This is a genomic window from Micromonospora sp. DT53, from assembly GCF_049841535.1.
In the GTDB taxonomy this organism is placed as follows: Bacteria; Actinomycetota; Actinomycetes; order Mycobacteriales; family Micromonosporaceae; genus Micromonospora.
Map to the genome: position 1 here is coordinate 303 of NZ_JBNCKM010000014.1, position 57,671 is coordinate 57,973.

At 72.0% G+C, this 57,671-nt stretch carries 47 protein-coding genes (1 of these 47 only partly in view); 15 read left to right on the plus strand and 32 right to left on the minus strand.

The window, feature by feature from the left end; translation table 11 throughout:
- The first annotated feature begins 372 nt into the window (after window positions 1-372).
- Together ACLQ3B_RS32300 and ACLQ3B_RS32305 are read left to right on the plus strand one after the other, a co-directional pair.
- A complete protein-coding gene (locus ACLQ3B_RS32300) occupies window positions 373-1,959 on the plus strand; it encodes a cellulase family glycosylhydrolase (RefSeq protein WP_425784457.1) in 1,587 nt (528 codons plus the stop codon).
- A gap of 236 nt (window positions 1,960-2,195) precedes the next feature.
- Complete coding sequence (locus ACLQ3B_RS32305) at window positions 2,196-3,545, plus strand: cellulose binding domain-containing protein (protein ID WP_425784458.1); 1,350 nt, start codon at window positions 2,196-2,198, stop codon at window positions 3,543-3,545.
- Window positions 3,546-3,595: 50 nt separating this feature from the next.
- Here the strand turns inward: ACLQ3B_RS32305 and miaB are convergent, their stop codons facing one another.
- Window positions 3,596-5,122 (minus strand): tRNA (N6-isopentenyl adenosine(37)-C2)-methylthiotransferase MiaB, encoded by a 1,527-nt coding sequence (gene miaB, locus ACLQ3B_RS32310; protein ID WP_425784459.1) that lies wholly within the window; start codon window positions 5,120-5,122, stop codon window positions 3,596-3,598.
- A 220-nt stretch (window positions 5,123-5,342) separates the two neighbouring features.
- Between miaB and ACLQ3B_RS32315 the strand changes: the two genes are divergently transcribed.
- Entirely contained in the window at window positions 5,343-6,251 is a 909-nt protein-coding gene (locus tag ACLQ3B_RS32315) for an alpha/beta fold hydrolase (RefSeq protein ID WP_425784460.1), read from the plus strand.
- A gap of 63 nt (window positions 6,252-6,314) precedes the next feature.
- On the opposite strand, the gene fxsT is transcribed toward ACLQ3B_RS32315, so the two are convergent.
- From fxsT to ACLQ3B_RS32345, 6 genes are all read right to left on the minus strand, one after another.
- A complete protein-coding gene (gene fxsT, locus ACLQ3B_RS32320; RefSeq protein WP_425784461.1) occupies window positions 6,315-10,184 on the minus strand; it encodes an FxSxx-COOH system tetratricopeptide repeat protein in 3,870 nt (1,289 codons plus the stop codon).
- The gene (locus tag ACLQ3B_RS32325) at window positions 10,181-11,452 is read right to left on the minus strand and encodes a TIR-like protein FxsC (RefSeq protein ID WP_425784462.1); all 1,272 of its coding nucleotides are present in this window, start codon (window positions 11,450-11,452) and stop codon (window positions 10,181-10,183) included. Before ACLQ3B_RS32325 ends, fxsT begins: the two co-directional genes overlap by 4 nt.
- On the minus strand, window positions 11,449-12,108 hold the full coding sequence (locus ACLQ3B_RS32330; RefSeq protein ID WP_425784463.1) for a TIR-like protein FxsC: 660 nt from the start codon (window positions 12,106-12,108) through the stop codon (window positions 11,449-11,451). The genes ACLQ3B_RS32325 and ACLQ3B_RS32330 overlap by 4 nt, the downstream gene beginning before the upstream one ends.
- Window positions 12,109-12,160: 52 nt before the next feature.
- The gene (locus ACLQ3B_RS32335; protein ID WP_425784464.1) at window positions 12,161-12,985 is read right to left on the minus strand and encodes an aminoglycoside N(3)-acetyltransferase; all 825 of its coding nucleotides are present in this window, start codon (window positions 12,983-12,985) and stop codon (window positions 12,161-12,163) included.
- Window positions 12,969-15,257 (minus strand): FxsB family cyclophane-forming radical SAM/SPASM peptide maturase, encoded by a 2,289-nt coding sequence (locus tag ACLQ3B_RS32340; RefSeq protein ID WP_425784465.1) that lies wholly within the window; start codon window positions 15,255-15,257, stop codon window positions 12,969-12,971. The genes ACLQ3B_RS32335 and ACLQ3B_RS32340 overlap by 17 nt, the downstream gene beginning before the upstream one ends.
- Before the next feature lie 63 nt (window positions 15,258-15,320).
- Window positions 15,321-15,509 carry a hypothetical protein gene (locus tag ACLQ3B_RS32345; protein ID WP_124817660.1) on the minus strand — a complete coding sequence of 63 codons (189 nt, stop codon included), beginning with the start codon at window positions 15,507-15,509 and terminating at the stop codon, window positions 15,321-15,323.
- Window positions 15,510-15,674: 165 nt separating this feature from the next.
- On the opposite strand from ACLQ3B_RS32345, the gene ACLQ3B_RS32350 reads away from it, so the two are divergent.
- Window positions 15,675-15,923 carry a DUF2277 family protein gene (locus ACLQ3B_RS32350; protein WP_425784466.1) on the plus strand — a complete coding sequence of 83 codons (249 nt, stop codon included), beginning with the start codon at window positions 15,675-15,677 and terminating at the stop codon, window positions 15,921-15,923.
- Window positions 15,924-15,971: 48 nt separating this feature from the next.
- On the opposite strand, the gene ACLQ3B_RS32355 is transcribed toward ACLQ3B_RS32350, so the two are convergent.
- Window positions 15,972-16,451, minus strand: coding sequence for a hypothetical protein (locus ACLQ3B_RS32355; RefSeq protein ID WP_425784467.1), 480 nt, complete (start codon window positions 16,449-16,451; stop codon window positions 15,972-15,974).
- A 230-nt stretch (window positions 16,452-16,681) separates the two neighbouring features.
- Window positions 16,682-17,671: a selenide, water dikinase SelD gene (selD, locus tag ACLQ3B_RS32360; protein WP_425784468.1), complete on the minus strand. Its 990-nt coding sequence runs from the start codon at window positions 17,669-17,671 to the stop codon at window positions 16,682-16,684.
- Window positions 17,672-17,866: 195 nt separating this feature from the next.
- Between selD and ACLQ3B_RS32365 the strand changes: the two genes are divergently transcribed.
- Genes ACLQ3B_RS32365 through ACLQ3B_RS32380 form a run of 4 tightly spaced genes read left to right on the plus strand, consistent with a single transcriptional unit; the run spans window position 17,867 to window position 21,269 of the window.
- Window positions 17,867-18,622: an amino acid ABC transporter ATP-binding protein gene (locus tag ACLQ3B_RS32365; RefSeq protein ID WP_425784469.1), complete on the plus strand. Its 756-nt coding sequence runs from the start codon at window positions 17,867-17,869 to the stop codon at window positions 18,620-18,622.
- A 56-nt stretch (window positions 18,623-18,678) separates the two neighbouring features.
- The gene (locus ACLQ3B_RS32370; RefSeq protein ID WP_425784470.1) at window positions 18,679-19,557 is read left to right on the plus strand and encodes a glutamate ABC transporter substrate-binding protein; all 879 of its coding nucleotides are present in this window, start codon (window positions 18,679-18,681) and stop codon (window positions 19,555-19,557) included.
- 36 nt (window positions 19,558-19,593) lie between these two features.
- Window positions 19,594-20,301 (plus strand): amino acid ABC transporter permease, encoded by a 708-nt coding sequence (locus tag ACLQ3B_RS32375; RefSeq protein ID WP_425784471.1) that lies wholly within the window; start codon window positions 19,594-19,596, stop codon window positions 20,299-20,301.
- Window positions 20,298-21,269, plus strand: coding sequence for an amino acid ABC transporter permease (locus ACLQ3B_RS32380; RefSeq protein ID WP_425784472.1), 972 nt, complete (start codon window positions 20,298-20,300; stop codon window positions 21,267-21,269). The genes ACLQ3B_RS32375 and ACLQ3B_RS32380 overlap by 4 nt, the downstream gene beginning before the upstream one ends.
- 162 nt (window positions 21,270-21,431) lie before the next feature.
- Here the strand turns inward: ACLQ3B_RS32380 and ACLQ3B_RS32385 are convergent, their stop codons facing one another.
- From ACLQ3B_RS32385 to ACLQ3B_RS32415, 7 genes are all read right to left on the minus strand, one after another.
- On the minus strand, window positions 21,432-22,283 hold the full coding sequence (locus ACLQ3B_RS32385; protein WP_425784473.1) for a hypothetical protein: 852 nt from the start codon (window positions 22,281-22,283) through the stop codon (window positions 21,432-21,434).
- Window positions 22,284-22,589: 306 nt separating this feature from the next.
- Window positions 22,590-24,356 carry a ribonuclease Y gene (rny, locus tag ACLQ3B_RS32390; RefSeq protein ID WP_425784474.1) on the minus strand — a complete coding sequence of 589 codons (1,767 nt, stop codon included), beginning with the start codon at window positions 24,354-24,356 and terminating at the stop codon, window positions 22,590-22,592.
- Window positions 24,357-24,909: 553 nt separating this feature from the next.
- Entirely contained in the window at window positions 24,910-25,614 is a 705-nt protein-coding gene (locus tag ACLQ3B_RS32395) for a 3-keto-5-aminohexanoate cleavage protein (protein ID WP_425784475.1), read from the minus strand.
- 49 nt (window positions 25,615-25,663) lie between these two features.
- The gene (locus ACLQ3B_RS32400; RefSeq protein ID WP_425784476.1) at window positions 25,664-26,362 is read right to left on the minus strand and encodes a regulatory protein RecX; all 699 of its coding nucleotides are present in this window, start codon (window positions 26,360-26,362) and stop codon (window positions 25,664-25,666) included.
- A 14-nt stretch (window positions 26,363-26,376) separates the two neighbouring features.
- A complete protein-coding gene (recA, locus tag ACLQ3B_RS32405) occupies window positions 26,377-27,423 on the minus strand; it encodes a recombinase RecA (protein ID WP_425784477.1) in 1,047 nt (348 codons plus the stop codon).
- A 184-nt stretch (window positions 27,424-27,607) separates the two neighbouring features.
- Entirely contained in the window at window positions 27,608-27,808 is a 201-nt protein-coding gene (locus tag ACLQ3B_RS32410) for a DUF3046 domain-containing protein (RefSeq protein ID WP_030489422.1), read from the minus strand.
- A gap of 5 nt (window positions 27,809-27,813) precedes the next feature.
- Window positions 27,814-29,205: an MFS transporter gene (locus tag ACLQ3B_RS32415; RefSeq protein ID WP_425784478.1), complete on the minus strand. Its 1,392-nt coding sequence runs from the start codon at window positions 29,203-29,205 to the stop codon at window positions 27,814-27,816.
- A gap of 152 nt (window positions 29,206-29,357) precedes the next feature.
- Between ACLQ3B_RS32415 and ACLQ3B_RS32420 the strand changes: the two genes are divergently transcribed.
- Entirely contained in the window at window positions 29,358-29,711 is a 354-nt protein-coding gene (locus ACLQ3B_RS32420; RefSeq protein WP_425784479.1) for a nuclear transport factor 2 family protein, read from the plus strand.
- A gap of 6 nt (window positions 29,712-29,717) precedes the next feature.
- On the opposite strand, the gene ACLQ3B_RS32425 is transcribed toward ACLQ3B_RS32420, so the two are convergent.
- The 4 genes from ACLQ3B_RS32425 to ACLQ3B_RS32440 form a co-directional block, all read right to left on the minus strand.
- Window positions 29,718-30,311: a hypothetical protein gene (locus tag ACLQ3B_RS32425; RefSeq protein WP_425784480.1), complete on the minus strand. Its 594-nt coding sequence runs from the start codon at window positions 30,309-30,311 to the stop codon at window positions 29,718-29,720.
- 110 nt (window positions 30,312-30,421) lie between these two features.
- A complete protein-coding gene (locus ACLQ3B_RS32430) occupies window positions 30,422-32,026 on the minus strand; it encodes an FAD-dependent oxidoreductase (protein WP_425784481.1) in 1,605 nt (534 codons plus the stop codon).
- A 149-nt stretch (window positions 32,027-32,175) separates the two neighbouring features.
- A complete protein-coding gene (locus tag ACLQ3B_RS32435; protein WP_425784482.1) occupies window positions 32,176-32,880 on the minus strand; it encodes a UdgX family uracil-DNA binding protein in 705 nt (234 codons plus the stop codon).
- Window positions 32,881-33,133: 253 nt separating this feature from the next.
- Window positions 33,134-34,474 (minus strand): aminotransferase class I/II-fold pyridoxal phosphate-dependent enzyme, encoded by a 1,341-nt coding sequence (locus ACLQ3B_RS32440; RefSeq protein WP_425784483.1) that lies wholly within the window; start codon window positions 34,472-34,474, stop codon window positions 33,134-33,136.
- A 36-nt stretch (window positions 34,475-34,510) separates the two neighbouring features.
- On the opposite strand from ACLQ3B_RS32440, the gene ACLQ3B_RS32445 reads away from it, so the two are divergent.
- Window positions 34,511-35,755, plus strand: a complete 1,245-nt coding sequence (locus ACLQ3B_RS32445) for a bifunctional pyridoxamine 5'-phosphate oxidase family protein/GNAT family N-acetyltransferase (RefSeq protein ID WP_425784484.1) — start codon at window positions 34,511-34,513, stop codon at window positions 35,753-35,755.
- On the plus strand, window positions 35,755-36,426 hold the full coding sequence (gene leuE / locus ACLQ3B_RS32450; RefSeq protein ID WP_425784485.1) for a leucine efflux protein LeuE: 672 nt from the start codon (window positions 35,755-35,757) through the stop codon (window positions 36,424-36,426). The genes ACLQ3B_RS32445 and leuE overlap by 1 nt, the downstream gene beginning before the upstream one ends.
- A 224-nt stretch (window positions 36,427-36,650) precedes the next feature.
- Here leuE and ACLQ3B_RS32455 read toward each other — a convergent pair whose 3' ends face one another.
- The 10 genes from ACLQ3B_RS32455 to ACLQ3B_RS32500 all read right to left on the minus strand — a co-directional run bounded on the left by ACLQ3B_RS32455 (window position 36,651) and on the right by ACLQ3B_RS32500 (window position 47,131).
- On the minus strand, window positions 36,651-37,580 hold the full coding sequence (locus ACLQ3B_RS32455) for a sporulation protein (RefSeq protein ID WP_425784486.1): 930 nt from the start codon (window positions 37,578-37,580) through the stop codon (window positions 36,651-36,653).
- Window positions 37,581-37,789: 209 nt separating this feature from the next.
- Window positions 37,790-38,854, minus strand: coding sequence for a hemolysin family protein (locus tag ACLQ3B_RS32460; RefSeq protein WP_425784487.1), 1,065 nt, complete (start codon window positions 38,852-38,854; stop codon window positions 37,790-37,792).
- Window positions 38,855-38,906: 52 nt separating this feature from the next.
- Complete coding sequence (locus ACLQ3B_RS32465; RefSeq protein ID WP_425784488.1) at window positions 38,907-40,262, minus strand: hemolysin family protein; 1,356 nt, start codon at window positions 40,260-40,262, stop codon at window positions 38,907-38,909.
- 182 nt (window positions 40,263-40,444) lie between these two features.
- Window positions 40,445-40,804, minus strand: a complete 360-nt coding sequence (gene mnhG, locus ACLQ3B_RS32470) for a monovalent cation/H(+) antiporter subunit G (RefSeq protein ID WP_425784509.1) — start codon at window positions 40,802-40,804, stop codon at window positions 40,445-40,447.
- The gene (locus ACLQ3B_RS32475; RefSeq protein WP_112586633.1) at window positions 40,804-41,067 is read right to left on the minus strand and encodes a monovalent cation/H+ antiporter complex subunit F; all 264 of its coding nucleotides are present in this window, start codon (window positions 41,065-41,067) and stop codon (window positions 40,804-40,806) included. Before ACLQ3B_RS32475 ends, mnhG begins: the two co-directional genes overlap by 1 nt.
- Window positions 41,064-41,675 (minus strand): Na+/H+ antiporter subunit E, encoded by a 612-nt coding sequence (locus tag ACLQ3B_RS32480; protein WP_425784489.1) that lies wholly within the window; start codon window positions 41,673-41,675, stop codon window positions 41,064-41,066. The genes ACLQ3B_RS32475 and ACLQ3B_RS32480 overlap by 4 nt, the downstream gene beginning before the upstream one ends.
- On the minus strand, window positions 41,672-43,177 hold the full coding sequence (locus tag ACLQ3B_RS32485; RefSeq protein WP_425784490.1) for a Na+/H+ antiporter subunit D: 1,506 nt from the start codon (window positions 43,175-43,177) through the stop codon (window positions 41,672-41,674). Before ACLQ3B_RS32485 ends, ACLQ3B_RS32480 begins: the two co-directional genes overlap by 4 nt.
- Window positions 43,177-43,656, minus strand: a complete 480-nt coding sequence (locus ACLQ3B_RS32490) for a Na(+)/H(+) antiporter subunit C (RefSeq protein WP_425784491.1) — start codon at window positions 43,654-43,656, stop codon at window positions 43,177-43,179. The genes ACLQ3B_RS32485 and ACLQ3B_RS32490 overlap by 1 nt, the downstream gene beginning before the upstream one ends.
- 114 nt (window positions 43,657-43,770) lie before the next feature.
- A complete protein-coding gene (locus ACLQ3B_RS32495) occupies window positions 43,771-46,605 on the minus strand; it encodes a Na+/H+ antiporter subunit A (RefSeq protein ID WP_425784492.1) in 2,835 nt (944 codons plus the stop codon).
- A 139-nt stretch (window positions 46,606-46,744) separates the two neighbouring features.
- Window positions 46,745-47,131 carry a hypothetical protein gene (locus ACLQ3B_RS32500; protein WP_425784493.1) on the minus strand — a complete coding sequence of 129 codons (387 nt, stop codon included), beginning with the start codon at window positions 47,129-47,131 and terminating at the stop codon, window positions 46,745-46,747.
- Window positions 47,132-47,309: 178 nt separating this feature from the next.
- On the opposite strand from ACLQ3B_RS32500, the gene ACLQ3B_RS32505 reads away from it, so the two are divergent.
- A complete protein-coding gene (locus ACLQ3B_RS32505; protein WP_425784494.1) occupies window positions 47,310-52,052 on the plus strand; it encodes an Lhr family helicase in 4,743 nt (1,580 codons plus the stop codon).
- Between the two features lie 216 nt (window positions 52,053-52,268).
- Here ACLQ3B_RS32505 and ACLQ3B_RS32510 read toward each other — a convergent pair whose 3' ends face one another.
- On the minus strand, window positions 52,269-52,826 hold the full coding sequence (locus tag ACLQ3B_RS32510) for a hypothetical protein (RefSeq protein WP_425784495.1): 558 nt from the start codon (window positions 52,824-52,826) through the stop codon (window positions 52,269-52,271).
- A 185-nt stretch (window positions 52,827-53,011) separates the two neighbouring features.
- On the opposite strand from ACLQ3B_RS32510, the gene ACLQ3B_RS32515 reads away from it, so the two are divergent.
- Entirely contained in the window at window positions 53,012-53,254 is a 243-nt protein-coding gene (locus ACLQ3B_RS32515) for a CPCC family cysteine-rich protein (RefSeq protein WP_238671784.1), read from the plus strand.
- A 33-nt stretch (window positions 53,255-53,287) separates the two neighbouring features.
- Here ACLQ3B_RS32515 and ACLQ3B_RS32520 read toward each other — a convergent pair whose 3' ends face one another.
- Window positions 53,288-54,547 (minus strand): hypothetical protein, encoded by a 1,260-nt coding sequence (locus ACLQ3B_RS32520; protein ID WP_425784496.1) that lies wholly within the window; start codon window positions 54,545-54,547, stop codon window positions 53,288-53,290.
- Between the two features lie 109 nt (window positions 54,548-54,656).
- Between ACLQ3B_RS32520 and ACLQ3B_RS32525 the strand changes: the two genes are divergently transcribed.
- Window positions 54,657-55,466, plus strand: a complete 810-nt coding sequence (locus ACLQ3B_RS32525; RefSeq protein ID WP_425784497.1) for a DNA-formamidopyrimidine glycosylase family protein — start codon at window positions 54,657-54,659, stop codon at window positions 55,464-55,466.
- A gap of 164 nt (window positions 55,467-55,630) precedes the next feature.
- Window positions 55,631-57,671: the 5' portion of a hypothetical protein gene (locus ACLQ3B_RS32530; RefSeq protein ID WP_425784498.1), read on the plus strand. It continues 1,577 nt past the right edge of the window; only the first 2,041 of its 3,618 coding nucleotides appear in the window; it begins with the start codon at window positions 55,631-55,633; its stop codon lies off the right edge, out of view.

Here is a 57,671-nt window from a genome sequence, read left to right on the forward strand (position 1 = left end):
GCGGAGCACGGACGGACGCGGAGCACGGACGGACGCGGAGCACGGACGGACGCGGAGCACGGACGGACGCGGAGCACGGACGGACGCGGAGCACGGGCGCGGCACGTGGGGGCGCGGCACGTGGGGGCAGGTTGACGCATCGGCGTGGGCTGATCAGAATGAGCGACGGAGCCAGGTAGGGCCACCGGGACGAGGGCGACGGAGGCGGGACAACCGCCGTCGAGGGTCGCCGGTGAGCTTCCGCGAGTGACCACGTCCGCGTGACATGGGCCGTCACGCACTGTCCGCGTACCCCTGGGGGGCCGTGACGTGCGGACGGTCGCCGGCTGGCGTCGTCCCTGGACGGCGTCGGACCTCCGAAGTGGAGCTCGAATGTTCCGTCCTAAAGCTCTCGGCGGCGCGATCACTGCGCTCGCCACCCTCGCGGCCGGCGTGTTCCTCGCCACCGCCGTCAGCACCAGCCCGGCCCTTGCCGCTGGCACCGGTACCGGTTATCTGCACACCAACGGCAACCAGATCGTGGACAGCACCGGTGCCACGGTCCGGTTGACAGGCATCAACTGGTTCGGCATGGAGACCGACAACAAGACCTTCCACGGGTTGTGGTCGAACAACCCGTGGCGGGGGCAGCTCGACACGATGGCCCGGTTGGGTTACAACACGTTGCGGGTGCCGTACTCGAACGATGCGCTGAAGTCGGGCGCGACCGCCAGTGGGATCAACGACTTCGTCAACCCGGACCTGATCGGGCTGTCGCCGTTGCAGATCCTGGACAAGGTGATCGCCTACGCCGGCAGCAAGGGTATGCGGATCATCCTGGACCGGCACCGGCCGACGGCGGCCGGGCAGTCGCCGCTCTGGTACACGTCGACGGTCTCCGAGGCGACCTGGATCAACGACTGGAAGATGCTCGCCCAGCGGTACGCGGGCAACCCCACGGTGATCGGCGCCGACCTGCACAACGAGCCGCACGCGGAGGGCACCAACCCGGCGGCCACCGGCGCGTGCTGGGGCTGTGGCGACACGACCCGGGACTGGCGGCTCGCCGCCGAGCGGGCCGGGAACGCGATCCTCGGTGTCCAGCCCAACTGGTTGATCTTCGTGGAGGGGGTGAGCTGCCCCAGCGGCGGTCTCTCCAACGTCTGGGACAACGACCCGAGCAACGACGAGGACTGCGGTTGGTGGGGTGGCAACCTGTCGAAGGCGGGCCAGTTCCCGGTGCGGCTGAACGTGGCGAACCGGTTGGTCTACTCGCCGCACGAGTACGCCACCTCGGTGTACCGGCAGACCTGGTTCGACGCCCCGGACTACCCGGCGAACATGCCGGCCATCTGGGACAAGTACTTCGGTTACCTCTACAAGCAGAACATCGCGCCGATCATGATGGGCGAGTTCGGCAGCACCCTGGTCGACCCGAAGGACAAGGTGTGGCTGGAGAAGCTGATGGCGTACACCGGGACCGGGGTGACCGGGATGTCCTTCACCTACTGGTCGTGGAACCCCAACTCGGGTGACACCGGTGGCATCGCGTTGGACGACTGGACCAACGTCAACACCGCCAAGCAGGCGATCCTCCAGCCGTACCTAATCGCGCCGTCCGGTGGCGGCGGGCCGACCGGTGGTCCGACGGACCCGCCGACGGACCCGCCGGCCGGCGCCTGCACGGCCACCTACCGGCAGGTCAATGCCTGGCAGGGCGGCTTCCAGGGCGAGTTGACCGTGAAGAACACCAGCACGGGCGCGGTGAACCCGTGGTCGGTCACCTGGAGCTGGCCGTCCGGGGTGACGCTGGGCAGTGGTTGGAATGCCACAGTCACGCAGTCCGGCACGACTGTCACCGCAGCTGCTCCGAGCCACGCCCGGTCCCTGCCGGCGGGCGGGTCGGTCACCGTGGGCTTCACCGCCAACGGCACGGCCAGCGCGCCGGGCACTGTGAAACTCAGCGGCACCAGCTGCTGATCCACCGGGACGGCCGGTGCGCACCGCATCGGCCGTCCCGGCCATTTACATCGAGGTTTCTCTATGCTTTCATCGGGAAAGCGCTTGCCTTTTCGTCGGTGGGCGCGAGCGCTGGAGCCGCTCTGCTTCACGAACCTGCACTGGCGGGCCCGAGGACCACAGGTCCCGGCCGGGATTCGCCGCCCACGGGCACGGGCGACGCGACACCCCCGCCCGCCTTCTCGAAAGGAAGCAGCATGCGCACAGGACGGCGTCGAACGACGCTGATCGCCACCACCGCCGCAGCCACCGCCACCCTGGTCACCGCCGGGCTACTGACGTCCGTGTCCGCCCAGGCGGCCGCCGGCTGCCAGGTGACCTACTCGGTCGCCAGCCAGTGGTCGGGCGGATTCACCGGCAACGTCACAGTCACCAACCTCGGCGACCCCGTCTCCGGGTGGACGCTGCGCTGGTCGTACGGGGCCGGTCAGCAGGTCGGCCAGGCGTGGGGCGCCACCGCCTCGCAGAGCGGCAGTCAGGTCTCCGCGACAAACGTCGACTACAACGGCAGCCTGGCGACAAACGGCAGCGCCGCGTTCGGCTTCAACGCGAGCTGGAACAACTCCAGCAACCCGGCCCCGAGCAGCTTCACCCTGAACGACGTCGCCTGCACCGGCAGCACCACACCGACCACCCCGCCGCCGACCACCCCACCGCCGTCGAGCACTCCCCCGCCCAGCACCCAGCCGCCGTCGACCCTGGTCGGCTGGGCCACCCAGAACGGCGGCACCACCGGCGGCGGCAACGCCGCCATCACCACAGTCACCACCGCCTCCGCACTGACCAGCGCGCTGAACGCGACAGGCGCCGCGGTGATCCGGGTGTCCGGGACCATCACCTGCTCCGGCATGCTTCGGGTCCGGTCCAACAAGACCATCCTCGGCAACTACGGCGCGACCATCGCCGGCTGCGGGTTCAACGTCAGCGGTGACCGCAACGTGATCATCCGCAACCTGACCTTCCGCAGCTGGAACGACGACGCGATAAACGTGCAGGAGTCGGCCACCAACATCTGGATCGACCACAACAGCTTCAGCAACGGGTACGACGGCGCCGTCGACATCAAGCGCGGCTCGGACTTCGTCACCGTCTCGTGGAACCGGGTCTTCAGCCACGACAAGACCATGCTGCTCGGCCACAGCGACGACAACGCCAGCCAGGACGTCGGTCACCTGCGGGTCAGCTACCACCACAACTGGTTCGACGGCAGCAACCAGCGCAACCCCCGGGTGCGCTTCGGCAACCCGGTACACGTGTACAACAACTACTACCGGGCCAACGGCGGCTACGGCGTCGCGTCCACCGAGAACGCCGGGGTGCTCGTCGAGGGCAACTACTTCGAGAACGTCGACGACCCGTACCACCGCGGTGAGGGGGACTCGGGGCCCGGCAGCCTGGTCGCCCGCAACAACCACTTCGTCAACTCGCCCACCGGGCAGGCCGGCGGCAGCGTGGCCAGCATCCCGTACTCCTACCAGCTGGACACCGCGAGCAACGTCAAGGCCGTCGTGACGGCGGGCGCCGGCGCCGGCCGGATCACGGTCTGACCCCAGCCTCTTCGCGGAAGGGCCCCTCGTCCAGGGGCCCTTCCGTGCGGTCAGTGGGTGGCGCAGCCAGCGGCGGGGGCAGGCGCGACCGGCGGTGCGCCGATCGTCGGCAGACCGAGCAGAACCCCAGGGGTACGCGGGGAGCGCCCCGCCTCGGCCGCGTCGCCGGCCCGGGTACGGCGGTGCGCCAGCGGTGCTCCGTCGGCGTTCAGGTGATGGGGTGCGGCGTACGTGATCGTGGTGTGCACGATGTCCCCCGGCCGGATCTGACCGGCCAGCGACTCCCCGCCGGGGGTCTCGGTCGCGAAGTGCACCAGCCGACCGTCGCGCGCCCGACCGGACATCCGGCCGGTCCGCTCGTCCTTGCGGCCCTCGCCGACCGCGACCAGCACCTCGACGGTCTCCCCCACGAGGCGCTTGTTCTCCGCCCAGGTGATGTCCTCGACACAGGAGATCAACCGCTCGTAGCGCTCCTGCACGACAGGCTTGGGCAGCTGATCGTCCATGGTCGCGGCGGGGGTGCCGGGCCGCTTCGAGTACTGGAAGGTGAAGGCCGAGGAGAACCTGGCCTCCCGGACGACGTCCAGGGTGCGCTGGAAGTCGGCCTCGGTCTCACCGGGGAAGCCGACGATGATGTCGGTGGTGATGGCCGCGTCCGGCATCGCCGCGCGGACCTTCTCGATGATCCCCAGGTAGCGCTCGGAACGGTAGGACCGGCGCATCCTCCGGAGCACGTCGTCGGAGCCGGACTGCAACGGCATGTGCAGCGAGTGGCAGACGTTCGGCGTCTCGGCCATCGCGGCGATCACGTCGTCGGTGAAGTCCTTCGGGTGCGGGCTGGTGAACCGGACGCGCTCCAACCCGTCGATGTCACCGCACGCCCGCAACAGCTCAGCAAAAGCGGACCGGTCGCCACTGCGCTTCCAGTCCGGCTCGCCAGCGTCGCCGAACGCCACCCCGTAGGAGTTGACGTTCTGCCCGAGCAGGGTCACCTCCAGCACACCCTCGTCGACCAGGGCACGCACCTCGGAGAGGATGTCGCCGGGGCGCCGGTCCTTCTCCTTGCCGCGCAGCGCCGGCACGATGCAGAACGTGCAGGTGTTGTTGCACCCCACCGAGATCGACACCCAGCCGGCGTACGTGGACTCGCGGCGGGTGGGCAGCGTGGACGGGAAGACGTCGAGGGATTCCAGGATCTCCACCTCGGCGGCGGCGTTGTGCCGGGCCCGCTCCAGCAGCACCGGCAGCGAGCCGATGTTGTGGGTGCCGAAGACGACGTCCACCCAGGGCGCCTTGCGGACGATGTCACCCCGGTCCTTCTGGGCCAGGCAGCCGCCGACCGCGATCTGCATCCCGGGGTGCTTGTCCTTGACCGGACGCAGGCGACCGAGGTTGCCGTAGAGCCGGTTGTCCGCGTTCTCGCGCACCGCGCAGGTGTTGAAGACGACGATGTCCGGGGTGTCGTCGGTCGGCACCGCGCGAACGTAGCCGGCCTGTTCGAGCAGGCCGGAGATCCGCTCAGAATCGTGCACGTTCATCTGGCAGCCGTACGTCACGACGTTGTAGGTCCTAGCCACCCTCTTGGTGCCCCTTCCCCTCGGGCTACCAGGGTAGCGGCCCGTTCGGGGGGCCCGACCCACCGGCATTGACCCGCTGGCCCATGGCGGGCATCCACGACGGGCAGTACGCTGCACAACAAGGATGTGTTCTGGGCGATTTCGGGGGCTTTGCACTCGGCGCCGACGATGCGCGGCTCCGTTCACGGGGGAGCACATGACGACCCGCGGGAGGCCAACCGTGACGCGACAAGATGCGACACAGCGCACCGTCACGACCCCGGACGGGCGGCACCTCGCGGTGGAGACCTCGGGCGCGCCGGACGGGCCGGCGGTCTTCCTGCTGCACGGCACCCCCGGCAGCCGCAGCGGCCCCCGACCCCGGGGCATCGTCGTCTACCGCCTCGGCGTGCACCTCGTCTGCTACGACCGACCCGGGTACGGCGACTCCGACCGGCACGAGGGTCGGCGGGTGGCCGACGCCGCGGCCGACGTGGCGGCGATCGCCGACGACCTCGGCATCGACCGGTTCTCGGTGGTGGGCCGGTCCGGTGGCGGGCCACACGCCCTGGCCTGCGCCGCGCTGCTGCCGGACCGGGTCACCCGGGCCGCCGTGCTGGTGGGGCTCGCCCCGGCCGGCGCGCCCGACCTGGACTGGTACGCGGGCATGGCGGAATCGAACGTGGAGGACTTCGGGCAGGCCGACGAGGACCTGGCCGAGCTCACACTCAACCTGAAGGTGCGCGCCGACGAGGCCCGCCGGGACCCGATGACGCTGCTGGACTTCCTCCGACCCCAACTGCCCGACGAGGACATCCGGGTCGTCGACGACATCGCGATCCGCCGCCTGCTGACCGACATGTACTCCGAGGCGCTGCGACACGGCCCCGAGGGTTGGATCGACGACGTGCTGGCGATCCGGCGCGGCTGGGCGTTCGACCTGGGCGCCATCCGCGCGGAGGTTCGACTCTGGCACGGCGAGCAGGACCGCTTCTCCCCGGTGGAGCACTCCCACTGGCTCGCCTCGCGGATCCCGCGCGCCGAGGTGCAGGTGCAGGCCGGCGCCGCGCACTTCGGAGCGGTGGAGATCCTCCCGCAGACCCTGACCTGGCTGGCCACGCCGGACCTCGCGACCAGCCCACACCTCTGAGCGCCCGCCCGGCCGGGCCGGCGGAACGGCCCGGACACCCGACCCGCCCGCCGAACGACCGGGTCAGATCGTGTGGGGGTCGATCACCCGGACCACGAACCGCCGTTCGCGCAGAGTCTGCACGGTGGGGTGCTCCACCCCGATCACCTCGGCCAACCGGTCCGCCACGGCACCGACGTCCTCGGTGGCGGGGCCGTCGCCGGGCCGCCTCGCCACCAGGGCGAGGTCGCCGAGGCAGCGCAGCGTGTCGGGGTGCTCCGCACCGATCACCGCGGCCAGCCGGCCGGAGGTCTCCCGCAGCCGGTCCCGCGCTGACTCCCAGTCACCCTCCTCGGCGAGGCACACCGCCTGGTTGACCTCCGCTGCGAGCGTGTGCGGGTGGTCCGGCCCGAGCACCTTGCGCAGGTCGCCGACCGCCCGCGCCGCCGACGCGAGCGCATCCGACCGGCGACCGAGCGCGCGTTCCGCCGCCGAGGTGTTGCTCAGCGTCGCCAGGACGTGCGGGTGCTCCGGGCCGAGCCGGAGCCGCTCCTCGAACGCCTGGCGCACGGCGTTCAGCTCGGTAAGCGCCCGAGCCGCGTCGCCGACGGCCAACAGGTTCGCCGCGCGACTCGACCGGCACGCCACCGTGTCCGGGTTGTCCGGACCGAAGCGTTCGTCGAGCTCACGGTAGGCCGTCTCGAACATCGGCGCGGCCTCGGTGCCCCGACCGGAGCTGCGCAGCGACACCGCCAGGTTGACCTGAGCGGCGAGGCTCTGGCCGTCGTTCGGCCCGAGCACCTCGCAGTACGTTTCGTACACCGTGCGCAGCAGCGTGGCCGACCTCTCGTACTCGCCGGCCTCCCGCAGGTCGCTGCCCAGCCGCACGGCGGAGACGAGGGTGTAGGGGTGCGTGGGGCCGAGCACCAGCCGCCGCCGCTGGTGCACCTCGTCGTCCCACCGACGGGCCGCCCGGTAGTCCCCGACCAGCCGGTACGAGACGGCGAGGTTGTTGGCCGCGCTCAACGTCCGGGGGTGGTCCTCGCCGAACACCTGCAGCCAGGAGGCGTAGGTGGAGCGGTCCCGTTCCAGGGCCTCGGCGTAGCGGCCGAGCGCCCGCAGGTCACCGCCGAGACTGCCGGCGGTCATCAGACTGTGCGGGTGCAGCGGGCCCAGGAGCCGGCGTTGCTCGGCCAGCACCGCCTCGTCCAGGTCCCGGGCGTCGTTGAACCGGCCCAGGCTGCGCAGGATGTTCGCCCGGTTGAACCGCAGGTGCAGCAACTGTCGGCCCAGGGCCGACGCCTCGACCTCGTCGTGCGTGTCGCCGAGCCGAGCGCTCCAGGTGTCGTCCACCTCCTGGCTGAACACGTCGGCCTGGTCCAGACCGCCGCGCTGCCACAGATAACGGACCCGGTCGATGAGCAGCTGGCACACCGACTCGTCGGGGCAGGTCAACGCCTCGGAGACCTCCAGGTGCGGCCAGAGCATGCGCAGCCGGGCCCAGGTGGTCGGGTCGTCCACGTCGCCTCGGGGCCGGGACGCGGCCAGCACCAGGTGCACCTGGTGTCGGGCGGCGGTGATCTCGTCGTCGGTCATCCGGTCGCGGACCACCGCCTGCAACAGCCGGTGCACCTGGACCCGACCGCCCTGGACGTCGAGTTTGAGCAGCGCCAGGCGGTTGATCTGCTGGACCAGGGCGCCGCGCACGAGCCGCTCCGACACCGACGGGTCGAACGGCACGAGGGCCGCCGCCATCTCGTCGCTGTAGATGAGTTCGAGGGCGATCTCCGGGGCCAACACCGAGCAGAGCTGCAACAGCCGGTACGCGGCGGGCGCCTGTTCGAGCAGCCGGTTCAGCGACAGATCCCAGGTCGCCTCCACGGAGAGGGCGCTGGGGCCGTGCCGCTCGATCTGCCGCAGGTAGTCGGCTACCGACGTGCCGGTGTCGGCGAGCCAGGCGCCCGCCGCGGCCACCGCGATCGGCAGGTCACCGAGTGCCTCGGCCACCCGATCGGCCTCCTCGGCGCTGATCGTGGGCACCCGCTGGGCGAGGTGCGCCACGCTCTCGGTGCGGTCGAAGACGTCCACCTGGATCGGGTTCGCCCGGTCGCCCCAGGCGCGGTTGCGGGAGGTCAGCAGGACGTGCCCCGGGCCCTGCGGCAGGAAGGGCTCGATCTGGTCGAGCTCCTCGGCGTTGTCGAGCACGACCAGCCACCGCTCGTACGGCTCGCCACGGCCGAGCACCTGAAGCACCGACCGGACCGTGTCGGGCAGGGTCGGCCCGACGAGGATGCCGAGGCGACCGGCCAGGTCGGCGAGGGCGGTGTCGACGAACTGCGGCGGGTCCGCCACGATCCACCAGACCACGTCGTACGCGGCCTTGAACCGGTGCACGTACTCCAGAGCCACCTGGGTCTTACCGACACCGCCCATGCCCTGCAGGGCGACCGGCAGCACCACCGCGCTGCCCCCGCTCTGCAACTGCGCGCGCAGCCGCGCCAGGTCGTCCTCCCGGCCGGTGAACCGGGCGTTCCGGTTGGGGGCGTTGAAGATCAACGGTTCGGTGCCGGGGAAGCGGGTGGACCCGCCCGCCGGCCCGTCCGCCGACGACGGCACCGGCCGGCCGACCAGCCGCAACACCCGCTCCACGGCTGTCGCGACGCTGACGTTGACCAGGTTGGTGGAACTCTGGGACGGGAACTCCGCCAATGGGCGCAGGTCGGCCACGTACACGGCCAGGGCCGTGGAACCGGTGCTCGTGTCGCGGTCGGGCAGACCACCCGACGGCGTCGCCACGTAGGCCGGCGAGACCACTGTCAGCGTGCGCGGGGCCGGCGTCCCGGCTGACCCGACGGCGGCCATCGGCTCCACCACCCGCAGCCCGGCCGAGCTGAGCACCCGCTCCAGCCACTCGGCCCAGATCGCGTCCTCCGGCGCGTACCGCAGCACGATCTGGTCGTCGATCGCCTCGGTGCGTCGGCGGAACCGGGCCTTGCCCCGCTCCCGCACCGACTCGTCCATCACCGGCAGCGCGGTCACCGCGCCGTCGGTGAGGATCCCGGTCAACGTCTCGAACGCGGCCAGCAGCGACGTCGGTGAGCCCGGCGGATCGCCGAACGTGGCGAGGGTTTCCTCGTACGCGTAGAACGGCCGGTACGGAACCTCCACCGCTGCCCAGTAACGCCGCCGTTCCGCCTCGGTCATGCCGGCCGGCAACCCGGCAAACCGGCGCATGGCCAGCAGGCGACCCGCCTCGGCCCGCTCCTTCTCGGCCTGGTCGACACGCATCGGCACCGGCAGGACCCGGATGTCGCGCCGCCGGTACCGGTCCCGTACCGAGTGCGCCACCCGGGCCGCGCCGTCGATGCCCTGGTCGCTGAGCGTGAAACAGTCGACCAGGGTGTCCGGAAGGTGCAGGGTGCAGATGTCGGCGACGTCGCTCAACCCCGTCCGGCTGTCGATCAGGGTGAAGTCGTACTGACGCTTCATGTCCGCCCGCAGCGCCTCGAAGAACTGCGCCCCGCCCAACCGGTTGTAGAAGTTGTCCCAGTCCAGCCCGCTCACCGAGACGGCGTAGTCGCTGTTCTGCCGGCCGGCGGAGAGGAAGTCGAGGCCGCCGCCGTCGGGGAAGTTCCAGCGCAGCGAGAACGCGTGCCGCCCGACCCGGGCGTACTGCTCCATCCAGCGGTCCGGCCGATCGTCGACCCGGGTGGTCTCCCACTCGTAGTCGCGGATCATGTCGATCACACCGCTGGTGCCCTGGATCGCCTCGGCGTCGAGGAACGGGTGGAAGAAGCGGTGCAGACCGGGTGACTCGAGGTCCCAGTCGGCGACGAGCACCCGCCGCCCGCTGGCCGCCAGGATCCAGGCCACGTTGGCCAGCGCCATCGTCCGGCCCGTTCCACCCTTGAACGAGTAGAAGGTGACGACCTGGCCTTCGCGATCGTTGTTCATCGGTTTTCTCCGTGGGGACGCGGTGGGGCCGGATCATCAGGCGGGAACGCGGGGTCGGTGGCAACCGTCGAGCCGGCGGCGGGCAGGCCGTCACGCAGGCTCGGCACCGGCTCCGGCGGTGTTTCGAAGGGGACGACCGGGCCGTACTTGAGGAACTGGCGGCGTGCCTCGGTGACCAACGCCGGCATCAGGTCGACGAACTCCGGCATGCTGCACGCGCGCTTCACCTGGGGCAGACCGGCGTCGTTGAGCAGTTGGGTCACCTCGGCGGCCCAACGGGTGACGTCCTGGGAGTCGTCGTCGTCGGTGACCACCAGCGGGACGACCCACTCCCGCAGGCCGTGCAGCATGCGGGCGAGGACCTCGGCCGCGTCCGGCGCCGCCGCGATCCACGGGTCGACCAACAGCACGGCCGGCCGCCGATCCAGCAGCGCGGAGGCCTGCGCGAAGTCCTCCGTACGAGCCGACAGCCCGAGCCGCTCGGCGGTGCTGGCCGCGTACTCGGCGGCGGGCAGTTGCTGGCTGCGCCCGTACGGCCGCCAGAGCCGGCCGCTGGCGGCGTAGCCGGCGGGGTCGCGATCGGTCGGCAGCCGGTCCCGGGTCGGGGCCAGGACGGCGACGACGAAGTCCGGGTCGGTGGGCGCCGGACGGACGACCTCGTCCAGACCGGGCGCCCGGGACGGGCCCATCGGTCGCCGTTCGGCGGTGTGCACGATCCGGCTCGCCAGGCGGCTCAGCAGAAGCTCGTACTGGGCGCGGTACGAGGCCAGCATGCAGAACGCGCGCAGGCCGTCCGCAGCGTACTCCGGGACGTCCCGGCCCAGGTCGAGGGCGCCGTCCAGCTCCGGGTGGGCCTCCCACGGGGGGAACGGGATCCACAGCACCGGAGTGAGGTGGCCGGCGCTGACCCGGGTCGACCCGGCGGCGGCCACCCGGGCCCGGAAGGACTCCTGCTCCCCCAGCGCCCAGGGGCGCTTGAAGTAGCCGGGTGAGTAGAGCGGAACGAAGACCTCGGCGTCGCCGAGCGCCTCGGCGAGCGCGGCCTTCCAGTCGGCGCCCAACGGGATGTGCTGGTCGAAGAAGCCGATCCGCATCCCGGCGACCGGTCGCGCCTGCCGTCGCACCTCGTCGGTCAGGTCGGCGAAGAACTGGCCGACCCAGACGTCGGCGTCGGCACGGGCGCCCGGCGGCGGCGCCGAGTGGGCGTAGCTCAGGAAGAAGTACGTCCCGCGCGCGCCCGGGCGGCGCCGGTCCGTCGGCGGGCTCACTGCGGCTCCTCGGCGAACCTGTTGCACAGCTCGTCCACGCTCGCCGGCACCCACGGCTCGACCAGGTACGACCGGTGGATGGCCACGATCCGCTGCGCGAGCCGCCAGACCACCGCCCGGTAGGCGTTCTCCCACTGCATGGTCAGCAAGCCGTAGACCCCGTCCCGCTGGTAGTGCACCGCGATGTCGGGATCCGGCATCGCGGTCGGGGAGAAGCGCTGGATGTCACGGAGCACCCGAGGCAGTGCCGTGCCGTTCGTCGGCGACCAGGTGACCGGCACGATCGCCGTCTCGTGGACCGAGGCGGAGCTGTGTCGCGGGGTGATCCGTCGGCGGGAGAACGCGTCCCACTCCCGGCCACACCATTCGCTGCCGAGCAGCGCGCTGGACACCAGCGGAACGAAGACCTGGCAGGTGCCGGCGGCCTGGAGAAGCTCCGGGCTCCAGCGTTCGCCGCCGGCGATGGAGGTGTCCAGGAAGCCGGCGTCCACTCCGGTCACCGGGCCGACCAGCTCACTGACGTGGACGGAGAGATCCTCGAAGAAACGGGAGACGTACTCGGCGGGTTTGCCGGTGGCCCGGCCGACCGGCGCCCGCGAATAGCTGATGAAGAAGAGTGGGGCGCGTGCTCTGGAGGGTGCGTCCACTGTGCTCACCGCTGCCCCTCCGCCCTCCCCACGCGGCCGGATCATCAGCGTAGTCCCCGCGTCAACGTTGCGCCGCCAACCGGTTCGCGGCGAACCAGGTAGTCGCGAAGTCGACAGCGGCTCGCGCCGGCAGGAGGCGGGCGTTGGCCCGCCCCACCCGACCGCGTCGCACCAACGGCGTCTCGTCGAGCGCGGCGCCCACCCTCGGAAAGTCCCGGTCGTCCAGGTCGAGAGCCCGGAAGTCGAGGCGGACCCGCCGACCGTCGACGAGCCGGAAGCAGTGGTAGTCGCGCTCGGGCGGCGGCACCGACAGTCGGTACTCGGCCAGGTGCAGGGCGCTGCACGCCTCGTAGCCGAGGCCGAGCAGCAGGATCTGCCCATCCACCGCGTAGAGGCCGCCAAGCGGTGAGCGTTCCCCCAGGTGGCACCTGAGGTCATGGCCGTCGGTGAGCTGCCGGGCCCGGGGGCCGAGCGCGGTGAACGAGGTCTGCGGATGGTCACTGCGCACCGCACCTGGGGTGCACCGGACGTGCTCGGCGAGGGCGCCCATCCGCTGTGAGGGCGTGGTGCGGCGGTCCCAGCCCGGCAGCGCCGCCTCGTACCGCTCGCGCCGCGCCCGGTCCATTCCCGCGGTGGCCGCCAGGTGGGCCCGGGAGGTGGTCGAGTTGCCGTCGGTGTGGGTGGGCACCAGCAGCGTGCCGGCCGGGCCGAGGACGTCGCGCAGCGCCCCGGCGAGGGTCGCGGGGCCGTCCTCCAGCAGGCCCACTCGACGCAGGCCGCAGTGCACCAACAGGCACACCCCTGGGCGTACGCCCAGCGCCCGAAGGTCGTCGGCGAGGCGGGGACGGCCCAGTCGCGGCGGTGGGTGCTCATCTGGACCCGACACGGGTCTCCTCCAGCGCGTGGCGCAGCTGGGCGACGAACCGCTCACCCGCCGCGGTGAGCGACCGGCTGGCCAGCAGCGCGTCGACGCCGTCCCGCGTCCACCCCAGGAAGTGGGCCGCGTGCGCCGACGCGTCCGGCTGGTCGCCGGCCGCCCGGGACTGCCAGACCTGGGTGACGGCGAGGTGGGCGTAGACGCCCTGGAGCACCCCCTCCGGAGGCCGCGGGTCGGGGCGCCAGGGCACCCGGATCCGGGTGCCCTGCCCGGGTTCGACCAGGTCGTACAGGTCGAGCGCCGCACCCAGCTTCGCGTGCTGCCACTCGTGCACGAGCAGCACCGCCATCGTCTCCGGGTCGGGATGGGGGGTGACGGCGACCGCGCCGAACGCGTGCCGGGCGGTCGCGCTCCGCAGGGGTCGCGCCGGGTCGGGCGCCAACGGCACCACGGCACGCAGGCCGCCGTCGAGCGCCGCCGCGTGCGCCGGCACGTCCCGGTGCACGACCCGCCAGGCATCCGCCAGGGTACGGCCCAACGCCCGCGCCGCCGGAACCTCCAGTCGGGACTCCACCGGCTGGCCGTAGCAGTCGCGGTAGGGGTCGCCGTCCTCCAGGAGCAACCGGCCACCGGGCACCGACACGTCCCGGGTCGGAAACCAGCCGGTCGCCGGCGGCGTCAGCGGATCGAGGAGCACCGTCTGCTCGACCGACCCGCCCCGGACCTGGAACCCGCCGGGCCGGACGGTCACCTCGGCGCTCGCCCCCAGGCCGGGCAGCACCAGGCTGCCGAGCGTGGGCAACGTGATCGCGTCGGCCCGCACCGGGACGTGCAACGCGGCCGGGACGCTGGCCCGCACGGCCGCGGCGATGGCGAGGGCCGGCAGTGGGTCGACTGCCGCGCCGAGGCCGGGCGGGGCGGACGAGTCGAGGCGATGCACCAGCCCGGGCCGGACGAAGGGGTGCGCGAGGACGGCCCGGACCGCCTCCGGCGCCGCCTGGTCGAGGTGGACGAGCAGGTCCCAGGCGGCCGTGGCACCGGAGCGGTCCCGACAGGCCGCCAGCAGCGCCCGGGTGATGGAGAGCTGGGTGGCGGCGAGCAGCCCGAGCGTCGCGGCCGACCCGTGCCCGGTCGCCAGGTCGTCGAGCAACTCGTCGACGGGCGAGGTGGCGGGCGAGGTGACGGACCACTCGCCGGTCGTGGGTGGGGTGGGCGGCGGATGGGCGTCCACGGTGTCGATCAGCCGGAGCAGGTCGGCGCAGTACACCGAGGGGTTGTCGAAGCCGGAGCCGGTGCGCCAGCGGTGGGCGTACAGGCCGCCGCCGCACCGATCGACCACCGGGCACGCCCGGCAGGTCAGGCAGAGCCCGTCCACGCCGTCCTGCCGGACGGCGACCCCGGGGTGCCGTGCGGCCTCGTCCACCGAGTGGTCGAACACGTCGAACCCGGTGTCGGCCGCGCCGTGGTACGCGGTCTTCAGCGAGTCGACCTGCTCCCAGCTGCCGTCCGCCTCGATGACCAGCACGTCGGCCGGCGCGAGGCCGAACGCCTCGGTGCCACCGCCACCCGGGCGCAGCGCCTCGAACATCCGGATCGACACCGGGCGTCCGTCGTCCACCCAGCGCCGGTGCACCCGCCCCAGCCAGTCGGCGTACGGGGTGGGGTCGGGGCCGGGGCGCTCCGGGGGGTGGTCCCAGGTGGCGTGGGGCAGCAGCAGGTCGACCCGGGGCGGGTTCTCGGCCAGCAGCGCCTCGTACACCCGGTCGGGATCGTTGCGGACGTCGACAGTGCAGAGGATGCCGGCGTAGCTGGCGCGGTGTTCCGGCCGCCGGAGCAGGGCCAGCGCCCGCCGGACGTGGTCGTGGCTGCTGCCGCCGTGGGCGAAGACCCGGTGGCGGTCGTTGGCCGCGCGGTCGCCGTCGAAGGACACGCCGACCCGCACGTCGTACTCGACGAACAGCCGGCACAGCTCCTCGTCGAGCAGCACGCCGTTGGTCTGCATGCGCAGGTCGAGCTGAGCCCAGGGGGTGATGGTCGAGCGCAGCTCGGCCAGCACCTCCCGCAACCCGGCGGCGCCCAGCAGCAGCGGCTCGCCCCCGTGCAGCACCACGTGCACGACCGGCAACCCGTGCTCGCGGGCGTGTTCGGCGATCCGCCGCGCGGCGGCCTGGACCGTGGCCGGCGGCATCCGCGTCGGACGGCCACGCCAGGTCTGGTCGGCGTGCTGGTAGATGTAGCAGTGGTCGCAGCTGAGGTCACATCGGCTGTGCACCTTCAACACGAACTGGCTGATCCGCCGGCAGGATCCGCCCACTCCGGGCGGACCGCACCGGCAGACCATCACTCAGATGGACGAGTTGAAGGCGGCGACGGCCACGATGCCGGACGGCACCGAGTCGTTCGTGACGACGCGCCTGCGCACCGCCTCGATCAGATCGGCGTGCTCGACGGCGATCCGTTCCAGCGGGGTGTGCAGGCTACGCGTGAGATCGTCTAGGTCGGGACGGGATGATCGGGCGGGGGCATGGTCCACAATGAGTCTCCGGGGGCCCGGGGCGCTGGGAGCGCGAGCGGCGGCTGTGGCTCGAACGGCTCTGGTCCGTGCCAAGGATAGACAAATATCGACCAAGTGTCACCGTCGGTATCACCGCCGGCACGGCGGGTGGCAGACCGCGCGGTGGACGGAGGAGGAGCTGACATGTGCCGGAGCATCAAGACGCTGCGCGAACCGTTCACCCCGCAGGTGACCGACGCGGACGTCGAGGCGGCGGCGTTGCAGTACGTCCGGAAGATCTCTGGCTTCCGGGCGCCCGCCGCGCACAACGCCGCCGCGTTCGACGCCGCGGTGGCCGCCGTGGCCGAGGCGACGCGCACCCTGCTCGACCAACTGGTGGTCCGGGGCGCCGGATCGGGCACCACGGACCGGCCGGCCACCGCCTCCAACTGATCGCCGCCCACCGGCACGGCCCCCGGCCGGGCCCGACCCCGCAGAGGGTCAGGCCGCGGCGAGCGCCGGTGCGACAGTGTCCGGCGCCCAGCGCGAGCGGTGGCACTGCGACCAGCCCCGACAACCCGGGTCGCCCAGCGAGCAGAGCCGCAGCCGGCTGAGCACCTCACCGTCCTCGGTGTCCCGCACGTCGAAGTGCACCGGACGGACCGTGCCGTCCGGGGCGACGAGCAGGTGCCGGCCCGCGTCGAGCGTGTCGTCGCGCAACAGGCAGTTGCGGCCCAGCAATCGGGCCAGTGCGGCGATGCTCGCGTGCTCGGAGAGCTGCTCGGGCACCCCGTAGCAGTCCACCACCGTCGCGAACTCGCCCGGCGCCTGCCAGACGTCACACACCACCGCGTACGTCGGCAGCCGTGCCGGGTCGGCCACCGCCAGCGGCATCACCACCCGACCAAGCGCCTCGGCCAGCGCCGGGTAGACCTCCACGGGTTGAGCCCCGTCGATTCTCCAGTTCCACAGCTCGGTCATTCCGCCTCCTCGCTGCGTTCGTCCCCACCGGCCTCCGGATCGGGCCTTACCCACGATGGTGGGGGGCATTTGACCCCAGCCGGGGGCAAGTTACCGGTCTGTGACCATTCCGGGCAAAATTTCCCTGAGCGGCATTGCTCGGAGTAGCGGGAAGGTGACAGTTTATCGGGTATGGTGCGCCATCCGCACCACCGCCACCGCGTGTCCTCCCGCGGGTCACCGGCCCTCGGTCAGCGCAGGACGACCCGGTGCTCCCCGCGAGGCAACAGCTCACCCACCACCGGGGCGCCGGGCACCTCGCCGGCGACCAACAGGCCACCGGAGGTCTGTGCGTCCGCCAGGAGCAGCCGCTCGGCCTCGTCCGCCGCGCCGAAGTCGGTCCACGGGGTCACCCACTCCAGGTTGCGCCGGCTGCCGCCACTGACGAACCCGTCGCGCAAGGCCTCGCGCGCGCCGGCCAGATAGGGCACCCGGGCAGTGTCGATGGCCACCGTGAGCTGGCTGGCCCGGGCCAGCTTCGAGGCGTGCCCGAGCAGCCCGAACCCGGTCACGTCGGTGCCGCACCGGATGCCGGCGGCGACCGCCGCACGGGCGGCGTCCCGGTTGAGCGCGCTCATCGTGGCCACCGCCTCCGGGAAGCTCTCACCTGTCGCCTTGTGCCGAGTGTTCAGCACACCCACCCCGAGCGGCTTGGTCAGCGACAACGGCACCCCGGCCCGCCCGGCGTCGAGGGTGATCAACTCCTCCGGCCGGACCGTGCCGGTGACCGCGAGACCGTACTTCGGGCCGTCGTCGTCCACGCTGTGCCCGCCGGCCAGGTGACAACCGGCCTCCCGCGCCACGTCCTGGCCGCCGCGCAGCACCTCACGGGCCAACTCCAGCGGCAGCACGTCGCGCGGCCAGCAGAGCAGGTTGAGCGCCACCAGCGGGGTACCGCCCATCGCGTACACGTCGGAGAGCGCGTTGGCCGCAGCGATCCGACCCCAGTCGTACGCGTCGTCGACGACCGGGGTGAAGAAGTCGGCGGTGCTGACCAGGCCGGTCCGCTCATCGAGACGCACCACCGCCGCGTCGTCGCCGTGATCCAGCCCGACCAGCAACTCCGCGGTGCCGGTCGCCGGGCCGAGACCGGCCACCATGATCTCCAGCTCGCCTGGCGGGATCTTGCAGGCGCAGCCACCGCCACGGGCGTACTTGGTCAACCGTACGGGTTCGGTCATCCCCCCATGATCTCGACAACACGCCACGATCGCCACCGTGACCACCCAGTCGGTGACCGAAATCGGACGCCCGAGAACGATCGTGACCGGTGTTACCGCTCCGTGACCCGCCGGGTTGCGTTCTGCCACATCAGGCCGCCTACAGTGGCCGCACCGGGGGTCAACCGACCCCGATCCGGGAGACGACAGGGGACGGTGGACGACGTGACGACGGGCGAACCGCTCATCGTGCTGGACGCGGTCAACAAGTGGTTCGGGCCGCTGCACGTGCTGGACGACGTCTCGCTGTCGGTGGGTCGGGGCGAGGTGGTCGTGGTGATCGGCCCGTCCGGCTCCGGCAAGTCGACGCTGTGCCGCACGATCAACCGACTGGAACCGATCAACTCGGGCACCATCACCTTCGACGGTCAGCCGCTGCCGGCCGAGGGCAAGCCCCTCGCCAAGCTGCGCAGCGAGGTGGGCATGGTCTTCCAGTCCTTCAACCTCTTCGCGCACAAGACCATCCTGGAGAACGTCACCCTCGGCCCGATCAAGGTCCGCAAGGAGAAGCCGACCGCCGCCCGCGAGCGCGGCCTGGCCCTCCTCGACCGGGTCGGCATCGCCAACCAGGCGGACAAGTTCCCGGCCCAACTCTCCGGCGGACAGCAGCAGCGGGCGGCCATCGCCCGGGCACTGGCCATGCAGCCCAAGGCGATGCTCTTCGACGAGCCGACAAGCGCCCTGGACCCGGAGATGGTCGGCGAGGTGCTCGAGGTGATGACCTCGCTGGCCAGCGACGGCATGACGATGGTCGTGGTCACCCACGAGATGGGCTTCGCCCGGCACGCGGCGAACCGGGTCATCTTCATGGCCGACGGGCAACTGGTCGAGGACGCCCCACCGGCGGAGTTCTTCGCGAACCCGCGCAGCGAGCGGGCCCGAGACTTCCTCTCCAAGATCCTCACGCACTAGGCGTCCGTAGTGGAGCGCGCCGTACTCGGTGGGCTCCGTTGAAGAAGGAGAAGAGTATGCGTATCAAGCGCGTTGCGGCAGTCGCCGCGGTCGCCGCTCTGGCGCTCGGCCTCACCGCCTGTGGTGGCGACGACGGCGGGGAGGGCACCGGCGCTGACAGCAAGTCCTTCGCCGCCGGCACCACCATGGAGAAGCTGAACAAGGCCCAGAAGATCAAGGTCGGCACCAAGATCGACCAGCCTGGCTTCGGCCAGAAGGGCCTGTCGGGCAAGCCCGAGGGCTTCGACGTCGAGATCGCCAAGATGATCGTCGAGAAGCTCGGCATCCCCGAGGACAAGATCGAGTGGGTCGAGACCCCGTCGAAGGTCCGCGAGGACGTCATCGTCAACGGCACCGTCGACCTGGTCGCGGCGACCTACACGATCAACGACAAGCGCAAGGAGCGCATCGCCTTCGCCGGGCCATACTACGAGGCTGGCCAGAACATCATGGTGAAGAAGGACGACACCACAATCACCGGTCCGGACTCGTTCAAGGACGGCACCAAGAAGGTCTGCTCGGCCACCGGCTCCACCCCGATCGAGGAGATCAAGAAGTACGTGAAGGACGTTGCCACCCAGGTGGTGCCGTTCGACACCTACGACAAGTGCCGGGACGCCCTGAAGAGCGGCCAGGTCGACGCCCTCACCACGGACAACGTGATCCTGCTCGGCTACATCGCCAAGGACGAGGCGTCCTTCAAGATGGCCGGCGACAACTTCACCAAGGAGCCGTACGGCATCGGAGTGAAGAAGGAAGACACCGACTTCCGCAACTTCATCAACGACGTGCTTGAGCAGTCGTTCTCGGACGGCAGCTGGAAGAAGGCATGGGACGAGACCGCCGGCAAGTTCGGCGCGACGCTGGGCGAAGCGCCCAACCTGAACCGGTACTGATCCGCTAGATCTGGAAGGTGGGGAGGAAACCGACCCGTGAGTGTGCTCATCGAGAAGTTCGACGTATTCGTGGGCGGGTTCTGGCTCACCTTCCAGATCTGCGTACTCGCCGCGATCGGCGCCCTGATCCTGGGCGCCGTCGTGGCGGTGCTGCGGATCTCGCCGGTGCCGCCGCTGCGCGCGGTCGGCACCACGTACGTCAACGTGTTCCGGAACATGCCACTGACCGTGGTGATGTTCTTTACCGCATTCGGTCTGCCGGCCCTGGGCTCGAACGCGGACTTCCTGCGTATCCCCGGGCTGGACGTGGTGTTCAGCCGACTCGGGATCGACCTGCCATATTTCCGATTCGCCGTGATCGCGCTCGTGCTCTACACCGGTGCGTTCGTCTGCGAGGCGCTGCGCTCGGGTGTGAACGCGGTACCTGCCGGGCAGGCGGAGGCCGCCCGGTCGCTCGGGCTCACGTTCGGCCAGAATCTGCGCTACGTGGTCCTACCGCAGTCCTGGAAGGCCTCGGCGGTGCCGCTCGGCTCGGTCATCATCGCGATGATCAAGAACTCGGCGCTGGTCGGCTTCTTCGGCCTGATCGGTGACCTGTCGCAGACCGCCGACCAGCTCACCTCTGCCGGCGGCTATGCGTTCATCCCGGTCGCCATCGGCATCTCGGTCGGATACCTGATCATGACGGTGCCGCTCGGTGCCCTGCTGGACCGGATCGAGAAGCGACAGGCGGTGGCCCGATGAGTCAGCAGACCAGCGTCCTCTACGACATCCCCGGCCCCCGGCAACGGCGGATCACCCTCATCAGCAGCATCGTCGCCGGCGTGGTCCTGCTCGTCGGGGCGTACTTCCTCATCTACCGACCGCTGGACGACAAGGGCCAGTTCTCGATGGAGCTGTGGGGGCCGCTCATCGACCCCTCCAACGAGAACTTCACCCTGGTCTGGGAGCGGATCGGCATCGGCTTCAAGAACACCCTGATCGCGGCGGCGATGGCCATCGTGGCCTCACTGGTGGTCGGAACGCTGCTCGCCGTGCTGCGGATCCAGCTCAAGAGCCTGACCCGACGGCGGTTCGTCGGCGCGGCGACGCCGCTGGCGTACCTGCTGCGTGGGCTCAGCGCGCTGCTGTCGGCCATCACCCGTGTCTGCGTCGAGGTGTTCCGCGGCCTGCCCGTCGTGATCACCATCTTCTTCGTGGCCCGCGGCTTCCCCGAGTTCGGCCTCTACTTCGACAACCTCTGGTATCTGGTCATCGGCCTCACCATCTACAACTCCGTAGTGATCGGCGAGATCCTCCGCTCCGGCATGGAGGGGCTGCCGGGCGGCCAGGCGGAGGCCGCTGAAGCCATCGGACTCTCCCCGACACAGACCACCCGAATGATCCTGCTGCCGCAGGCCTTCCGGATCATGCTGCCGGCACTGATCAGCCAGCTGGTCGTGGTGCTCAAGGACACCTCGCTGGGGTTCATCATCAGCTACGAGGAGACCCTGAACATCGGCAAGCAGATCATCGGTGCGCTGGGCAACCCGATCCAGGTGTACGTCGTGATCGCCGTGCTCTTCATCGCGGTGAACTACTCGCTGTCGAAGCTCGCCCAGTACGTCCAACGGCGGCTCGCCCGGGGCCGCAAGACCGCCGGCACCCCTACACAGAACCCGCCGCCGGCGGCCCTGATCTCCCAGGCCGAGGGCGGCGGCGCGGCCGCCTGAGCCACCCGTCACTCTGACCAGCAGGCCCGAAGGCCCCCCCGAGCAATTCGGGGCGGCCTTCGGTCATCTCCAGCCTCCGCGCGGCGACGGGCCGGACCGATATGTCATCGGTACCGGCCCACCCGCCACATCGTCGCTACTGCAACGGTTTTATGGCGTCAGCTAGCAGCCGGTGCAGGGGAGGTAACCAAGTTCCTCCTCCCAGGAAATCTTGAAACTCGCACCAGAGGTGTAGGTGACCTCCACCCACGCGTAATTCCCGCGCGAATCGTTGGGAGTGGGCATGGTGGGAACGCCGATAGTGATCCGATGCTCGCCGTCGCCGGTTCCGCTCACCGAGCCAGTCTTACGGCTCCAGAACTCGCCGTTGACGTAGAGGTCTGCCTGATAATCGGACTTCGAGACTTCACAGCGCCCATCGACCGTCACCGTTCCACTGCGCCCCTGGTCCGGCGTTGACCAGGAAGACCCGAGAGTCTGGCAAAACGGAGGCTCGGCGGCCGAGGCGGTGCCACCCTTGCCCACCACCGCAAGCGTTGCTACCGGAGCCGTCGCAGTACGCTCGCCGGCCGCCATATCCGCTGCGTTCAGCGCGGTGCCAGAGGGCCTCTTGACGGCCGCCGGCGCGACGGCAGAACCCCAACTCAGTGGCCAACAGGTGTTCTTGCTGTCGCTGTCACCGGGAAGCTCCGGAACTTCCACTTTACTTGAGGCGGTAACGCAGGCGCTGTCGGTGTTTCCCAGCGGGGCGGCCGGAATCGTGAAGCTGACCGAATAGCTCTGATCATTGGTCAGGGACGAGTCGCTGAAAAATTCTCCCCCGCCCGGCCGATTGTATGCATAGACCGAGTAGGTGCGGGCCCCAACCGAGCCTGTACAGGACATCGAGACGTCGACGTCCCACCAAGCGCCGGAGCTGTCACTCTCCAATGTCTTCGCGATGACCGGTGTGCTGCAATTCCACGACGGCCCCGCGGCCGCCGGGGAGGAAGGTGCGACAATTCCGGCCGTCACGACAGCGACAGCTAAGGGCATTGTGGCAAGGTGTCGGATTCTCATCGTTTCCCCGTTCCGTCGATTTCGTATCCGTACCCGACTGAAACTACATCCGTTGCCGAAATCGCGAAGCGCGGTTCCTGCTCCGGTTGCGGATCCAATAAGTCGGGGTACCGTAACGGCCGGTTCATCGACACTTCTGATTCCTTGCTGGCTGGGGCTCTGCCGTGAGGGCATGCAGAACCCCCAGCCCCACGATGAGACCAGGAATGAACCATCTCGCACTATCTGACGTATCCGAGAGACGTCACCGAACCCGGTCGGTCAGCGGGCGATCTCGGTGACCCGGGACTCGCGGACCACGGTCACCCGGATCTGACCCGGGTAGGTCAGCTCCTCCTCGATCTGCTTGGCCACGTCGCGGGCCAGCACTGCCGCCCCGATGTCGTCCACGTCGTCCGGCTTGACCATCACCCGGATCTCCCGGCCGGCCTGCATGGCGAAGACCTTGTCCACGCCGATCTTGCCGGCCGCGATCTCCTCGATCCGCTCCAACCGCTTGACGTACGCCTCAAGACTCTCCCGACGCGCGCCCGGCCGACCGCCGGAACAGGCGTCGGAGGCCTGGGTGAGGACGGCCTCGATGGTCTGCGGGGGCACCTCGTTGTGGTGCGCCTCGATGGCGTGCACCACGTCCTCGTGCTCGCCGTACTTGCGGGCCAGGTCCGCGCCGATGATGGCGTGGCTGCCCTCCACCTCGTGGGTGAGCGCCTTGCCGATGTCGTGCAGGAACGCCGACCGCTTGATGATGGGCACGTCCAACCGCAGCTCGGCGGCCATGATGCCGGCGATGTGGGCGGTCTCGACCAGGTGCTTGAGCACGTTCTGCCCGTACGAGGTGCGGTAACGCAGCCGGCCGAGCAGGGTCACCAGCTCCGGGTGGATCTCGGTGATGCCGACCTCGACCAGGGCGTCCTCGGCGGCGCGGAGGCAGAGCTGCTCCACCTCCTGCCGGGCCAGGTCGTAGACCTCCTCGATCCGGTGCGGGTGGATGCGCCCGTCCAGGACCAGCTTCTCCAGGGTCACCCGGCCCACCTCCCGACGGACCGGGTCGAAGCAGGAGAGCAGCACCGCCTCGGGGGTGTCGTCGATGATCAGGTTGACGCCGGTGACCGACTCGAAGGCGCGGATGTTGCGCCCCTCCCGGCCGATGATCCGCCCCTTCATCTCGTCACCGGGCAGGTGCAGGACACTGACCACGCTCTCCGCGGTCTGCTCGCTGGCGACCCGCTGGATCGCGTCCACCACGATGTGTCGGGCGCGCTGCTCGGCCGTGTTGCGCGCGTCGGACTCGATGTCCCGCACGAGCAGCGCCGCTTCCCGCTTGGCCTGCGTCTCGATGGCGTCGACCAGCTCCAGTCGCGCGGAGTCGGCGGTGAGCCCGGCGACCCGCTCCAGCTCCCGGCGGCGCAGCTCCTCCGACTCGGTCAGCTCGGCCTCCCGCTGGGTGAGCGTGGCCTCCCGGGCGGCGAGGGCAGCCTTCGCGGCGGTGAGCTGCCGCTCCCGCTCGGCGAACCGCTCCACCTCCTCGGTGTGCATCCGCTCCCGCTCGTCCATCCGGGCGGCCCGACGCTCCACCTCGGCGGCCTGCTCCCGGGTGGTGGCGGCGAGCACCGCGACCTCCCGCTCGCCGCTGCGCCGGGCTGCCGTCCGCAGCTGCTCGGCGTCCGCCTCGGCCTGCTTGTGGGCGCGCTCCAGAACGGTGTCCGCCTCGGCCCGGGCGTCGTCGAGGACCCGACGCGCCTCGGCGCGGGCCGCCTTCGCCTCGGCCTTCGCCGCCGCCGCCTCGGTACGGGCTGCGGCGGCTGCGGACTTCGCCACGTCGATCGTGCTGTTCGCCTCGTCGGCCGCGGTCCGCAAAGCGGCGAGGGACTGCTCCTGGCGGTCCTTCTCGGCGATGAAGGCGGGATCCTCCGGGGCCGGCGCGGCGCCCATCCGGCGCATTGTCCGGATGCCGACCAGCACGGCCCCGATCACCACCACCGCGAGGACGAGGACGGCCGCGAGGAGCGCGACGTCGAACGCGTTCATGCCGGGACCCCGTCGGGTCTACCGATGAACCTGTGCCGCCGCCCCGCCATGGCCGCCTCCCCTAACGTCGAGACCGCAGCGACCGTGCCGGGGGCACACTCCTGCGGCTGTGGACGCCCGACCGGAGCGGCTGGCCGTGGGTAGCTTTCTCCGCCGGCGGTGCCCGTGGGCAGCGTCGGCGACCGGGTGCAGTTGTGCAGCGTTCCGGACCGGCCTGTCCGGAACTGCCGCCAAAGGCCGCGGAGTCGGCCAAAGTGATGCTGTTCTGTTACGCGATCTATGTTGTGCGCTTAGCCTGCGCTGGTCGGGCAATGTGAGCCTGTATGGCGAGGCTAGGTCGCCGGGGGTGCTCTGGTCAAGGACTCATGATCAAACCCCCCGAACGGAGAGAAGTTGAACCGTCACCGCGCGCTGATATCGCGCCGGACAGGAGGGGACAAACTCCGCGAGGTGTGCCGCCCCTTGGACGTGTCGGGCCTGCTCAGCCCCACCCAGCGGGCTGTCAGACGAGCCTGACGACCGGGCGAGGTGTGACAGATCCGTCTCACCCGAGTCAGCTGGCGCCGACCGCCACCGCCGCCGCGACCAACGCCGCGTTGTCCGCGGCGGGTGAGCCGTCCGGCAGGCACAGGGTGTCCTCGAGCCCGATGCGGGCGTCCAGGCCCCGGCCAACCGCCTCGGCGAGGACCGGCCAGGTCGCCGGACCCTCGGCGTGCAGCAACACCGACGGCGCGTGCGCCGGCAGCGCGGCGAGAATCCGGGAGGCGTCGGCCAACGCGACAGCCACATCCTCAGCCATGCACTCGACCAGAACCCGCCCGGCCGGCACCCGCCACCTCCGGTACGCCGCGACCGCGTCGAGCGTCCACAGCCCTGCCTCGACGAGCACACCGCGCTCGTGCAGGGCGGCTGCGACCGCCTCGGCACCGGGCTCGTGGGCGTTTACCGAAGCGAAGTCGGGCAGCACCGGCCAGGCCCGGACGGCGGCCACCCGGGCAGCCGGATCCGGCGAGATCCACGCTCCGGTGCTCACCCCGACCGGCAGCCCCGGCCGGGCGGCACGGATCGCGGTCAGCGCGTCGGCGATCACCGCCGGCCGCAGTGACTCGGCGCCGGACTCGTCCCGGGGATGAACGTGCACGGCCGCGACGCCGAGCGCCACGCAGCGGGCCGCGTCGACGGCCAGCTCCGCCGCCGTGAGCGGCACCGCCGGATGGGCCCGCCGGTCGCGCCCACCATTCAGACATGCCTTCAACACCAGGCCCGCACCCCCATCGGGAGTCGCAGCGGACCGCCCACCGGGCCGCTCACTCGACCAGTCGGTTGTCGCGTTCCAACTCGCCCTCGGCATCGGCGAGCGCGTCGGCGTCGATCTGCTCGGCGAACTCGGCCGCCTCGGCGCTCTGCGCGGCGAGCGCGTCCTTCACCGCCCGGATGGCCACGCCCGGCGGGTAGCCCTTGCGGGCCAGCATGCCCACCAGCCGGCGGAAGACCGCATCCGGCTCGCCTCGGGCGGTGCGCAGTTTGCGCTCCACGAGGCCACGGGCGGTGTCCGCCTCGGTCTCCTCGTCCAGCTCACCCAGCGCCTCGGTGGCCACCTCGCCGTCCACGCCCTTGCGGCGCAGCTCGTTGGCGAGCGCCCGGCGAGCGAGGCCACGCCCGGCGTGCCGGCTGGACACCCAGGCCCGCGCGAACGCGGCGTCATCGATGATGCCGACCTCGTCGTACCGGTCGAGGACCTCGGCCGAGACCTCCTCGGAGATGCCCCGCTTGGCCAACGCCCCGGCCAGCTCGGCCCGGGTGCGGGGCCGGACGGCGAGCTGGCGCAGGCAGATCTCGCGGGCCACCTCGGACTCGTCCCGAGGAGGGGCCGGAGACTCGACGGTGTCGGCCCCCTCGGACCCACCCCGGCGGCCTCGCCGAGGGCGGGGTGGATCGGTGGCGTCGCCCGTACGAGGCGGACTGGCATCCCAGCCCCGCCCCGTACGAGCGCGTCGTCCTGCCATCGGTCAGCGACCGGTCAGAAGTCGACAGGCGGCAGCTCGGGGCCACCGGCGGCGTCACCCGCGCCGACCCCGACGCCGAGCTTCTCCAGGATCTTCTTCTCGATCTCGGCGGCCACGTCCGGGTTTTCCTTCAGGAACTCCCGGGCCTTCTCCTTGCCCTGGCCGAGCTGGTCACCGTCGTACGTGTACCACGCTCCGGACTTGCGGATGATCGCCTGCTCCACGCCGACGTCGATCAGCGAACCCTCACGCGAGATGCCCTTGCCATACATGATGTCGAACTCGGCCTGCTTGAACGGCGCGGCGACCTTGTTCTTCACGACCTTGACCCGGGTGCGGTTACCGACCACGTCGGTGCCGTCCTTGAGGCTCTCGATGCGTCGCACGTCGAGCCGGACCGAGGCGTAGAACTTCAGCGCCCGACCACCGGTAGTGGTCTCCGGGCTGCCGAACATGACGCCGATCTTTTCCCGCAGCTGGTTGATGAAGATCGCCGTGGTGCCGGTGTTGCTGAGCACACCGGTGATCTTCCGGAGCGCCTGGCTCATCAGCCGGGCCTGGAGGCCCACGTGGCTGTCGCCCATCTCGCCCTCGATCTCGGCGCGCGGCACCAGGGCCGCCACCGAGTCGATCACGATGATGTCGATCGCGCCGGAGCGGATCAGCATGTCCGCGATTTCCAGCGCCTGCTCGCCGGTGTCCGGCTGCGAGACCAGCATCGCGTCGGTGTCGACCCCGAGGGCCTTCGCGTACTCCGGGTCGAGCGCGTGCTCGGCGTCGATGAAGGCGGCGATGCCGCCGAGTCGCTGGGCGCTGGCCACCGAGTGCAGCGCCACCGTGGTCTTACCGCTGGACTCGGGACCGTAGATCTCGACCACCCGGCCACGGGGCAGGCCGCCAATGCCGAGGGCAACGTCGAGCGCGATGGAGCCGGTCGGAATGATTGCGGTCTGGATGACCGGCCGGTCACCCAGCCGCATCACCGAGCCCTTGCCGAATTGCTTGTCAATCTGAGCGAGAGCAAGGTCGAGTGCCTTCTCCCGGTCAGGCCCTGCTGCCATGGTTGCCACCCCTGCCTTCGCCGGCGTCTTTGCTGAGCTTCGCGTCACGCGGACACGCTAGGCGCTAGGTCCGACAGAAAACCAGCCGACGGGCCGCGAGCTGTGGACGAGCACCCCGCTGTGGACAATAGCCGAACAGGTGTACGACTCGGCAAGCGACACGCGGAAGGGGCGAAAAGGCTGCTCAGCGTAGTCGAGCTGGCACGCGGTCGGGGTACGCGGCGCAGACCGCCCGCCACACCACGTGCGTCTGCTCCCCCGACGCCAGGGCCTGCTCGATGGTCCGTCCGCCGAGCTGGGACAGCACCTGATCGCGGGCGATGCTGGCCGCGTAGCCGGGCCCGAACGCCTCGTCCAACCGCGTCCAGAAGTCGGTCAGCCGCACAGTGATCAGCCCTCCTCGTCCGGTGCCCCGGTCGGCACCGGCCGCAACGCTAGCGCCACCAGGGGCGCCGCCGCGACCGCCGCGAGCAGGGTGAGCACGGGATAACCGGCGAACTGCATGACAAACCCGCTGACCACGGCGGCCCCGGCTCCGGCCAGCCCCATGATCAGGTCGGACAGCCCCTGGACGCTCGGCCGCACGTCGGCCGCCACCGACTCGGACAGCAGGGTCGAGCCGGCCACCATCGTCCCCGACCAACCCAGGCCGAGCAGGACCAGACCGATCGAGAGCCGAGGCGTGTGGTGCCCGGCGGTGCCGGCGACCGCGCAGGCGGCCAGCAGCAGCCCGACCCCACCGAGGATCACCGCCCGTCGACCGAGCCGGTCGGTGAGCCAACCGACCACCGGGGAGAACGCGTACATGCCGGCGATGTGCAGGCTCAGCACGATGCCCACCAGCCGCAACACGTCGGCGTCGGCGTGCGACTCACCGAGCCGGACCGGCGTCATCGCCATCACCGCCACCATCACCAGGTGACCCACCGCCACGGCGGCGATGCCGAGTCGGGCGGCGGGCTGTCCGCGTACCACCGACCAGGCCGCACGCATCCCGGCGCCGCGCGGCGCGCGCACCCCGACCGGCGCGGTGGCCGGCGTCGCACCGCCACCTGCCGCCGGCGCCTCGGCCGCCACGGCGGTCGCCGTCGCGTCGGCGGCCGGCGGCGGATCGGCAGCGGTCGCCTCGGCCGCCGCGAGCCGCCGCGCGGTGAGCAGCGGGTCGGGCCGGAGCAACCCGAGGAGTACGACGGCAGCCAACACGAACGCGGCAGCGCTGAACGCGAACGGGCCGGCCAGCGGGGGCAGCCCCCAGCGGGTGGTGACCCGGTCGGCCAGGGCGGCGAAGTTCGGCGCGGCCACCGCGCCGATGGTGGTCGCCCAGACGATCAGGGAGAGCTGCCGCCCCCGGCGGGCCGGCTCGGCGAGATCCACAGCCGTGTAGCGGGCCTGCAGGTTCGCGGCGGTGCCCCCGCCGAAGAGCAGCATGCCGAGGAAGAGCAGCGGCACCCAGCGGGTGGCCGCGGCCACCACCACCAGCACGCCGCCGACGGCACCTACCGCGTACGCCAGCACCAGGCCCGGCCGGCGACCGTGCCGCGCCATGATCCGGGTCACCGGGACGGCGAGCAGCGCGGCACCGACCACCCCGGCGCTCTGCGCGACGCCGGCCACCGCGGTCCCGGCGATCCGGGCCGCGAGCAGCGCGCCCACGGCGATGCCGATGGTCACGCCGATGCCGCCGATGATCTGGGTGGTGAAGAGCAGCCGCAGGGTACGCCGCTGGATCGACGCGATGTCGGGTCGGGCGGCGGTACGCGGCGCGGTCAGGTCGGTCGCCATCGGCGCTCCTCAGGACGGGTGACTCATCCTCGCGCACCCGCACCGACCGGCGGCAGTGGGTTTTGCCGACAGCCGAACCCGGTCCGGTCGAGCACGCCCCGTCGCGCCGGAACGGGGTCGCTCCCGGCGCGGCCCACGCCTATGGTGCCCGGGTGAGCGATGCTGGGGTGTTGGTGGTCGAACGGTTCAACGCGGCGTGGCACCGGGGCGACCTGGCCGCGGTGTCGGCCTGCCTCGCCGAGGACGTGACCTACAGTCCGAGCGCCTGGGACGGGCCGGCGGTGACCCTGCGGGGTAGGGACGCGGTGTGCCGCGCCTTCGCCGACCAGCTCGGCCCGGGGCCGGCCCTCGGAGCGGTCCGATCGGCCGGCGACCGGGTCCTGTGCGAGTGGAGCTGGCCGTCGGCGGAGGACGGGACGGTGCTCCGCGGTGTGGATCTCTACCTGGTCCAGGATGGTCTGATCGCCGCCAAGGACGTGTTCAGCAAGATCACGGCGGGCGACTGAGGCGCCCTACCCGCCCGATCCTGGTGACTCCGGCGGCTTGGGCGCGGCCAGCAGGGATGACAGCCGACGGATCCGGGTCAGGGTGCGTGCGGCGACGGCCGCACTGACGGCGGCGACCACGCCGAAGATCACTGCGAAGCCCTCGTTGTCGGCGGCGAGCAGAGCGAGCAGGACCAGCCCGAGGCACACACCCAGGACAAGCAGCAGCGCCGCCCAGGTGGCGCGCCGCTGCCGGGCGAGGTAGTTGGGCAGTTCGGCCCGTACCGCGGCGTCCTCGGGCACGGTGCCGGTCCGCAGCGCCTGGCGCAGCGCGATCCCCTCGGGATCCTGCCGGGGCTCGCCCACAACCCGCTGCACCAGAGAGATCGAGGGCCCGATCCAGACGGTGTTCAGCGCGGCGCCCAGCACGGCTTCGACAAGTGAGTCCTGCCGGTCGAAGAGCCAGCGCACCGGCAACCCGATGAGCAGCGTCATCGGCACCCAGTAGACGGCCATGAGCTGCAACCCGGTCGCCCGCTCGACGAACCGCCTCCATCTCTCGCGGCGCCCGGTGGCCACAGCGGGCGCACCCGCACGACGCTCCTCGTTGTAAACGTCCATCGACACCCGATACCCACCCGGGCGATCCGCCACGCACTGTCGACCTTGGACAGTTTCCGTTACGCCGTACGGAAACTGTCCAAGATCTGGGCGTCGCACGGCGTTGTCGGTCAGCCCGCCATCACCCGCTGGTGCAGCGCCGAGACCGCCGAACGTGCCGCGACGAACGCGCCGTGCTGCCAGGCCACCTCGTGGCTGAGCCAGTCCCCGGCGAAGTAGACCCGCCCGGCCGGCTGGAGCAGCAGGTTGTAGCCGGCCGTGCCGTACCGGGGTGACGTCCAGGCGCCCTCGATGTAGCGGGTCCGGTCCCAGGCGTGGGAGTACGAGGTGACCAGCTCACTGCGGTACTTGTCCCCGTGGATCTTCACACCCTGGCTGATCGCGCGCTCGCTGCGTTGCTCCGGCGTGAGACCGCTGTACGCCCTGGCGTTCGCCCCGGTGTTGTAGTAGCCGACGACCAGGCCGCGCTTCCCGTGGAAACCATAGGAGGGGTACCAGATGTGCGACAGGTCCAGGTCGGTCTCGGTGATGCCGCCGTAGATCCGCTGATCGGTCTCCCACCAGCGGCTCCGGTACTCCAGGCCGATCTTCCCGGAGGCGGTGACCGGGAAGTCGGCCAGGGCCGCGGTCACCGGCGTGCCGAGATTGTGCGGCACACGGGCCATCAGGTGCGGCGGCAGCGCGGCCACGCAGTAGTCGGCGGTGATCTGCGACTGCCGGCCGCCCTGCCGGTAGGTCACCTCGACCCGGCTGCCCCGGTCGGTCACCCCCGTCACCTCGGCGTTGAGTCGGATCCGATGCGGACCCACCGCCCGGGCGAGGGCGCGGGGGATCTGGTCCATCCCGCCGACCGGCTGGAACATCAGCATGGCCTGGTCGTAGCCGAACTCGAAGGAGAAGTACCTGCCGACATTGCTGGCGAAGACGTCCGAGAGTGCCGGCGGCGCGCCGAGCAGGCTCCCCACGTCGTTGCCCGCGCCGGGATAGGCGGAGTAACCGCGACGGTTGGTCCCGGTGTACGCCCAGTCACTGGTCCGTCCGCCGATCGCGCCGAAGCTCTGCAGGAACGACAGCAGCCGGTCACGGTCCTCGGTGGTGAGCCGAGCGTCCAGCGCGCCCTGGTCGGTGGCCTTCGCGAGCAGTTCCGAGACGTAGCCGTACACGTCGGCCTTGGCGGTGCGGTACCGGACCGGCTCGGTCATCCCGGCGGACTCGTTGTAGATCCAGGCATCGGCGTTCTGGTTGGTGAAGACCTCGATGGGCACGCCGAGTTCCCGGCAGTAGTCCATCGTGACCATCCACTGTGCGATGCGCCCCGGCCCGGCGTTGAAGTAGACCCCGTCGGAGAAGCCCGCCCGCTGGGTACGCCCGTCGAGGTCCGTCTCGACGTCGCCGCCCCGAATGGTCAGGTTCCGCCCACCGACGCGGTGCCGCGCCTCGAGGATGGTGCAGTGGTAACCCGCCTTGCCCAACTCGTACGCGGTGGTGAGCCCGGCGATGCCGCCGCCGAGAACGACCACGCTGGCGCCCGAACGCCCGGTGAGTGTGAAGTCGGACCGCTCCGGCGGTCGGAACGCCGGGGTGACCGACGCGGCAGCGCTGGGGGCCAGCCCCATGGCGCCCATGGTGGCGAGCATCGCTCCGGCACCGCCGCTGATTCCGACCGTACGCAGGAACCCACGCCGGCTGACCATCGACTGCGTCTGATCGCTCATAACGGCCTCCCCTACAAGATCGACTCGCATGAGTCTGCAGAGGATCTGTTACGCGGTGCGCGCGTCGCCGTTTCCGGCGGGTGTCGCCTCACCGCGCGACCCGGCCGGCGATTTCCGTCGGCTCGGGTCGGGGCTGTCGCGGTCGCCGGCTAGCCCGGCAGTGCGCGGGTCACGACGGTGAGGTCGGCGACCAGCCCTTCGTACGCCTTGTCCTGGTCGTCGGCCCGCAGGACGGCGGACGGGTGGATGGTGGCCAGCAGCCGAGCCGGCGGCGCGTCGGCCCGCTTGCCGGCGTTGTCCACAGGCACCTGCTGGAAGTCTGCGGGGTGCTGGGCCGACTCCGGCCAGGGCAGTAGCTCGCCCCGCTGCCGGGTGACCCGGAAGGACGGGCCGAGCAGCGCCTTGGCGGCGGTCGCGCCGAGCACCACCACGATCTCGGGACGCAGTCGGGCGAACTCGGCGACCAGCCAGGGCCGGCAGGCGGTGATGTGCGCCTGGTCCGGGGTCTGGTGGATCCGCCGCTTGCCGCGCAGCTCGAAACGAAAGTGTTTTACGGCATTTGTGAGGTACAGCTGACCCGGGTCCAGCCCGGCGTCGTCGACCGCGCGGCGCAGCAGGCGTCCGGCCGGGCCGACGAAGGGCAGCCCCTTCTGGTCCTCCATGTCGCCAGGCTGCTCGCCGACCAGCACCACGCGGGCGCTCTCGTCACCCCGGCCGAAGACCGTCTGCGAGGCGTCCCGGTACAGCTCACAGCCCTGGCAGCCACCGGCTGCGGCGCGCAGGTCGTCAATGGTGTCGGCGTCGGGCGGGATGAACCGCTGGGCGCCCGGAGCGCTCCCGGTCTGCTCGGCCATGCCGACTGTTATATACCCGTTCGACGCGCGTCGCCGGATACGCTCCGGCGCACCGGCCGCTTCGCGTCAGTACCCGTTACCGCCCCCGTCCCCGCCGGACGCGATCGCGATCAGCACGATGATGATGATGATGATCGCCACCGCCACCGCGATCCAGATCCCCTTACGAGCCCCACCAGAAGCCATAATCTCCACACCTCCGGGCGCGCGCATACCCGTCCCCGCCGTCTCGAATCCCCCAAAACGGGGCGGGTCAGGTGGGGAAGCCCTGGCCGGGGGGTGGGTTCTCGGCTTGGGCCAGGGCGGCGGCCAGGGGGGCCAGGTCGGCGGCGTCCAGGGAGCTGACGGTGATGCGCAGGGCGGGCGGGGCGGCGATCCGGTAGAGAGCGCCGGGTGCCACCGCCCATCCGGCGTCGCGGAGCGCGGTCACCGTGCTGGTCTCGTCCGCGACCGGCAGCCAGACGTTGATGCCGCTGCGACCGTGTGCGGCCAGGCCGTGCTCGGCGAGCGCGGCGAGCAACCCTTGACGCCGCTGCTCGTAGCCCAGCGCCGCCCGCCGCACCAGCTCGGCGACCGCCGGGTCCCGCCACAGGGCGAGGACCAGGCGTTGCAGCACGGTGGAGACCCAGCCGGCGCCGACCCGGGTACGGCCACTCACCCGGGCCACCGTGGTCTCGTCGCCGACCAGCACCGCCATCCGCAGGTCCGGGCCGAAGGGCTTGCTCACCGAGCGGACGAAGGCCCAACTCGCGGTCGCGCCGGCAAGCGGGTGCAGGGGTACGCGGGCCAGTTCGGCGGCATGGTCGTCCTCGATCAACAGCAGGTCCCGTCGGCCGGCGAGCAGCGTCCGCAGCGCCTCGGCGCGGGCCGCCGAGACGGCCGCTCCGGTCGGGTTCTGCGCCCGGCTGGTGACGATCAGCGCCCGCGCTCCGGCCGCGAGCGCCGCGGCCACCCCGGCGACCAGCGGCCCCTCGTCGTCCAGCGGTACGCCGATCGGGCGCAGGCCCAGCGCGGCCACCAGGTCGAGCAGGTTGGCCCAGCCCGGGTCCTCGACCGCCACCGCGTCGCCGGGGCGCAGGTGGGCGCCGAGCAGCCGCTCGATGCCGTCCAGCGCCCCGCCGGTGAGGGTCAACTCCCCGGCCGGCACGCCGTCGGCGCGCAGTCGGGCGCGGGCCGCCTCGGCCAGTTCGGGCAGCACCCCGGCATCGGAGTAACCGACGGACGGGCCGTAGTCGGCGGCGAGCGCCGCCAGGTGCGGGCCCAGCGGGGGAAGCAGCCGGGGGTCGGGTTCACCCCGGGACAGGTCTCGGGCGCCGGGCAACGGTGCGGGGCGCAGCGCGGAGCGGCGGGCGGCCACCGGCGGGCGGGGGCGCACCCGGGTGCCGTGCCGACCGGCGGTGGCGAGCAGGCCGCGCTGGCGTAGCTCCTGATAGGCGCGGGCGACGGTGGCCGGGCTGACCCCCAACTCGGCGGCGAGTGCCCGCACCGGCGGCAGGGCGGCCCCCGGCGGCAGGGCACCGGTACGGATGCCCGACTCGATGCTGGCCGAAATATCGGCGGCTGTCGTACCGGTGAGCTGATAGTGTGCTGACACAAATAAGAGATTGTACTAGAACAAAGGGGCGCGCGCATGTATCCACCCACCGCCCGGACCACACCCCACCGCTCCCGCGACAAGATGAGCTACGACCAGGCCGCCGCCCACGCCGTGCTGGACGAGGCGTACGACTGCGCCCTCAGCTTCGTCGTCGACGGCCAGCCACGGGTACTGCCCACCCTGCACGTCCGCATCGGCGACACGCTCTACCTGCACGGCTCCACCGGCAGCCGACCACTGCTCGCCGCCCGGGGCGACGACGGGCTGCCGATCTGCGTCGCGGTGACACTGCTCGACGGGCTGGTCTACGCCCGCTCCCAGTTCCACCACAGCGCCAACTACCGCTCGGTCGTCGCCCACGGCAACGCCCGACTGGTCACCGACGAGCGGGAGAAGCTCGCCATGCTCACCGCGCTTGTCGAGAAGGTCGGCGCGGGACGCAGCACCGCCACCCGCCCACCCAGCCGACGCGAGCTGGCCGAGACCGCCGTACTGGCGCTGCCACTGCGGGAGGTGTCCGTCCGGGCCCGCACCGGCGGGGTCCGCGAGGACGAGGCCGACCTGCACCTGCCGCACTGGGCCGGCGTGCTGCCGCTGCGCCTCACCGCCGGCCCACCCGAGCCGGACGCCGGGGTCACCGCGCCGCTGCCGGCGTACCTGCGGACGCCCCGCACCCCCTGGCACGACCCGGTGCCGCTGCACGGCGAGCACGTTCGGTTGGAGCCGCTGGAGTTGGCGCACACCGACGAGTTGCACACCGCCACCGCGGACGCGGAGGTGTGGCGGCACCTCAGCGTCGCCGCGCCCACCGCCCCCGCCGAAACCGCCCAGGTGATCGGCACCGCCCTGGCCGCCCAACACCGGGGTGATCGGGTGGCCTGGGTGCAGCGGTGCGCGGCGACCGGCGCGGTGGTGGGCACCACCTCCTACTACGACATCGACCCGGAGCGCCGTGCGGTGGCGATCGGGCACACCTTCCTCGGCCGGCCCTGGTGGCGTACCGCGATCAACACCGAGGCGAAGCTGCTCCTGCTCAGCCGGGCCTTCGACGACCTGGGCGCGGTGCGGGTCGCCTGGCACACCGACATCCGCAACGTCCGCTCCCAGGCGGCCATCGAACGGCTCGGCGCGACCCGGGAAGGGGTGCTGCGGATGCACCGGCAACGCCCGGACGGCTCCTGGCGGGACACCGTGCAGTACGCGATGACCGTCGACGAGTGGCCGAACGCACAGGCCAGGCTGCGAGAAAGACTTCTGCGCACGGCACCGGTGGCGTGATGATGACGGGCGTGCTGGGGATCACCGACATCTGGACGTACGTACTGGGCACCGTGGCCATCATCCTGCTGCCCGGACCGAACTCGCTCTTCGTGCTCTCCACCGCCGCCAAGCGAGGCGTCGCGGTCGGCTACCGGGCGGCCGCTGGCGTGTTCGTCGGCGACGGGGTGCTGATGTTCCTCTCCGCCGCCGGGGTGGCGTCGCTGCTCAAGGCGTACCCGCCGCTGTTCATGGTGATCAAGTACGCCGGTGCCGCGTACCTCGGTTATGTCGGGGTGACCATGCTGCTCGGCGCCGCGCGGCGCTGGCGCGACCGCAACGACCCGAGCACGCCGCGGCTCATCGACGCCGCGGAGCCGGCGGCGATGCGCAGCCCGTTCCGCAAGGCGCTGGTGATCAGCCTGTTGAACCCGAAGGCGATCCTGTTCTTCATCTCGTTCTTCATCCAGTTCGTCGACCCCGGTTACGCCTGGCCGGCGCTGTCGTTCCTGCTGCTCGGGCTGATCGCGCAGGTGACCAGTGCGCTCTACCTGACCGCGTTGATCTTCGCGGGCACCTTCCTGGCCGCCCAGTTCCGCCAACGCCGTCGCCTGGCGGCCGGCGGCACCACCGCCGTAGCCGCCCTGTTCCTGGCCTTCAGCCTCAAGCTAGCCACCGCCAGCGCCGGCTAACCCCCCGCGCTCACGCTCCCCGCGCGCGCTCACGCTCCCCGCGCGCGTCGATCATGGAGTTGTGGTGCCTCACAAAAGGCGCAATACGGGATGTTCAACCCACCACAACTCCATGATCGACGCGAGTGGGCCAGCCCCGCGCCGCACGCCCACACGAACTCGCCGTCCGGGTGGGGTCAGGGTGGGTGGGGCAGGGCGGGGGCGGGGGCGGGGGGCGGGGGGGGTCAGGTGCCGTCGCCGCCGGAGCCGCCTCCTCCTACGCCGGCGCCGCCGGCGGTGCCGCCCAGGCCGTAGCCCGGTCGAATCGGCTCGTCGGGATGGCGGCTGACGTGGGCCGACCCCGTGATCTGCGCGGACCAGTCGGCGTGGGCGGCAGCGGCGGCGTGCCGGTTGATCGCCTGGCGGATCCAGCCGTCCACGGTGGCGACCCAGTCCCGCTGGTCGGCGTCCTGGTGCCAGATCCGGAACCGGCTGATGCTCTGGTGCGTGATGCCGGCCAGCGCCAGCCGGCGATCCATCCAGAGGATCGCCTCCAGGCCCGCCGAGTTGGTCACGAAGATCACCTCCAGTTCGGTGATCGGGCCGGCGTAGAGCGGCCCCACCCAGTAGCCCCAGCGCTGGTGCAACGGCAGGGTGTGCTCCACCCCCGGCAACCCGCCCTCCTGCAACCCGGACTGGCGGATCATGAAGCCCAGCGTTTCCAGCGCCGCCAGCACGTGCTGCTGGGTGGGGATCGGGTGCACGAAGACCGGCACCATGGCCCCCTGGTCGAGGTCGGGGTCGAGCGACACCTCGGTCCGCAGGCCCATCCGCAGGCTCAGCAGCGGCACCCCACCGAAGGTGGTCACCGGCGTCTCCCACGGCAGCGGGAACGCGAAGTCGACAGCCCGCCGCCGGCCGGCCGGTACGACGAACCGGCCGGCGATCGGCAGGTGGTGGAACTGCACGAGACGACGGGGCGCGGCCGGGTCGTCCGGTTCGACAGTGGTGACGAGGCCGAGCCGGATGTGCCGCACCAGCACGTCGTCCGGGCCGGCCGCGAGGGTCACCCGACCGGGCAGGCGCAGGCCCGGCCGGGTGCTCGGGTTGGGGAGCGTGGTCTGCACGGAAATCCCGGTCCCACCGGACTCCGGGGACACTCCGGTCAGCCGCACCGCACCCTCCCGCCAGGCTGGGTGGCCTCGCCGTCGCGAGGCCACCCCAACTCTCGCGGACCCGGCGCAAGATCACCCCAGCTCTCGCGGATCCGGCCCGAGGTCAGCCCAACTCTCGCAGACCCCAGCGCGAGGTCAGCCCAACTCTCGCGGACCCGGCGCGAGGTCACCCAGACGTCCGCGAAGAGTGACCACCCCTCCGGTCAATTTCATCGCAACCGACGCCCGCGCGGGACCGTGTCGGTCTCGTCGTCGAACTCGCCGATGACCTCCTCCAGGAGGTCCTCCAAGGCCACGAAGCCGATCGGACGGGCCGGGCCACCGCCGTTGCGCACCAACGCGAGCTGCGACTGCCGGGCCCGCATCGCCGCCACCGCCTCGGTGACCGAGGACGTCGCGGGCAGGGTGAACGCGGGCGTCATCAGCTCCCCGGCGGTGGCGACCCGGCCGGTGGTGACCACCCGTACCGCCTCCCGGACGTGCACGAGGCCGCACACGTCGCCCGCCTCGTCGAGCACCGCGAGTCGGGATCGGCCGCTGTCCCGGCTGACCTGCTCGATCCGCCCGGCCGGGTCGTCCCGGCGGACGGTGACCATGGTGGCGAACGGTTCCATCACCTGCGCCACCGACGTGCCCTGCAACTCCAGCATGCTGGTCAGCAGCTGGTGCTGTTCGGCGCCGAGCAGCCCGTGCTCACGGGACTGCTCCAGCAGGATCCGCAGCTCGTCCGGGCCGTGTACCTGGGCAAGCTGGTCCTGCTGGTTGACGCCGACCAGCCGCAGGATGGCGTTGGCCAGGGCGTTCAGCGCGGAGAGCACCGGCCGGGAGACCCGGGCGAAGGCGCGGAACGGCAGCGCGAGCAGCGTCGCCGAGCGCTCCGCGTCGGTGATCGCCCACGACTTCGGCGCCATCTCCCCCACGACCAGGTGCAGGAAGGTCACCACCCCGAGGGCGAAGACCAGGGCGACCAGGTGACTGGCCGCGTCCGGTAGGCCCACCGCGTGCAGCAGCGGGCTGAGCAGGTGCTCGATCGCCGGTTCGGCAAGCGCGCCGAGACCCAGGGTGCACAGCGTGATGCCGAGCTGCGCGCCGGCCAGCATCAGCGACAGCTCGCGGACACCGTCGAGCGCGGCCCGTGCCGCTCGACCACCGTTCGCCGCCGCCTGCTCCAGGCGGTAGCGCTTGCTGGCCACCAGGGCGAACTCGGCGGCCACGAAGAACCCGTTCAACGCCAGCAGGATCACCGAGCTGAACAGTGCGATTCCGGGGCTCATCGGTGCTGTCCTTCATTCGCGACTGCGGGGCTCGCAAGCTCGCTCCTCGCGCTCATGCGGTCACCCCAGGTGTGGTCAGCTGCAGCCGCACCGAGTCGGCCACGTGCCGGTCCACGGCCAGCACCTCGACCAGCGCCCGGGGCTCCGCCTCGCTGTTCTCGCCGTCCGCCCCCTCGGGTTGCAGGCTGATCTCCAGCCGGTCACCGACCTCCGGCACCCGGCCCAGCTCCCGCATCACCAACCCGGACAGGGTGTCGTACTCCGGAGCCTCGGGCAGGGCGATGCCTGTGCTGTCGGCCACCTCGTCGATCCGCCAGCGGGCCGGCACCACCCAGGACCCGTCGTCCTGCCGGGCCGGGGCCCGCTCCGGTGGGTCGTCCTCGTCGCGGATCGGGCCGACCAGCTCCTCGGCGATGTCCTCAAGCGTGATGACGCCGGCGAAGCCGCCGTACTCGTCGACCACGCACGCCATCTGCCGGTGCCCGGACCGCAGGCGGTCGAGCACCGTGGGCAGGGGCAACGTCTCCGGTACGAGCAGCGGCGGCCCGGCCACCGCGCTCACCGGGGTGCTGGCCCGCTCCTGCGGGGGTACGCCGAGCACGTCGGCGATGCCGACGATGCCGAGCAGGTCGTCGACGCCCTCCGCACCGCGGACGGGGAAGCGGGAGTGGCCGGTGTCGAGCAGCTCGACCACACGGCTGACCGGTTCGTGCGCCCGTACGGTGTGCACGTCGACGCGGGGCACCATGGCCTCGCCGGCGGTCAGCTCGCGGAAGTCCAGACCTCGGTCGAGCAGCGTGGACATCTCGGCGTCGAGGCTGCCCTCCTCGCGGGACTCGGCGATGATCTGTTCCAGGTCCGCCGGGGTGGCGCCGCTGGGCAGTTCCTCGATCGGTTCGATACCGATGCGGCGCAGCAGACGGACCGATGCCCGGTCGAAGAGCCGAATCAGCGGCCCGGCGACGGCCAGGTAGATGAGGGTGGATCGGCTCAGCGCCCGGGCCAGTTGCTCGGCCCGGGCGATGGCCAGGTTCTTCGGGGCCAGCTCACCGAGGACCATCTGCACGACGGTGGCGATGACCAGGGCCAACGCCACCGACAGTGGCAGGCTGACCGCCTCGCTGACGCCGGCCACGCCGAGCAGGTCGGCGAGGCCGCCGCCCAGGTACGGCTCGGCGACGTAGCCGACCAGCAGCGCGGTGACGGTGATGCCGAGTTGGGCGCCGGAGAGCACGAAGGAGAGCCGGTTGGTGACGGTCAGGGCCCGGGCGGCGGCCTGATCGCCGTCATCGGCGAGCTGGCGCAGCTTGCCCCGGTCCACGGCGACGTAGCCGAACTCCTGCGCCACGAAGTAACCGGTGGCGGCAGTGAGAATGATGATCAGAAGGAGACCAACGACGATCAACACGGGTCGCTCAGGGCTCCCGGGGTCGTCGGTACGGGGATATGCCGGGCACGACCCGGCTGGCTACTGCTGCCCTCCTGGGCAGAAGAGTCGATCATGCCCCCCATTTTATCGGCGCTGGCTGGGACTCCGCTGGGGGTGGGCCGAAGGAGCGGATCGTCCGGTTCAACGGGTGCCGCCCGGCGTCACGCCGGCCCCGCCGACCCACCGCCTGGTCCGCCTTCGGCCAACTCGTCGGCGTCGAGCAGGCTCCGGTCGAGCCGGCCCGACCGGTACGCGGCCCGGCCGATCATCTGCGCCGCGACCGGCGCGGTCGCCAACTGGAAGACCGCCACCAGCAGGATCATGCCCAGGTCGGCCGGGGATCGCAGCCGCAACGCGATGCCCAGCAGCAGCAGGAGCACCCCGAGCACCTGCGGTTTGGTGGCCGCGTGCATCCGGGACAGTGCGTCCGGGAAGCGCAGTACGCCGATCCCGGCGGCCAGGCCGAGCAGCGCGCCGGCCACCAGACAACCGGCGCCGAGCCAGTCCGCGATCGTCGCGATCACTGCTGCTCCCGGACGGCGAAGCGGACCAGCGACACCGAACCCACGAAGCCGAGCAGGGAGAGCACCACCAGCACGGGCAGGGTCGTGGCGTGCCGGTTGACCGCCGCCTCGGCGCCCACCGCGCCGACCATCGTGGCGAGCAGCATGTCCGCGGCGATCACCCGGTCCACCAGCGACGGGCCGCGGTAGAGGCGGGTCAGCGCGAGGAGCGCGGTAACCGACAGCAGTGCGGTGAGGACGACGGCCAGGAACGTGGTCACGGTGGGGTTCCCTTCTCGGGTGGAGTGACGTCGAGGTGGCGCAGTTCGGCGGTGGAGCCGATGGCGCGGACGATTCGGCGTTCGACGGTGAGCGTGCGGTCCCGGGCCACGTCCAGGTCCCCCGGGCCGTGGGTGTCCAGGACGTGCAGGTAGAGCGTTCCGGAGTCCCGGTCCACCTCGAGGACCAGCGTGCCCGGCACCAACGAGACCGCCTCGGCGGTGAGCGCCAGGTTCAGGTCGGTGGACACCCCCAACCGGACCGCGATGATCGCCCCGTGCGGCCGGTAACCGGGCTGCACGGCGATCCGGGCGACGTGCAGGCTCGCGCTGACCAACTCGACGGCGAACCGGCCCGCGAACACCAGCAGCGCCCACGGCCGTAACCGGCCACCGAAGCTGACCGCCGGCAACGGGAAGAACACCAGCACGGCGGCGCCCACCAGCAGACCACCGAGCAGGTTGGCCCAGTTGATGTCGCCCCAGAGCAGGCTCCAGACCACGACCAGCCACCCGAGCGCCACCGCCTGGTCCCGCCAGCGCCCGAGCCGGCCCCGCCCCATCACGGCGGGCTCGCGGTCGTCGGGAGCCGACCCGGGTGAGCCGGTCACGGCACACCGCCGGGCAGCACGGCACGGACGTACGGGGTGCGCATCCGCAGGTCCGCGGCGGCGTCAGCGGTGACGTCGAAGAGCGGACCGGCCAGCACGGTCAACGCCAACCCGAGGGCGACCAGGGCCACGGTGGCGCCCACCATCAGTTTCGGCAGCCGGACGACCGGCTCGCTGGTGGCCAGCCGGGGCGCGCGCCAGAAGGCGATGTTCCACACCCGGGACGCCACGTACAGGGTGAGCAGGCTGGTCAGCGTGCCGGCCGCCACCAGCACCCCGGGCAGCGGCCCGCCGGCCGCCACCCCGGCCTGGAGCAGGCCGAGCTTGCCGAGGAAGCCGGAGAACGGTGGCACTCCGGCGAGATTCATGGCCGGGACGAAGAAGAGCACCCCGAGCAGCGGCGCCACCCGGGCCAGCCCGCCGATGCGGCGGAGGTCGGTGCTGCCGGCGCGTTCCTCGACCAGCCCGGCGACGAGGAACAGCGTGGTCTGGATGGTGATGTGGTGCACCACGTAGAAGATCGCGCCGGAGAGCCCGGCGGCGGTGCTCAGCGCCACCCCGAAGATCATGTAGCCGATGTGACTGACCAGTGTGAACGAGAAGAGTCGCTTCAGGTCGGACTGGGCCACCGCGCCGAGGATGCCGACCACCATGGTCAACCCGGCGACGACCATGAGCAGCACGTGGGTACGCCCACCGGGAAACAGCAACGTCTCGGTGCGGATGATCGCGTAGACGCCCACCTTGGTGAGCAGTCCGGCGAAGACGGCCGTGACCGGGGCCGGCGCGGTGGGGTAGCTGTCCGGCAGCCAGGCCGACAGGGGGAAGACCGCCGCCTTGATCGCGAAAGCCAGCAGCAACATCAACTCCAGGGCCAGTCGGACCCCGTCGGGCAGGTCGTCGAGGCGCTGGGCGAGCTGGGCGAGGTTGAGCGTGCCGGTGGCCGCGTACACCAGACCCACCGACGTCAGGAAGATCATCGAGGAGAGGATGCTGACCACCACGTACGTCGACCCGGTCCTGATCCGGGTCTCGGTGCCACCCAGGGTGATCAGCACGAAGCTGGCGGCCAGCAGGATCTCGAACCCCACGAAGAGGTTGAACAGGTCACCGGCCAGGAACGCGTTGGTGACGCCCGCGGTGAGCACCAGGTACGTCGGGTGGAAGATCGACACCGGCGAGCTCTCGCTCGTGTCGCTGCGACCCTGCCCGATCGAGTACAGCAGCACGCAGAGGGTCACCGCCGAGGACACCACAAGCATCAGCGCGGCGAGTTGATCGGCCACCAGGACGATGCCGACCGGCGCCGGCCACCCCCCGACCGCCACCACCACCGGCCCGTGCCGGTACGCCTGCACCAGCAGCACAACCGCCACCGTGAGCGCGCCACCCAGACACAGCACGCTTATCGCGCGCTGGAGTCGGGGCTTCCCGGCCAGCAGCAGGGTCAGCGCCGCCCCGAGCAGCGGCACCACCACCGGCAGCGGCACCAGCATGCTCATCACGCGTCATCCCCGCGCCGTAGCCGTCGGCGGGCCGGCTCGGGATCGACCTGTTCCGGGTCACCGTTCGGGCCCTCCCCACCGAGATCGACCGCGCCCACCTCGTTGCGCCCGGCCCGGCGGATGATCTGCCGGTCCTCCAGGTCGTCGGGCACCTCGTCATCGCCGGAGAGATACCAACTCCGGTACGCCACCGCGAGCAGGAACGCGGTGAACCCGAAGGTGATCACGATGGAGGTCAACACCATCGCCTGCGGCAGCGGGTCACTCATCCGCTCCACCGGCGCGGTGCCGACGATCGGCGCCTCGCCCGCCCGCCCACCCAACAGGATCAACAGGTTCACCCCGTTGCCGAGCATGATCACGCCGAGCAGGATCCGGGTCAGGCTGCGCTCCAACAGCAGGATCACCCCACACCCGACCAGCACCGCGACGGCCAGCACCAGCACCAACGTCGGCCCCGCACCGCTCCGCGTCACGGTGCCACCTCTGTTCGCGACTGCGGGGCTCGCAAACCCGGCTCACTCCTCACGCTCACGGTGCCACCTCTGTTCGCGACTGCGGGGCTCGCAAACCCGGCTCACTCCTCGCGCTCATACCCGGTCTCCCTTGTCGACGGTCAGACCGCCAGTGGCCGCTCCGGTGGCCTCGATGTGCCGGTCCACCTCGGCGCCGAGGCTGCGCAGGATGTCCAGCACCAGGCCGATCACGACCAGGTACACGCCGATGTCGAAGAAGAGCGACGTGACCAGGTGGGTCTCACCGATCAGTGGCAGCGACCGGTCGACCTTGGCGCTCTCCAGCACCGACCCACCGACCAGCAGCGCCACCACGCCACTGCCCACCGACAGGGCCAGTCCGGCGCCGAGAATCGCGCCGGCGCCGATCGGGGCCGCCTCGGTCAGCTCGTACCGGCCGCCGGCCAGATAGCGGACCACCAGGGCGAGACCCGCCACCAGCCCGCCGGCGAACCCGCCGCCCGGCGCGTTGTGCCCGGAGAAGAGCAGGAACAGGGAGAACAGCACCACGGTGTGGAAGATCAGCCGGATGACCACCTCCAACACGATCGAGCGGCGCTCCTCGTAGAGGGTGGGGCCACCGCGCAGCCACACCGGCCGGCCGCGTCCACCCACCCGCTGGTCCGACTCGGGCCGGCGCGGCCGCGGCCCGGTGCGGGAGCGTTCGAAGATCAGGCTGGCCACCCCGGTCGCGGCCACCACCAGCACCGCCAGCTCGCCCATCGTGTCCCAGGCCCGGATGTCGACAAGTGTCACGTTGACCACGTTGCGGCCGTACCCGTGGGCCACCGCCAGGTCCGGGAAGGCGGCGGAGATGTCCGGTGCCCGGCGGGCGCCGACGGCGGTGAGGGCCAGCCCGGCGGCCACGACCCCCGCCGCCACCCCGATCGCCCGACGGACCCAGCGGGTACGGCGCAGCGGACGGGCCGAGAACCGCTCCGGCAGGCGACGCAGCACCAGCACGAAGACCGCGATCGTCGAGGTCTCCACCAGAAACTGGGTGAGCGCCAGGTCGGGCGCTCCGTGCAGCACGAACAGCATCGCCGTGCCGTAGCCGGTCATCCCCACCAGCAGCATCGCGGTCAGCCGGCGACGGGCACCGACCGCCAGCACCGCCGCCACCGCGATCACCACCACGACCACCGGTTGCAGCGGGCTGTCCCAGAGCGGAAGCCGCGCCCGCCAGGGGCTGGCGGAGAGCATCGCCGTACCGGGCACCAGCACCAGGGCGACCAGGATGATGCCCAGGTACTGCGGCAGGGAGCCGCGTTGGGTCGCGCTGGTGACCTCGATCGCCAGCCGGTCGAACCGGTCGATGACCCACTCGTACCCCTGGTTGCCCCGCACCGGTGACCGGAGCCGGGCCAGCACCGGCGCGAGCGGCCCGCGCACGGCGAAGAGCACGCCGCCGCCGACGAGCGCCAGCACGGACAGGCCGAGCGCCGGGGTCGGTCCGGCCCAGAGCGCCAGGTGCGCGTCGACCCCGCCGAGCAGATCGGCGTACGGCCGCAGCAGGTCGTCCAGCACGCTCGCGGCCGGGCCGGCCAACAGACCGACACCGGCGAGCACCGCGGGCGGGACCAGCAGCGACGCGGCGATCGACCCCGGCGGGACCGGCGCCACACCCGGCCGGTCGGCGAACGCGCCCCAGAGGAAGCGGGCGCTGTACGCGACGGTGAGCACCGTTCCGGCGACCAGGCCGGTGAGTAGCGCCGGTTGGTCGGTGAACGCCCCGAACACCGCTTCCTTGGCCACGAAGCCGACGAGCGGCGGCACCCCGGCCATCGACGCCGCGGCCAGCACGGTGACCACGAACAGCGGCCGGGACCAGTGCCGCAGCCCGGACAGCTCGCGCAGGTCACGGGTGCCGGCCTCGTGGTCGATGATGCCGACGACCAGGAACAGCGCCGCCTTGAACAGGGCGTGCGCCAGCAGCATCGCGGTGCCGGCCAGAGCGGCGTCCGGGGTGCCCGAGCCGGTCACCGCGACCAGCAGGCCGAGCTGACTGACCGTCCCGTACGCCAGCAGCAGCTTGAGGTCGGTCTGGCGCAGCGCGGCCCAACCGCCGAGCAGCATGGTCGCCACACCGGCGACCTGCACCACCGGCCGCCAGGGGCCGACCGTGGCGAGCACCGGCGCGAGCAGCCCGACCAGGTAGACGCCGGCCTTGACCATGGCGGCGGCGTGCAGGTAGGCGCTCACCGGCGTGGGCGCCGCCATCGCGACCGGCAGCCACGAGCTGAACGGCAGCACCGCCGACTTGGACAGCGCGCCGGCCAGGATCAGCAGCACGGCGCCCACCAGGTAGCCGCCGCCGGGCAACGACTGCGCGCTGATCTCCGACCAGCGGTAGGTGCCGGCCTGCTCCCCCAGCATGATGAAGCCGACAAGCATGGCCAGGCCGCCCAGCGTGGTGACGGTCAACGCCTGCGCCGCCGCCCAGCGGCTGGATCGCCGTTCGGTGCTGTGCCCGATCAGCAGGTACGAGAAGATCGTGGTCAGCTCCCAGCCGACGTAGACCAGCAGCAGGTCGTCGGCGAAGACCACGACGAGCATCGCGCCGGCGAAGGCGACCAGGACGGCGGCGAACTGCGCCAGCCCGGTGGAGCCGGCGCTGAAGTAGCGGGCGCTGTAGACCAGCACCAGCGCGCCGACGCCGCCGATCAGCAGCGTCATCAGCCAGGACAGCGTGGTGAGCCGGAACGCGAGGTCGAGGCCCAACTGCCGGATCCACGGGTACGTCTCGACCACCGCCCCACCGTCGGCGACGGCCGGGGTGCGGGCCACCGCCCAGCAGAACGCGGCGGCCGGCGCGAGCGCCAGCGGGTAGCACGCGCGCGGACCCCACCGGCGGACGAGCAGGGGCGCGGCGAGGGCCGCCACGAGGTGGAGGACGAGCAGAACCAGCACCTGCGCTCCCGATCGACGTGGCCGACGCCCGTGGCAGCGGTGGCGCCTAGCAGCGATCAGACGCCAGTTCGTTCCCCGCCGGGCGGTTTTGCCGGAATTCGCTCGGCAGTCGCCGGGTGGTGCCTGTGCCGGAAGGTGGTCAGTGCAGCAGGGCGTTGTTGAGGGGCTGCGCGTCGTCGGGGGCGGGGCGGTCGCGGCGCGGCTCGGCCAGCAGGTCGGGGCGGCCGAGTTGGCGGGCGACCCGGTCGACCACCCGTTCGGCGGCGGTCAGTGACCGCACCGAGAGCAGGCGGCCGCGGCTCTCGCGACGCAGCACGAAGTAGTGGACGGCGACGCGGACCTGACCCCGATCGGCGGCGCTGGCCTGGGCGGTGCAGAGGACCAGCTCGCGCAGGCACCGGGCGAGGCGTTCGGCGATCTCGAGCTCGGGGCCGTGCAGACCGGCGCGGAGCGTGGCGAGGTGGCTGTCGACCTTGCGAATCAGCACATCGGTGCCCGGTGCGACGGTGCGCTGCTCGCCAGCCATCACATCCCCTCACCCCGGTTCGCGTTGGGGGTGAAGTTACTTTATGTTGCTCCTTAGAAGCAAGCAGTTAAGTGAGACTTAACGCATTAAGCGCACCTTCCACGCTTTTTGCCTTTCCCTGGCCCATTCCGTCGTGAGGTCGTTCGTGGATGTCGGACCTGCGGGGCACGATGAACCGGTGACCGGGGCAGACACAGACGCCGGCGCGGTGCTCGCCGGGTTCGGCCCGGCCACCCGCGCCTGGTTCGACAACGCCTTCGCCGCCCCGACCGCCGCACAGACCGGCGCCTGGCGGTCGGTCGCCGCCGGTCGCAACGCGCTCGTGGTGGCGCCCACCGGCTCCGGCAAGACGCTCGCCGCCTTCCTCTGGTCACTCGACCGGCTCGCCCGCGAGCCGGCCCCGACCGAGGCCCGCCAGCGGTGCCGCGTGCTCTACGTCAGCCCACTCAAGGCCCTCGCCGTCGACGTGGAGCGCAACCTGCGCGCCCCGCTCGCCGGCATCCGGCAGGCGGCCACCCGGCTGGGCGTCGCACCACCCGACATCACCGTCGGCATGCGCACCGGCGACACACCCGCCGACGAGCGACGCGCCTTCGCCCGCACCCCGCCCGACATCCTCATCACCACGCCAGAGTCGCTGTTCCTGCTGCTCACGTCCGCGGCTCGCGACTCGCTGCGCGGCGTCCAGACGGTGATCGTCGACGAGGTGCACGCGGTGGCCGGCAGCAAACGCGGCGCCCACCTCGCCCTCTCCCTCGAACGCCTCGACGAGCTGCTGCCCGCCCCGGCGCAGCGCATCGGCCTCTCGGCCACCGTGCGGCCGATCGACGCCTGCGCGCAGTTCCTCGGCGGCGCCCGCCCGGTCGACGTGGTGCAACCGGCCAGCACGAAGACCATCGAGGTCAGCGTGCAGGTCCCGGTGGAGGACATGACCCGCCTGGACGAGCAGGAGCAGCCACCGGAGGACGACCTCGGCGGTCCCGGGCCGCGGCGGGCGTCGATCTGGCCGGCCGTGGAGGAGCGGGTCTTCACCCTCATCGGGCAGCACCGCTCGACAATCGTCTTCACCAACTCGCGCCGCAGCGCCGAGCGCCTCTGCGCCCGGCTGAACGAGCTGGCCGCCGAGGCGGTGGCCGCCGAAACGCTGGCCGCCGAGGCAGGGGCCGCCGAGGCGCCGGCCGCGCAAGCGGCGGCCTCCGAGGCAGGGGCCTCCGCGTTGGCGGAGGGCGCGATCGGCGTACCCGAGGGGTTGTCGGCGGCTGACGACCCGGCGGCCGACGGCGGCCCGGTGCCCGACGCGCAGCGGTGGGGTGGTCCCGCCGGTCCGCTGCGCAACCGGCCGCCGGCCGAGGTGATGGCCCAGTCCGGCGCGGCCACCGGCGCGGCGCCCGTGATCGCCCGCGCCCATCACGGCAGCGTCTCCCGGGAGGAGCGCAAACACATCGAGGAGGCGCTCAAGTCCGGCCAGCTCCCGGCGGTGGTGGCCACCTCCAGCCTGGAGCTGGGCATCGACATGGGCGCGGTCGACCTGGTGGTGCAGATCGAGGCGCCGCCGAGCGTGGCCGCCGGGCTGCAACGGGTCGGCCGGGCCGGGCACCAGGTGGGCGCAGTCTCCCGTGGTGTGGTCTTCCCCAAGCACCGCGGCGATCTGCTCTCCTGCGCGGTGGTCGCCGAGCGGATGACCGACGGCGCGATCGAGGAGCTGCACTACCCGCGCAACCCACTGGACGTGCTGGCCCAGCAGATCGTCGCGATGGTGGCGTTGGAGCCGTGGGCGCTCGGCGACCTGGCCGTGCTGGTCCGCCGGGCCGCGCCCTTCGCCGAGCTGCCCGACTCGGCGCTGCACGCCGTACTGGACATGCTCTCCGGCCGCTACCCGTCCACCGCCTTCGCCGAGTTGCGCCCCCGACTCGTCTGGGACCGGGCCACCGACCTACTCACCGGCCGCCCCGGCGCACAGCGACTCGCGGTGACCAGCGGCGGCACCATCCCCGACCGGGGCCTGTTCGGGGTCTTCCTGGCCGGCGCCGAGCGGGCCGCCCGGGTGGGCGAGCTGGACGAGGAGATGGTCTACGAGTCCCGGGTCGGCGACGTCTTCCTGCTCGGCTCCTCCTCCTGGCGGATCGAGGAGATCACACCTGACCGGGTGCTTGTCTCGCCCGCCCCGGGGCAGGCCGCCCGCATGCCGTTCTGGAAGGGCGACCAGCTGGGTCGACCGGTGGAGCTGGGCCGGGCCATCGGCGCCCGGGTGCGCACCCTGCTGCGACAGACCGACGAGGCGGCGCTGGCCGCGCTGCGCGACGGCGGGCTGGACGACTGGGCTGCCGGCAACCTGATGGCCTACCTGCGCGAGCAGCGGGAGGCCACCCGCTCACTGCCCGACGACCGCACGGTCGTGGTCGAACGGTTCCGCGACGAGCTGGGTGACTGGCGGCTGGCCGTGCACAGCGTTCTCGGTGCCCGGGTCAACGGGCCGTGGGCCCTCGCGGTGGGCCGCCGGCTGGCCGAGCGGTACGGCGTGGACGCCCAGGTGATGCCCTCCGACGACGGCATCGTGGTGCGACTTCCGGACACCGCCGACGAGCCCCCCGGCGCCGACGTGGTGGTCTTCGAACCGGACGAGATCACCCAGCTCGTGGAGGAGTCGGTCGGCACCTCCGCCCTCTTCGCCGCCCGTTTCCGGGAGTGCGCCGCGCGGTCCCTGCTGCTGCCGCGCCGCGACCCGCGCCGCCGCCAGCCGCTCTGGCAGCAACGGCAACGCGCCGCGCAACTTCTCGACGTCGCCCGCGAGTACGCGGACTTCCCGGTCACCCTGGAGGCCGCCCGGGAGTGCCTCCAGGACGTCTTCGACCAGCCGGCGCTGGCCGGGCTGATGCGTGACCTGGCCACCCGCAAGGTGCGGCTGGTCGAGGTGGAGACCAGCGCGCCGTCCCCGTTCGCGCGGTCGCTGCTCTTCGGCTACGTCGGCGCGTTCCTCTACGAGGGCGACGCCCCGCTGGCCGAGCGCCGGGCGGCCGCGCTCGCCCTCGATTCCACACTCCTCGGCGAGCTGCTCGGCCGGGTCGACCTGCGGGAGTTGCTCGACCCGGCGGTGCTCACCGAGACCGACCGGCAGCTGCGGTGGCTGACCGAGCAGCGCCGCCCCCGCGATGCCGAGGACGTCGTCGAGCTGCTACGGGTGCTCGGTGACCTGAGCGACGCCGAGTTGACCGAGCGGGGTGTGCCCGAGGCGTGGCTCGACGAGCTGGAGGCGACCCGCCGCGTGCTGCGGGTCCGGATCGCGGGCGAGCAACGCTGGGTGGGCGTCGAGGACGCCGCCCGCCTGCGCGACGCCCTCGGCGTGGCGCTGCCGATGGGGGTGGCCGAGGCGTACCTCGCACCGGTGGCCGATCCGCTCGGTGACCTGGTGGCCCGCTACGCCCGCACCCACGGGCCGTTCGCCGCGGCCAGTTGCGCGGCCCGGTTCGGTCTCGGCGTGTTCGTCGTCGAGCAGACGCTACGCCGGCTCGGCGCGACCGGGCGGGTGGTCTCCGGGGAGTTCACACCGGATTCGGCCGGCGCCCAGTGGTGCGACGCCGAGGTGCTGCGGATGCTGCGCCGCCGCTCACTCGCGGCGCTGCGCCGGGAGATCGAGCCGGTGCCGCCCCGGGCGCTGGCGACGTTCCTGCCCCGCTGGCAGCAGGTCGGCTCGTCCGCCCGAGGCGTGGAGGCGCTCGCCGCCACCGTGGAGCAGTTGCAGGGCGCGGCCGTGCCGGCGTCCGCCCTGGAGCGGTTGGTGCTGCCCGCACGTGTCGCGGACTACTCCCCCGCCCAGCTCGACGAGCTGTGCGCCAGCGGGGAGGTGCTCTGGGCGGGGTCGGGCGCGATCTCCGGGGGCGACGGCTGGGTCACCCTGGCGTACGCGGACGCCGCGCCGCTGCTGCTCCCGCCGCCCGACGAGGCGTTGACCCGCACTCCGCTGCACGACGCGGTGCTGGACGCGCTCGGCGACGGCCAGGCCCTGTTCTTCCGCCCGCTGGCCGACCGGGTCGGCTCGACCGACGACGCCGCGCTGACCGGGGTGATCTGGGACCTGGTCTGGGCGGGGCACCTCAGCAACGACACCCTCGCCCCGCTGCGCGCGGTGCTCGGCGCCGGCGGCGCGCACCGCTCCCGGCCATCCGCGCCCCGCACCCGTTACCGGCGGCCCGGTCGGGTGGCGCTGCCGACCCGGGGTGGCCCGCCGACGGTCGCCGGCCGTTGGTCACGTCTCCCGGAGCGGGACCTCGACCCGACCCGGCGCGCCGCGGCGCTCGCCGACCTGCTGCTGGAACGGCACGGGGTGGTCACCCGGGGCGCGGTGATGGCCGAGCAGGTGGTCGGCGGGTTCTCGGCGGTCTACCCGGTGCTGTCGGCGCTGGAGGAGCGCGGTGCGGCCCGCCGGGGTTACTTCGTCGAAGGGCTCGGCGCGGCGCAGTTCGCCGTACCCGGTGCGGTGGACCGGCTGCGCGCGCTGGCCGAGCCGACCGACGGCGCCCGGGGCCGGGGCGTGGCGGCCACCGTGCTCGCCGCGACCGACCCGGCCAATCCGTACGGCGCGGCGCTGCCGTGGCCGGAACGGGTGGTGGACTCCGGCGACGGGGCCGCCCCGGCGACTGGGCACCGGGCCGGCCGCAAGGCGGGCGCGCTTGTGGTGCAGGTCGGCGGTGACCTCGTCCTCTACGTCGAACGCGGCGGCCGAACGCTGCTCTCCTTCACCGACGACACCGACACGCTCGCCGCGGCCGGCAAGGCGCTCGCCGACGCCGTCCACTCCGGGGCGTTGGGCGCGTTGTCGGTGGAGCGGGCCGACGGCGAGACGGTGCACTCCTCGCCACTGCGGGACGCGCTGACCACCGCCGGCTTCCGGGCCACCCCCCGCGGCCTACGCCTACGAGGCTGACCCGCCAGTTTCGGACCACCCTTGTCGCCCGGGCTCACGCGGCCCCCTCCGGCACAACGCGGACGAGCGCACGCGCCGATCGACGCCCGATGCGCTACAGGCCAGCCAAGGCCCCGCCGAGGGCAACCCAGCAGAGAGCCTGATGTCTGTGAGTCATCACGATGACTCACAGACGTCACAGTCAAAAGAACGACATGCTTGGGCCACGCCGGCCCATCAGCGCAGGCCGTTGAGGACCTTCTCGTAGCGGGGCCGGTCGGCGGCCGGGGTCTTCGCCTCCAGGTAGTTCAGCACCACAGCGCCACGCCGGTACGACTGGCCGCCCCAGGTCTCGGCAATGTCACTGGCGCTGGTCTCGTCCGGGAACACGTACACCGTGACGGCGTCGGTGGCCATCAGCTCGGAGCAGCCCAGGCCGAGGCCGTCCGGCCCACAGTCGACCGAGCGGTCCTTCGGGTGCGACACCTTCAGGCCGGCGGCCCGGAACGCCTCGATGACCTGCTTCGCGCCGGGAGCACTGGCCGGACGCTTGGGCAGCACCACAGGTGGCGGGCTGGCCGGACGCCGCTGTGTCGTGCCCTGCGCGGCGGCGGGCGGCGAGGTGGCGGCGTCGACGCTGGGCGAGGCCGGGGGCGTCGGCAGGTCGGTCGGGGTCGCCTCGGACGAGACGGACGGGCTCGCGTTCGGGCTGCCGTCGTCGTCACTGCCACAACCGGCGGTCAGGGCGACGGCGACCAGCAGGACTGCGATGGCGGGGAGGTTCCGAGTTGTCACCAGGGCAGTCTGCCCAACGTCATCCGGCGGCGGGAGGGGCCGGTCGGCCACTGCGCTGTCCCGTATCCGCCAGCACACCGCGTTTCACTGGCCTGCGGGCAGAACGGCCGCGGACCTCCTCGCGGCGGCTCCGGGGGACCTCCTGCGGGTTTCGGGCTGATGTTCGACTGTGGAATGCTTCTCCGGTGGGTGAGCATGTGGTTCCGGTGGGCTGTCCCTGCTGTGCGTCACGGACCGGCGGGGGGACCTGCCCCGTCTGTTTCTGGACCGACGACGGCCAGACCGACGCCGACGCGGACGCCGTCCGGGGTGGCCCCAACGGCGACCTGAGCCTCACGCACGCCCGTCTCAACTACGCCGTCTACGGTGCCAGCCACCCGCGCTACCAGGACATGGTGCGCACGGCCCGCCCCGACGAGCGCCCCTGACGCTGAGGCGACGCCCGACGGGGTGAGCGTGGCTCAGCAGACCGGCACGCTGCCGCCGTACACGCCGGAGATGTACGCGTGACTGACGTACTGGCCGCTGGCCAGGCGGTTCCAGCGGGTGGTGGTGCGGTAGGGGCCGGCGACCCGCTGGCCGGTGACGTAGCACTGGATCGGTACGTGGGCCAGCCGGGCGGCGAGGCCACGGCTCGCGTACGACGTGCTGGCCCCGGCGCGGATGTTGAGCGGCCCGTCACCGACCACGCCGCGCGGCCCGCCTCCGGTCCACAGGTAGGCGACGTCCACCCAGGCGTTGGTGGTGAGCCGCAGCCCGTCCCAGAACGTGCCGTCGGCCAGGTCGATGCCCGCCGGGTTGAGCACGGTCCGCCCGAACTGGTCCCGTCCTCCGTTGTAGCCGGACTGGTAAGCGGCCTGCGCCTCGGGCCGACCCTGGGGCAGGTTCTTCCAGTTCTCCCGGACCGACGAGGGGTTCCAGTAGTCGTCGCGGGTGTTCCACGGCCCGACGTCCCAGACCGGGGCGTACTCGCAGCGGGAGCCGCTGGTCGTGCAGACCCGCACGGTGTAGTCCCCGGTGTTGAGTGGGGAGAGACCGCGTCGCGACGGCAGCGCCGCGAAGTGGTCCCGGGGTTGCACGGTACGGCCGTTGGCGGTCAGCTCACCGACCAGTCCGATGCGGGTGGCGTACACCCGGTAGGTGCGGCCGGGTGTGGCTGCGGACACGGCCGCGTTCGCGTCGGCGGTGAGCTGCACGCCGCGTACCGTCGCCGTGGCGCCGCCTTCGGGGGCGGTGAGCACCACCCGGGTCTGCACCTGGGTGACGGGCTGGTCGAAGACCGCGCCGGGGGTGGCCGCCCGCCACTCCGTCCAGCCGGCGGACCGCCAACCGCGGACCTGCGCCTCCGCGGTCGCCCCGGTCGGGACCGCGGCGTTGATCTCGGCGCGGACCCGGGTGGCCGGCCGGGCGAGGGTGCGGGGAGCGGTCAGCAGCATTCCCTCGGCGACCGCGCTGTGCGGGCTGCGGGCGCCACGCCCGGGAATCCGGGACTCCCGAAGTCGTAGGCCGGCGGCGGTGCGCCGGACGTTGACGTCGTCGCGATCGACGATGGTGAGGTCGGCGTTCCACCATTCGCCGCCGGGTGCGGCGGCGACGAGGGCGATCGGGGTGCCGGTGGGTGCGGGCGGGACGTTACCGCCGGGCAGCAGCCCCGCGGTGAGCAGAAGGGAGAGGGTGGCGATGAGGGCGACGAACGGGATACGGCAACGCGGTCGCGTCATGGGCATTCTCCTCAGAACCCCCTGACCTTCGCATGTCAGGAGATCATGAGGAACCTGAGTACAAATGGCGACACATGCGAATCTTGCTCGAAAGAGGGAGGATGGCAGGGTGCCCGAAGGCGACACCGTCTGGAACACCGCGCGCGTGCTGCACCGCGCGCTGGCCGGCGCGCGGATCACCGGCAGCGACTTCCGGGTGCCGCAGCTGGCGACCACGGACCTCACCGACTGGACCGTCCGCGAGTCGGGCAGCCGGGGCAAACACCTGCTGCTGCGGCTCACAGCTCCGACCGAGGAGCACTGGACCCTGCACTCCCACCTGCGGATGGACGGCGCCTGGCGGGCGTACGCCCCGGGAGAGCGCTGGACCGGCCGACCCGCGCACCTGATCCGGGTGGTGCTGCGCACTCCCGGCGCTGTCGCCGTCGGCTACCACCTGCACGACCTGGCCCTGCTGCCGACCGCCGAGGAGGACCAACTGGTCGGCCACCTCGGCCCCGACCTGCTCGGCCCGGACTGGGACCCGGACGACGCGGTCCGTCGGCTCGCCCACCACCCGGAGCAGACCATCAGCGAGGCGCTGCTCGACCAGCGCAACCTCGCCGGCGTGGGCAACCTCTACAAGTGCGAGGTGCTGTTCCTGCGCGGCGTGTCACCGTGGACCCCGGTCGGCGGGGTGCCCGACCTGCCGGGCCTGGTGGCCCTCGCACAGCGGTTGCTCGCCGCCAACCGCGGTCGGTGGACGCAGAGCAGCACCGGCTCGCTGCGCCGGGGGCAGACCAGCTACGTGTACGGCCGCCGCGCCCAGCCCTGCCGCCGCTGCGGCACCGCGATCCGCAAGGAGGAGTTGGGCGAGCGGGTCACCTACTGGTGCCCGGTCTGCCAGCCCGAGCGTCCGATTCCGCCGCCATCCGGCTGAGCAGGGCACGGCCGAACGAAACCCATCGCAGAAACGGACGATTGGGTAATTCCTAACCGGCCGCCGGGGTTGCATGCTGCGGTTGAGCGCTCACCGACCGTCAGCAGAGTGCCGAGGTCCCCACGCCGGGGTGGCGGACCTCGCGCCCCGAACCGGGGAGAGTCATGGCGATGTTCCGCAGACTCCGCTCCACCTTCTTCGAGCGGACCACTCACGACACAGACGCCCGCGCCAACGGCCGGTCGGCGTCCGTGCCGGCCGCGCGTACCGCCGAGGAGGCCGTCGCGACGCCGAGCCTGGACCCGGCGGTCGTGCCCCGCTACTTCGGCCCGGTGCCGAACTTCGCCCACAGCCCCCGCCCGAGGCGTCACCCCGACGGGCAGGTGGCGGCCGGGACCGGGCTGCGCAAGTTCGTCGACCCGCTGCCCCTCCCCGGCCGGCAGGGCCACGGCGACCTCGGCAGCCACCTGCCGGTGGCAGCGCCGGACACGATCAGCTACCCGGGCTGCGACTACTACGAGATCGGCCTCCAGGAGTACGCCCAGCGGCTGCACCGGGACCTGCCGGCCACCCGGCTGCGCGGCTACCGGCAACTCAACCTGGGCACCGACCCGGCCGGACACAACACGGTGGCGCCGCCGGAGCGACAGTGGCACCTCGGGCCGATGATCCTCGCCCGACGGGGTCGACCGGTCCGGGTGAAGTTCATCAACCAGCTCCCCACCGGTCGGGCCGGCGAGCTGTTCCTGCCTGTCGACGACACCATCGAGGGCGCCGGCATCGGCCCACTGGACGGACCGGCGCCGTACCCACAGAACCGGGCCGTGCTGCACCTGGCCGGGGCGCAGACCGGCTGGACCAGCGCGGGCAACCCGGGGCAGTGGATCACCCCGGCCGGCGAGATCACCCCGTACCCCACCGGGACCGGCCTGGCCCACGTGCCGGACATGCCGGCGCCCGGCGCCGGGGCCACCACGCTCTACTTTCCGAACGAGCAGAGCGGCCGGCTGCTGTGGTTCCACGACAACACCCTCGGCCTGGCCCGGCTCACCGTCTACGGCGGACAGCTCGCGCTCTACCTGCTCACCGACCCGGCCGAGGACCAGCTCGTCGCCGACTCGGTGCTGCCGGCAGACCAGGTGCCCCTGGTCATCGAGGACAAGACGTTCGTTCCGGACGACGCCCAACTCGCCGCCGAGGACCCGACCTGGGACCGGGAACGCTGGGGCGCCCGGGGAAGCCTCTGGCATCCGCACGTCTACCAACCCCGGCAGAACCCGTACCGGTCCGGCGGACGCAACCTGACCGGCCGGTGGGACTACGGCCCCTGGTCCCGCAACGTCGCCCCGGACGACGCCCGCGCCGACGGTTGGGTGCCGAACCCGTACCACGACCCGGACGGCGCGCCGGACGAGCCGCCGCTCAACCCCGGGGTACCGCACCCGTCGGCAGTCCCCGAGGCGTACGGCGACACCCCGCTCGTCAACGGCGTCGCCTACCCGTACCTGGAGGTGCGACCGCGCGCGTACCGGTTCCGGATCCTCAACGCCTGCCTGGACCGCAGCCTCAACCTCCAGCTCTACCGCGCCCGCTCAAACGCGGCGATGTGGACGGCCGACGGCGCGCTCGCCGACCCCGACGCCGGTGAGGTGCCGATGGTGCCCGCCGCGCGCGCGGCGGACCGCCCGGCGGGGTGGCCCACCGACGGACGCGACGGCGGTGTGCCAGACCCACACGCCGCCGGCCCGGAGTTCATCCAGATCGGCAACGAGGCCGGCCTCCTGCCGGCCCCGGTGGTGCTGCCGAACCGACCGATCGGCTACCGCTACGACCGGCTCGACCCGACAGTGCTGAACGTCGACGGACACACCCTGCTGCTCGCCCCGGGCGAGCGGGCCGACGTGCTCGTCGACTTCTCCGCCGTACCACCGGGCAGCACGCTGATCCTGTACAACGACGCCCCGGCGCCCCTGCCCGGCTTCGACAGCCGCTACGACCAGCACACCGACGCCCCGGACCGCAGCGCCGAGGGTGGCCCGCCCCCGACCGAACCGGGGTACGGCCCGAACACCCGCACCCTGCTCCAGTTCCGGGTCACCGGGACGCCCGCGCCGCCGTACGACCTGAGCCGGCTGCGCGAACGGCTACCCCTGGCGTACGCCGCCAGCCAGCGCCCGCCGATCGTCCCGCAGCCGGCGTACGACC

Excerpts from the sequence above, each read along its gene's own strand:
- ACLQ3B_RS32485 (WP_425784490.1), bottom strand. The coding sequence starts at position 43,177 with ATGAGCATGCTGGTGCCGCTGCCGGTGGTGGTGCCGCTGCTCGGGGCG.
- rny (WP_425784474.1), bottom strand. The coding sequence starts at position 24,356 with ATGAACGCGTTCGACGTCGCGCTCCTCGCGGCCGTCCTCGTCCTCGCG.
- ACLQ3B_RS32400 (WP_425784476.1), bottom strand. The coding sequence starts at position 26,362 with ATGGCAGGACGACGCGCTCGTACGGGGCGGGGCTGGGATGCCAGTCCG.
- ACLQ3B_RS32300 (WP_425784457.1), top strand. The coding sequence starts at position 373 with ATGTTCCGTCCTAAAGCTCTCGGCGGCGCGATCACTGCGCTCGCCACC.
- selD (WP_425784468.1), bottom strand. The coding sequence starts at position 17,671 with ATGACCGAACCCGTACGGTTGACCAAGTACGCCCGTGGCGGTGGCTGC.
- ACLQ3B_RS32350 (WP_425784466.1), top strand. The coding sequence starts at position 15,675 with ATGTGCCGGAGCATCAAGACGCTGCGCGAACCGTTCACCCCGCAGGTG.
- ACLQ3B_RS32430 (WP_425784481.1), bottom strand. The coding sequence starts at position 32,026 with ATGAGCGATCAGACGCAGTCGATGGTCAGCCGGCGTGGGTTCCTGCGT.
- ACLQ3B_RS32460 (WP_425784487.1), bottom strand. The coding sequence starts at position 38,854 with ATGAGCCCCGGAATCGCACTGTTCAGCTCGGTGATCCTGCTGGCGTTG.
- leuE (WP_425784485.1), top strand. The coding sequence starts at position 35,755 with ATGATGACGGGCGTGCTGGGGATCACCGACATCTGGACGTACGTACTG.
- ACLQ3B_RS32355 (WP_425784467.1), bottom strand. The coding sequence starts at position 16,451 with ATGACCGAGCTGTGGAACTGGAGAATCGACGGGGCTCAACCCGTGGAG.
- ACLQ3B_RS32445 (WP_425784484.1), top strand. The coding sequence starts at position 34,511 with ATGTATCCACCCACCGCCCGGACCACACCCCACCGCTCCCGCGACAAG.
- ACLQ3B_RS32305 (WP_425784458.1), top strand. The coding sequence starts at position 2,196 with ATGCGCACAGGACGGCGTCGAACGACGCTGATCGCCACCACCGCCGCA.
- ACLQ3B_RS32380 (WP_425784472.1), top strand. The coding sequence starts at position 20,298 with ATGAGTCAGCAGACCAGCGTCCTCTACGACATCCCCGGCCCCCGGCAA.
- ACLQ3B_RS32415 (WP_425784478.1), bottom strand. The coding sequence starts at position 29,205 with ATGGCGACCGACCTGACCGCGCCGCGTACCGCCGCCCGACCCGACATC.
- ACLQ3B_RS32425 (WP_425784480.1), bottom strand. The coding sequence starts at position 30,311 with ATGGACGTTTACAACGAGGAGCGTCGTGCGGGTGCGCCCGCTGTGGCC.
- ACLQ3B_RS32520 (WP_425784496.1), bottom strand. The coding sequence starts at position 54,547 with ATGACGCGACCGCGTTGCCGTATCCCGTTCGTCGCCCTCATCGCCACC.
- fxsT (WP_425784461.1), bottom strand. The coding sequence starts at position 10,184 with ATGAACAACGATCGCGAAGGCCAGGTCGTCACCTTCTACTCGTTCAAG.
- ACLQ3B_RS32435 (WP_425784482.1), bottom strand. The coding sequence starts at position 32,880 with ATGGCCGAGCAGACCGGGAGCGCTCCGGGCGCCCAGCGGTTCATCCCG.
- ACLQ3B_RS32500 (WP_425784493.1), bottom strand. The coding sequence starts at position 47,131 with ATGGCTGGCGAGCAGCGCACCGTCGCACCGGGCACCGATGTGCTGATT.
- recA (WP_425784477.1), bottom strand. The coding sequence starts at position 27,423 with ATGGCAGCAGGGCCTGACCGGGAGAAGGCACTCGACCTTGCTCTCGCT.
- ACLQ3B_RS32370 (WP_425784470.1), top strand. The coding sequence starts at position 18,679 with ATGCGTATCAAGCGCGTTGCGGCAGTCGCCGCGGTCGCCGCTCTGGCG.